The organism is Streptomyces sp. NPDC037054 (assembly GCF_055606745.1).
In genome coordinates this window covers 508,973-564,848 of sequence record NZ_JBVJSJ010000001.1, presented here as the reverse complement: position 1 = coordinate 564,848, position 55,876 = coordinate 508,973, and the positions used below count along the sequence as shown (strand labels likewise).

The following is a 55,876-nucleotide window of genomic DNA, read 5'->3' as shown; positions in this document are numbered from 1 at the left end:
GTACAGCTCGGGCACCTCTTCGAGGGTCCGGGCGACCTTCAGACCGCGACCGCCACCGCCGAAGGCGGCCTTGATGGCGATCGGCAGGCCGTGCTCCTCGGCGAACGCCACGACCTCCTCGGCACCGGAGACCGGGTCGGGGGTGCCCGCGACCAGCGGCGCGCCGGCGCGCTGGGCGATGTGGCGGGCGGCGACCTTGTCGCCGAGGTCGCGGATGGCCTGCGGCGGCGGGCCGATCCAGATGAGGCCGGCGTCGAGGACGGCCTGGGCGAAGTCGGCGTTCTCGGAGAGGAAGCCGTAGCCGGGGTGGATGGCGTCCGCGCCGGATTCCCTGGCCGCCTTCAGGACCTTGTCGATGTCCAGATAGCTGGTGGCCGGGGTGTCACCGCCCAGGGCGAACGCCTCATCCGCGGCGCGGACATGCAGAGCGTCCCGGTCCGGGTCGGCGTAGACGGCCACGCTCGCGATCCCGGCGTCCCGGCAGGCCCGGGCAACGCGGACAGCGATTTCGCCACGATTGGCGATGAGCACCTTGCGCACGATTGAGGCTCCCTCCTTGAAACAAGCCGAGTTTAGGGACTGCCGACACGTCACTTCGACCCGTCCCCAGTGGTGAGCTTCCCCACACGGAGCGTGATACGGGGCTCGCTCGACCTGCGAAATCCCATGTAGCACCTCGGTACGCACGACTCCTGCGGGAAACCCTAGCCCGCCGATGTGGTCAAGGTCTCTGTGAGAGCGTGCTGCGGCCCACTCCGTTTCTTTGTGGAGTCCCTACGAATGGCCCAATGATTCTTTGCCCTTCACGGAACCCTTGTCCCGGCGTTTACCCGTTAGTAGCGTTCGGGACGGATCGAACGTACTCCTGGTAACGGCAGTGTTGTCCGGCGCGCTGGAGCTGTGGTGGAAAGAGGGTGGGGTTCGTGGTGCGCAGACCGGTGGCGTGGATCGTGGCGGTGGTGCTCTGCGTCGAGGCGGTCGGCATCGCGGCGCTGAACTGGTTCCTCGGTGTCGTCGTCGACCGGCAGGACATGTCGCTGGCCGGTCTCGACCCCGACATGATGTCGACGTCGTCGAAGATCGGCGGCGTCGTCTTCGGCCTCTACTTCGCGCTGTGCGGCCTGGTCGCCCTGCTGGTCGCGCTGCGCGACCGCCCGCCGGCCGGACTCGGCCGGGTGCTGCTGATCAGCGTGGCCGTGGTGCACGCGGTGCTCGGCGCCGTCACCTGGGGCCTGGTGGGCTGGCACGCCTTCCTGTTCATGGTGCTGGTGCTCGGCCTCGTCGTGCTGCTGCTGATGACGTACGACCGTCCCGCCGGGCAGGCGGAACCGGCGGACGCCGTGCCCGGTGACCAGCCCGACGCCCCCGCGGTCACCCCTCCGCCGGCGCCCACAACCGGGTGATGCCGACGCCGAGTTCGGCCAGGAGCCGCCGCACGAGGGGCAGGCTGATGCCGATCACGTTGCCGTGGTCGCCGTCGATCCCGTCGATGAACGGCGCCGACCTGCCGTCCAGGGTGAACGCGCCGGCGACGTAGAGGGGTTCGCCCGAGGCGACGTACGCGGCGATCTCCTCGTCGGTGGGCTCGCCGAAGCGGACCACGGTGGACGCGGTCGCCGAGACGTACCGCCCGCTGAGCGTGTCGTAGACGCAGTGGCCGGTCTGGAGGGTGCCGGCCCGGCCGCGCATCGCCTTCCAGCGCGCGGTGGCCTCCTCGGCGTCGGCGGGCTTGCCGAGGGCCTGGCCGTCCAGTTCGAGCACCGAGTCGCAGCCGATCACCAGCGCGCCCTTGACGTCCGGCCTGGCGGCCACCACGGAGGCCTTGGCCTCGGCGAGCGCGAGCGCCAGTTCGGCGGGGGTGGGGGCGGTGACGGCGTCCTCGTCGACGCCGCTCACGATCACCTCGGGGTCGAGTCCGGCCTGGCGGAGCAGTCCGAGCCGGGCGGGGGACTGGGAGGCGAGCACGAGTCGACGGCGCGGCTGATCTGTCATGCGACTCAGGGTATCGGCGCCGGCGGACGGGCTCATCTCACCCCGATGACGAGCATCGCGAGCACCATGGCCAGCGCCACGAGAACGCCCAGCCGCCGCAACATCTCCTGCGTGTCACGCAGTTCCTGGGGCGGCTCGTTCTCGGGGTCGGACCACAGCATGCCTTCCATGGTCGATCTCGGGGCGGGCGCGCCGCCTGAGTACGCGTACTCAACTTTCCCCTAAAGGGGTCTGGGGTTTCGTTAAGTGCGTCGAGGTGTCTACAGTTAAGGGGACTTCAGTTCCATTTGGAGAGGGCGTGCCATGTTCACCACCGTCTGGACCGCGTCACCCCAGCACCCGAGCGAGGGCTTCACGCCCAACTGGTCCCGCGAGGGCTTCTGGCGGCAGTCGCTGCGCCAGGTCGTCCGGCCCGGCGCGAGCGGCGACCGGCTCCGCGTCCGCCTTTCGAACGCCTACGGCACCTCGCCCGTCCGCCTCGCCGGCGCCACCGTCGGCCGCTCGCGCGGCGGCGCCCGCACCGAGCCGGGATCGCTGCGGAAGCTCACTTTCCGGGGGGCGCGCGACGCGGAGATCCCGCCGCGCGGACAGCTCGTGAGCGACCCCGCCGACCTCGCCGTCGACGCGGCCGAACCGCTCACCGTCACCCTGTGCTTCGAGGCCGCCACCGGCCCCGCCACCTTCCACGCGCAGGCCTTCACGACCAGCTACCGCGGCCCCGGCGACCTGCTCACGGACGTCTCGGGGGACGGCTTCGACGCCACGACCGAGTCCTGGTACTTCCTGTCCGCCGTCGAGGCGGACACCGGCCGCGCCGACGCCGTCGCCCTCCTCGGCGACTCGATCACCGACGGCTTCGGCTCCACGCCCGGCGCCGACCGCCGCTGGTCCGACGGGCTCGCCGCACGCACCGGGCGGCCCGTCCTCAACGCCGGGATCGGCGGCAACCTGCTGCTGAACGACTCGGCCTGGTACGGCGAGAAGGCCGTGCACCGGCTGCGCCGCGACGTCCTCGACCACACCGGCGTGGACACCCTGGTCGTCCTGCTCGGCCTCAACGACATCGGCTTCAGCGAGACGTCCGAGCAGCCGACGTACCACCCGGCGCCGGTCGTGGAGACCGCCGAACTCATCGAGGGACACCGGGAGTTGCTGCGCCAGTCCCGGGGGCTGCGGGTGATCGGCGCGACCCTGCTGCCGTTCGGCGGCTCCGACCACTGGGGCGAGCGCGCGGCGAAGGTGAGTCACGAGCTGAACGCGTGGATCCGCGGCTCGGGGGAGTACGCGGAGGTCGTCGACCTGAACCGGGTGATGGCCGGCCCGGACGACCCGGACCGGCTGCACCCGGCGTACGACGTCGGCGACCACCTGCACCCCAACGACGCGGGGTACGAGGTGATGGCCGAAGCCCTGGCGAAGATCCTCCAGGCGTCCTAGGCCGGCCAGTACGTCCGCGACCACGACACCGGGCCCGGCTGGGGCAGGTGGTGGGCCGCGATGCGGGCCGGGTCGGACCAGGAGTCACGGGCGGTGGGCGCGCCGGGCGGTATCGCCGCCGCCGCCGCGGCGCGCGCCCGGACCACCGCCAGTGCGGCGGCCAGCTCCTCCGGTGTCGGGTTGCCCCGTACGACCTTGATGTTCATGTCCGCTCCCACGGTGCTCGGGGCCTACAGGGGAATGTTGCCGTGCTTCTTCGGCGGCAGCGACTCCCGCTTGGTGCGCAGCTGGCGCAGCCCGCGGACGATGTGGCGGCGGGTGTCGGACGGCATGATCACCGCGTCCACGTAACCGCGTTCGGCGGCGACGTAGGGGTTGAGGAGGGCGTCCTCGTACTCCCGCATCAGCCGGGCGCGGACGGCCTCGACGTCCTCGCCGTTCGCCTCCGCCTCGGCGATGGTGCGGCGGTGCAGGATGTTGACCGCGCCCTGCGCGCCCATCACCGCGATCTGCGCCGTGGGCCACGCCAGGTTGAGGTCGGCACCGAGGTGCTTGGAGCCCATCACGTCGTAGGCGCCGCCGAACGCCTTGCGGGTGATCACCGTGATCAGCGGGACGGTGGCCTCGGCGTAGGCGTAGATCAGCTTGGCGCCGCGGCGGATGATGCCGTCGTGCTCCTGGTCGACGCCGGGCAGGAAGCCGGGCACGTCGACGAAGGTCAGCACCGGGACGTTGAACGCGTCGCAGGTGCGCACGAAGCGTGCGGCCTTCTCCGAGGCCTGGATGTCCAGGCAGCCGGCGAACTGCATCGGCTGGTTGGCGACGATGCCGACCGGGGTGCCCTCCACGCGGCCGAAGCCGGTGAGGATGTTCGGCGCGAACAGCGGCTGTGTCTCGAAGAACTCGCCGTCGTCCAGCACGTGCTCGATCACGGTGTGCATGTCGTACGGCTGGTTCGCCGAGTCCGGCACGATCACGTCGAGCTCGCGGTCCTCGTCCGACACCTCCAGGTCCGCCTCCTCGGGGAACACGGGCGGCTCGGAGAGGTTGTTGGACGGCAGGTACGACAGCAGCTGCTTGACGTACTCGATCGCGTCCTTCTCGTCGCCGGCCATGTGGTGCGCCACGCCCGACGTGGAGTTGTGGGTGCGGGCGCCGCCCAGCTCCTCGAAGCCGACGTCCTCGCCGGTGACCGTCTTGATGACGTCGGGGCCGGTGATGAACATGTGCGAGGTCTGGTCGACCATCACCGTGAAGTCGGTGATCGCCGGGGAGTAGACCGCGCCGCCGGCGCACGGGCCGACGATCAGGCTGATCTGCGGGATGACACCGGAGGCGTGGGTGTTGCGGCGGAAGATCTCGCCGTACGCGCCCAGGGAGGCGACGCCCTCCTGGATGCGGGCGCCACCGGAGTCGTTGATGCCGATGACCGGGCAGCCGGTCTTCAGCGCGAAGTCCATGACCTTGACGATCTTCTGCCCGTAGACCTCGCCGAGCGCGCCGCCGAAGACCGTGAAGTCCTGGGAGAACACCGCGACCGGACGGCCGTCGACGGTGCCGTAGCCGGTGACCACGCCGTCTCCGTAGGGACGGTTGCTGTCCAGGCCGAAGTTGGTGGAGCGGTGCCGGGCGAACTCGTCCAGCTCGACGAAGGAGCCCTCGTCCATGAGGAGTTCGATGCGTTCACGGGCCGTCAGCTTGCCCTTGGCGTGCTGCTTCTCGACGGCGCGTTCCGAACCGGCGTGCGTGGCCTCCTGGATGCGGCGCTGGAGATCCGCGAGCTTGCCCGCGGTCGTATGAATGTCAGGCTGCTGCAGCTCTTCCGGCTCGGACATCGGGATGCGGCTCCCTGCCTGCTCAAAAGGGGGACGGTTACTGATCCGTAGACTAGTGGGGGCCCCATCGATCGGCAGTGCGGCGTTTACCACACCTAGGGTGGCTTGCATGACGCCGCAAGATGCTTCAGACGCGAACGACAACCGGTGGTCGGACCTCGACCGCCCGCCCCTCAACGCCGCTGCCCTGCGGCGGGCGCTGGTGCGCGAGGGCGGCCTGTGGTCCCAGGTGGACGTGGTGCAGCGGACCGGCTCCACCAACTCCGACCTCGTGGACCTCGCGGCGAAGGGCGAGGCCCGCGAGGGCGCCGTCCTGATCGCCGAGGAACAGACCTCCGGCCGGGGCCGGCTCGACCGGCAGTGGACCGCGCCGCCCCGCTCCGGCCTGTTCTTCTCCGTCCTGCTCAACCCCGGCGAGGTGCCGGTGGCCCGCTGGGGCTGGCTGCCGCTGCTCACCGGCGTGGCCGTGGCGACCGGCCTGTCCCGCGCGGCGGGCGTCGACACGGCACTCAAGTGGCCCAACGACCTCCTCGTGACCGTAAACGGCGAGGAACGCAAGGCGGGCGGCATCCTCGCCGAGCACGCGGGCGACCGGGGCGTGGTGATCGGCGTCGGCGTCAACGTCAGCCTCCGCGCCGACGAGCTGCCGGTCCCGCAGGCCGGGTCCCTGGCCCTCGCCGGCGCCACCGGCACCGATCGCGATCCGCTGCTGCGCGGCGTGCTTCGATCGCTCGAACAGTGGTACGTGAAGTGGCGTCGCTCCGGCGGGGACCCGGCGGCCAGCGGCTTGCAGGAGACGTACGCGGCGGGCTGCGCCACCCTCGGACGGGTGGTCCGCGCGGAACTTCCCGGGGACCGCTCGATCAGCGGCGAGGCCGTCGCCGTGGACGGCGACGGACGGCTGGTGCTGGCCACCGAGAACGGCGTGCAGGAACCCGTGGGAGCGGGCGACATCGTGCACCTGCGACCGGCGTGACAGGAGGGCCGCCCACGCCTCCCACCGGCGACGTCGCCGAGGGAGTGAGGTGGCCCACACCTGCCGTACAGTTGAGGCCGGTCGATACCTGACCGCGGCAGATCGGAAGGGCAACAGGCGTGACCGTCGACGACTCGGGCTCCGACACCGGCGCACACGGCCGGGTCGACCCCGACCCCGCCGACTCCGGTGAGGACAACCCCCTCGCGCTGCGCCTCGAACAGCTCATCCTGGGCGCCGAGCGCCGCTACACCCCCTTCCAGGCGGCCCGCAGCGCGGGCGTCACCATGGAACTGGCCACCCGCTTCTGGCGGGCCATGGGCTTCGCCGACGTCGGGCAGGCCAAGGCGCTCACGGAGGCGGACGTCCTGGCGCTGCGGCGCCTCGCCGGTCTCGTGGAGGCCGGGCTGCTCAGCGAGGCGATGGCCGTGCAGGTGGCCCGCTCCACCGGGCAGACCACGGGCCGGCTCGCCGAGTGGCAGATCGACTCCTTCCTGGAGGGCCTGACCGAGCCGCCCGAGCCGGGCATGACCCGCACCGAGGTCACGTACCCGATCGTCGAGCTGCTCCTGCCCGAGCTGGAGGAGTTCCTCGTCTACGTGTGGCGGCGCCAGCTCGCCGCGTCGGCCGGCCGCGTCGTGCAGGCCGCCGACGACGAGGAGATGGTCGACCGGCGGCTCGCCGTCGCCTTCGCCGACCTCGTCGGCTTCACGCGGCTGACCCGCCGCATGGAGGAGGAGGAGCTCGGCGAGCTGGTCGAGGCCTTCGAGACGACCGCCGCCGACCTCGTGGCCGCCCGCGGCGGGCGGCTCATCAAGACGCTCGGCGACGAGGTGCTGTGGGTGGCCGACGACGCCGGTACGGCCGCCGAGATCGCCCTGCGCCTCATCGAGACCATGGCGAACGACGAGACGATGCCGGAGCTGCGCGTGGGCATGGCGTTCGGCACGGTCACCACCCGGATGGGCGATGTCTTCGGCACGACCGTGAACCTCGCCTCCCGGCTGACGTCGATAGCGCCCCGGGACGCGGTCCTCGTCGACAGCGCCTTCGCCGAGGAACTCGTCCGCACCGGCGACGCGCCCGCCTCGGAGGCCGCGGCGGCGGAGGCGGCGGCCGCGGCGGAGAAGGAGGGCGAGGAGCCCCCGGCCTACCGCTGCGCCCTCCAGCCGATGTGGCAGCGCCCGGTACGTGGCCTCGGGGTGGTCGAACCGTGGCTCCTGAGCAGGCGGAACGGGACGGCGTCGGCGGGATAGCCCGGTCAGCCGCCTCCGAGGTCCAGGTCCACACAGACGTTGACGACCGGCAGGCAGAGGCCCGGGCGGTCCGGCGCGGGTGGTGGCGTGCTCCGCGTGGGCGTGGGCGTGGGTTCCGGGCGTGGGGGCTCGTCGGTCGCCGGTGGCCGTGGGGCGGGGCTCGTCGGCGCGGGTGCCTCCGGCTCCGGGGCGGTGGACGGGCCGTCGGACGCGGGCGGGCCCGTCGGGGCCTCCGGGTCCCTGCCGTCGCCGCGTGCGGTCGTGGCGGTGTCCGACGTGGTGACGTCGTCGCCGGGGAGCGGGCTCGCGGTCGTGACGGCGGGGGCCGTGGAGAGGGCGGACGGGGCCACGCGCGGCCCCCTCGAAGCGCCGTCCGTGCCGTCGGTGGGGCGTGCTGCCCGGCCCGTGGCGGACACGGAGCCCCGTTCCGGTGCCGCCTCGGCCACGTCCAGGCCGCCGACCCCCGACTCGGGCGCCAGCCGTACGAGACTCAGCGCTCCGGCCGCCAGGACGAGACTCCCGGCGAGGAGCAGCAGCCTGCGCCGACGGGGCCGGCGGCGGTGCCGGCCCCGGGTCGCTTCCGGCGTGTCCGGCTCTGCCGTTCCCGGCGTGTGCGTCGTCATCGTGCTCCTCCCCACCCCACGCACGCCCCCCAATGCGCCGTGGTGGACGCACGCTATGAGGGCCGGAGGGTGACGGGGGCCGGGTTGACCCGATGTCACTCGAACGGGTGCAGGGCGGGTGGCAGAGGCGCCGACCGGGCCCGGGCTTTCGCCGGACGGGCCGGGCTGCGATGATCGGGCCAGTCTTGTTAACCCGCGTTAACCGGGAGGGTGTCATGAGTGAGGAGCGGTTCGGGGAGTTCGTGCTGGTGCGGCGGCACGAGCACGTCGCGGAGCTGGTCCTCGACCGGCCCAAGGCCATGAACGCCGTCTCGACCGGCATGGCCCGGTCTCTCGCCGCGGCCTGCGCGGCGCTCGGCGAGGACAGGAGCGCCCGCGTGGTCGTCCTGACCTCGACGCACGAGCGGGCGTTCTGCGTGGGGGCCGACCTGAAGGAGCGCAACTCCTTCACCGACGCCGACCTGATGCGCCAGCGCCCCGTCGCGCGCGCCGCGTACGCCGGCGTGCTGGAGCTGCCGATGCCGACGATCGCCGCGGTGCACGGGTTCGCGTTGGGCGGCGGCTTCGAGCTGGCGCTGTCCTGCGACCTGATCGTGGCCGACCGCACGGCCGTGGTGGGGCTGCCCGAGGTGTCCGTGGGCGTCATCCCGGGCGGCGGCGGTACGCAGCTGCTGCCGCGGCGGGTGGGCGCGGCCCGCGCGGCGGAGCTGATCTTCTCGGCGCGCCGGCTGGAGGCCGCCGAGGCCCGGGAGCTGGGGCTGGTCGACGAGCTGGTGGACGAGGGCGAGGACCGTACGGCGGCGCTGGCGCTGGCGGCCCGTATCGCGGCGAACTCTCCGGTGGGCCTGCGCGCCGCCAAGCGGGCCCTGCGGCTCGGGCACGGCCTGGACCTGCGGGCCGGCCTGGAGGTCGAGGACGCGGCGTGGCGCTCGGTGGCCTTCTCCGGCGACCGGGCGGAAGGCGTGGCGGCCTTCAACGAGAAGCGCGCGCCGCGGTGGCCGGGGGAGTGACGAGGACTGCCTCCGAAGGCGCGCGGGACCTCGCGTGAGGCTTCTGACCCGCACAAACGGCCCAACCCCCGAATGCCGACATCCCGGTTCGTCCCGATTGTCCCTAGCCTGGAGTGATGGGTGAGGACAGGCGGCTCACGGCCGTCGTGGCGCTGGCGCAGAGCATGGCCGCCGCACACAACGTGCGTGAGGCGTGGCGGGCGGCGGCCGTCGGCGCGTGCGACGCGCTGGGCGGCAACTTCGCGGCGCTGTCGGTGTGGGAACGCGAACTGGGGCGGCTGCGCGTCCTCGTCAACGTCGGACACCGCGCGGCGGGCGAGGAGGAGTTCCCGGAGGACGAGGCCTACCCCGTGCACCAGTTCCCGGAGATCACCGAGTTCCTGCACGAACGGTGGGCGCAGGGCGGCGAGCCCGACGCGTGGGTCGAGACGGTGGAGGGGCCGGCCGCCGACCGGCAGCCCGGCTACGTCCACCAGCGCGTCGCCGCGCTGCGCCGCCGGGGCCGGGGCTGCTGCGTCGTCGCGCCGATCGTGCTGCACGGCAGGGCCTGGGGCGAGCTGTACGTGGCGCGGCCGATGGGCGAGCCGGTCTTCGACCGGTCCGACGCGGACTTCGCCACCGTCCTGGCCTCCGTCGTCGCCGCCGGGATCGCGCAGACCGAGCGGATCGAGGAGGCGAGGCGGCTGGCGTTCACCGACGCGCTCACCGGTCTCGCCAACCGCCGCGCCGTCGACGTACGGCTGGAGGAGGCGATCGAGCGGCACCGCGGCGACGGCGTGGTCGTCAGTCTCGTCGTCTGCGACCTCAACGGGCTGAAGCGGGTCAACGACACCCAGGGGCACGCCGTCGGCGACCGTCTGCTGGAACGTTTCGGTTCCGTGCTGTCGCTGTGCGGGGCGATACTGCCGGGCGCGCTCGCGGCGCGGCTCGGCGGCGACGAGTTCTGTCTGCTCGCGGTCGGCCCGGCCGCCGACGACGTGGTGAAGGTGGCCGACGAACTGTGCCGCCGGGCCGCCGAGTTGGAGCTCGGCGAGGGGGTGGCCTGCGGGGTCGCCTCGACCGAGGACGCGATCGGGACGGTGCGTTCCGCCCGCCGGCTGTTCCGGCTCGCGGACGCCGCCCAGTACCAGGCCAAGGCCGTACGGGCCACCAGGCCGGTCGTCGCCGGGCGGGAGGGCCCCGACGACCCGGTGATCCGGCTCGCGGACTCGCCGCCCCGGGACCCGAACGGCGAGCGCCGCCGCTTCCGGGGCCGGCACGCGCCCGGCGAGTGAGCGTGCGGGCGCGGCGGGAGGTGTGACGCAACGGTAAGGGGTGACCCCCACCCCCAGTGGTGACAGTCGTGAATTCAGTGCGTACGCTCCTGAATATGGATATGCACACTGTGGTGGTGGGGACCGCCGGCGTGACCGCGTCCGACGTGCTCGCCGTGGCGCGCGGCGGTGCCCGCATCGAGCTGTCGTCCGAGGCCGTGGCCGCACTCGCCGCGGCCCGCGAGATCGTGGACGCCCTGGCGGCCAAGCCCGACCCCGTCTACGGGGTGAGCACCGGCTTCGGCGCCCTGGCGACCCGGCACATCAGCCCGGAGCTGCGCGCCCAGCTGCAGCGCAACATCGTCCGCTCGCACGCCGCCGGCATGGGCCCGCGCGTCGAGCGGGAGGTCGTCCGGGCCCTGATGTTCCTGCGGCTGAAGACCGTCTGCTCCGGGCACACCGGCGTCCGCCCCGAGGTCGCGCAGACCATGGCCGACGTCCTCAACGCCGGGATCACCCCGGTCGTGCACGAGTACGGCTCGCTCGGCTGCTCCGGCGACCTCGCGCCGCTGTCCCACTGCGCGCTCGCGCTGATGGGCGAGGGCGACGCCGAGGGCCCCGACGGCGTCGTCCGGCCCGCCGGCGAACTGCTGGCCGAGCACGGCATCCGGCCCGTCGAACTGCGCGAGAAGGAGGGCCTCGCCCTCCTCAACGGCACCGACGGCATCCTCGGCATGCTGATCATGGCGCTCGCCGACCTCGACACCCTCTACAAGTCCGCCGACGTCACGGCCGCCCTGTCCCTGGAGGCCCTGCTCGGCACGGACAAGGTCCTCGCCCCCGAACTGCACGCCATCCGGCCGCACCCCGGCCAGGCCGCCAGCGCCGCCAACATGGCCGCCGTACTGAAGGGTTCGGGCCTGACCGGGCACCACCAGGACGACGCGCCCCGCGTCCAGGACGCCTACTCGGTGCGCTGCGCCCCGCAGGTCGCCGGCGCCGGACGCGACACCATCGCGCACGCCCGGCTCGTCGCCGAGCGCGAACTGGCCGCCGCCGTCGACAATCCCGTCGTCCTCCCCGACGGCAGGGTCGAGTCCAACGGCAACTTCCACGGCGCGCCCGTCGCCTACGTCCTGGACTTCCTCGCCGTCGCCGCCGCCGACCTCGGCTCCATCGCCGAGCGCCGCACCGACCGGCTGCTCGACAAGAACCGCAGCCACGGCCTGCCGCCGTTCCTCGCCGACGACGCGGGCGTGGACTCCGGCCTGATGATCGCTCAGTACACGCAGGCCGCCCTCGTCAGCGAGTTGAAGCGGCTGGCCGTACCGGCGTCCGCCGACTCGATCCCGTCCTCCGCGATGCAGGAGGACCACGTGTCCATGGGCTGGTCTGCGGCGCGCAAGCTGCGCACGGCCGTGGACAACCTCACGCGCGTCATCGCCGTCGAGCTGTACGCCGCGACGCGCGCCGTCCAACTGCGCGAGGGACTCACCCCGGCCCCGGCCTCCCGGGCCGTCATCGAGGCCGCGCGCGAGGCCGGCGTGCGAGGGCCCGGACCCGACCGGTTCCTGGCGCCCGACCTGGCGGCCGCCGAGGCGTTCGTGCGCGAGGGGCGGCTCCTCGCGGCGGTCGAGTCGGTCACCGGCCCGCTGAAGTAGCCGACGAGCGAAGGCCCCGCCGTTCGGTGGGGCCTTCGGCGTGTTCCGGGACCGGACTCAGAGACCGAGCCGTTCGCGGCGCACGGAATACACCACGAAGCCCGCGCCGAGGGCGAGGAAGAGCGTGCCGCCGGTGACGTACGGCGTGCTGTCGAAGCTGCCGGTGTCGGCCAGCCGGGCCTCCTGCGGCGCGACCTCGGAGGCGTTCGCCGCCGCGACCCTCGCCTGTGCCGTGACCTGGGGCGCGGGGTTCGCCGACGACAGTGCTCTGGCCGGGTTTTCCGCCGTCGCGTTCGCGGAGGGAACGAACCACAGGGCGCCCAGCAGGGTCCCCGCGGCGGTGGCGGTCAGCAACGATCGGCGAGCGGATGACACGGAATATCGATCCCCTTGTGGCGCTGGCGAATTGGCCGTGTGGAGCGATGTTAGTGAAAGGCGCGGGTCACGGGAAAGTCACAGGAGCGCGGCACCGTACGCTCCCGGCATGAGCACTGAAGACACATCACGTTTTGTGCGGGTTCGCGTGGAACTCGTTCTCGAAGTCGAGGACGAGGCCGCCCTGACGTCGGCCGCCCTCGGCCGGATCGCAAGCGACCCCGGGATGCCCGAGGCGGAGCGTGCCCACGCCGAGAGCGCTGTGACGGAAGACACCGCGGAGGCGCTCGCCCACCTCGTCGACCCGTTCGACCTGGTCAGCGAGGTGCCCGGAGTGGAACTCCAGCAGGCCTCCTGGAGCAGCGAGCGCATCGACTACGACCCCGACTCACCCGACTGGGACATGGACGAGGATGATGACGGGGAAGACGACGAGGAAGAGGCGGTTGTCTGACGCGGCTTGGGGAAATTCGTGACCCCGGGCGGCAACCGCCGCCCGGGGTTTCGTCGTCTCAAGGAGCGCGCCGACCGACCACCCGCACCCGCCCGCCTCGGCGACGTGGTGTGCCCCACACATCCGAGGAATGTGGAACGGGACGAACCGGTCGTAGCGTTGGAAGTTCTTGACGAGGACTCCTGGGGTTTCGGGATTCGGCAACGATGGAGAAGCGTGTGATGACGGACAGTAAGCGGCGCAAGGGCCTCACGGTCGCGTCCGCACTGCTCGGCGGAGTGTTGGTGCTCTCGGCCTGTTCCGGTGGCGAGGACGCCACGGCCAGCGACGGGGGCAAGGGCGGTGACGCCTCTTCCCAGGCCAAGGTCGACGAGGCCGCGGCCGAGAAGAGCTCCGAGGCACAGATCAAGATCACGCCGAAGGACGGCTCGAACAACGCCTCCATCAACAACTCCGCCACCGTCACCGTGAGCAAGGGCACGCTCACCGAAGTGACGATGAAGACGTCCGACGGCACCGCGGTCGAGGGCGAGATATCCGCCGACAAGACCTCGTGGAAGCCCACCGTCCAGCTGGAGCGCGCCACCACCTACAAGCTCTCGGCGAGCGCGACGGACTCCGAGGGCCGTGCCGCCCACGAGAACGCGTCGTTCACCACGGTCTCCCCGGACAACAGCTTCATCGGCAACTTCACGCCGGACGACGGCACCACCGTCGGCGTGGGCATGCCCGTGTCGATCAACTTCGACAAGGCGATCACCAACAAGACGGCCGTCCAGCAGGGCATCACCGTCAGCTCCAGCAGCGGCCAGGAGGTCGCCTGCCACTGGTTCAACGCCAACCGCATGGACTGCCGCCCCGAGGACTACTGGCAGGAGAACCAGACCGTCACCCTGAAGCTCGCCCTGGACGGCGTCGAGGGCGCCGAGGGCGTCTACGGCGTCCAGCAGAAGACGGTGACGTTCAAGATCGGCCGCAACCAGGTCTCCTACGTCGACGCGAAGACCAAGCAGATGAAGGTCACGCGCAACGGCAAGACCGTCCGGACGATCCCGATCTCCGCCGGCTCGCCCGAGAACAAGACGTACGAGGGCCAGATGGTGATCTCCGAGAAGTTCAAGGAGACCCGGATGAACGGCGCCACGGTCGGCTTCACCGACGACGACGGCAAGGGCGAGTACGACATCAAGGACGTGCCCCACGCCATGCGTCTGACCAGCTCCGGCACGTTCATCCACGGCAACTACTGGGGCGGACCGGGCGTCTTCGGCAACGCCAACACCAGCCACGGCTGCGTCGGCCTCCAGGACAAGAAGGGCGCCAACGACCCGAAGATGCCGGGCGCGTGGTTCTACAACAACACGATCCTCGGTGACGTGGTCGTCGTGCAGAACACCGGCGACAAGACCGTCGCCCCCGACAACGGCCTCAACGGCTGGAACATGAGCTGGGAGCAGTGGAAGGCGGGTTCGGCGGTCTGACGCCGGACTTCCCCCGCACTCTTCGTCGACCGGTGCCGCCCCTCGGGGCGGCACCGGTGTTTTGCGGCCCGGTTCCGGGCTGTCAACCACGCGAATGTGTAACGGAGTTCGCGCGGTCGCGTTACGGACGGCAGGCGGTTTGCCGACCATGCCCGGCGTCGTTGAGACGCCCCAACCGCCCCTGCATACTGCGAGATCCGGGGGCGCACGCACGCGCGTGCGAGACCACCCCCGGCCGGGCGAACGGGGATTCGTCCGGAACTCCAGCCAGGGGGAATCTTGCGCAGACAAGTGAACAAGGCATGCGTGACCACCGTCGCGGTGGCCACCGCCGTGGCCCTCGCCGCGGGCCTGGCCGGCCCGGCGGCGGCGCGGCCCGAGCAGCGCCCGGCCGGCGCCGCGCAGCTCACCGCGAAGGACCGCGTCACCCTCATCACCGGCGACCGCGTCGCCGTCGACGCCAAGGGCCGGGTCACCGGCATCGAACGCGCCGAGGGCCGCGAGCACATACCCGTCCAGATCCGCCGCGTCGACGGCCACACCCTCGTGATCCCGGCCGACGCCGCCCGGCTCGTCGCCACCGGCACGCTCGACCGGCGCCTGTTCGACGTCACCGAACTCGGCAGGGCCGCCACCCGCAAGGCACAGCGCGGCGGACTGAAGGTCATCGTCGGCTACCGCGGCGCGGCGACCGCCACCAAGGCCGACGTCCGCGACGCGGGCACGCTCCGCCGCAGCCTGAAGACCCTCAACGCCGACGCCGTGCAGACGCCCCGGGACGCCACGCCCGAGCTGTGGAAGGCCGTCACCGACGGCGACCGCACCGCCTCCGGCATCGCGCACGTCTGGCTCGACGGCGTCCGCCGGGCCAGCCTCGACAAGTCCGTGCCGCAGATCGGCGCCCCCAAGGCCTGGGCGGCCGGATACGACGGCAAGGGCGTGAAGATCGCCGTCCTGGACACCGGCGTCGACGCGACCCACCCGGACCTGAAGGACCAGGTCGTCGCGGCCAAGAACTTCTCGACGTCCGCCGACGCCACGGACAAGGTCGGCCACGGCACGCACGTCGCGTCCATCGCCGCCGGCACCGGCGCGAAGGGCGGCGGGGCCTACAAGGGCGTCGCGCCGGGCGCGAAGCTGCTCAACGGCAAGGTGCTCGGCGACGACGGCTACGGCGACGACTCCGGCATCCTCGCCGGCATGGAGTGGGCCGCCGAGCAGGGCGCCGACGTCGTCAACCTCAGCCTGGGCGGCGCCGACACCCCCGACACCGACCCGCTGGAGGCGGCGGTCGACAAGCTGTCGGCCGACAAGGGCATCCTGTTCGCCGTCGCCGCCGGAAACGACGGCGACTTCGGCGAGCAGACCGTCGGCTCACCGGGCAGCGCCAAGGCCGCCCTCACCGTCGGCGCGGTCGACGACCGGGACGAACTCGCGTCGTTCTCCAGCCGCGGCCCCGGCCTCGACGGTGCGATCAAGCCCGACGTCACCGCGCCGGGCGTGGACATCACCGCGGCCGCCGCGCCGGGCAGCGCCATCGCCCGGGAGGTCGGCGAGAAGCCCGCCGGGTACCTGACCATCTCCGGCACGTCGATGGCCACCCCGCACGTCGCGGGCGCGGCGGCGATCCTCAAGCAGCAGCACCCCGACTGGACGTACGCCGAGCTGAAGGGCGCCCTCACCGGCTCCACGAAGGGCGGCGATCACACCGCGTTCCAGCAGGGTTCCGGCCGCGTCCAGGTCGACAGGGCCGTCGGCCAGACGGTGATCGCCGAGCCGGTGTCCGTGTCGTTCGGCGTCCAGCAGTGGCCGCACACCGACGACAAGCCCGTCACCAAGCAGCTGACGTACCGCAACCTCGGCACCGAGGACGTCACGCTCACCCTGACGTCCACCGCCACCGACCCGAAGGGCCGGACGGCCCCGGCGGGCTTCTTCACGCTCGGCAAGGCCACCGTCACCGTGCCGGCGGGCGGCACCGCCTCCGTCCCGGTGACCGTGAACACCAAGCTCGGCGGCACCGTCGACGGTGCCTACTCCGCGTACGTCACCGCGACGGGCGGCGGCCAGACCGTCCGCACGGCGGCCGCCGTACAGCGCGAGGTGGAGTCGTACGACGTCACGCTGAAGTTCCTCGGCCGTGACGGCAGGCCGACCGCCAACTACAACACCGACCTGACCGGCGTCTCCGGCCTCGCCGACCAGAAGTGGTTCACGCCGTACGAGGCCGACGGCACCGTCACCGTCCGCGTGCCCAGGGGCCGCTACGTCCTCAACTCCGCGCTCTACGCGGGCGACGACCCGGAGGTCTACCAGGGCGCCGACTGGATCGCCCAGCCCCGGCTGGACGTCACGAAGAAGACCGCGGTCACGCTCGACGCCCGCACCGCGAAGCCCGTGGACATCACCGTGCCCGACCCGGCCGCCGAGTCGGTGTTCGCCTCGGCCGACTTCGCGATCGAGACGGCCGACTCCGGCTACGCCTTCGGCTGGTGGCTGGACGGCTACGACAACTTCCGCACCAAGCACCTCGGCCCGAAGATCACCGACGGCTCGCTGAGCCAGCAGTGGGACGGCCACTGGACCAAGGGCGGCAAGGAGCAGTACGACACCGTGGCCGGCGGTCCGGTCGATCAGCTCGCCACCGGATTCACCCGCCGCTACAAGACGGGCGACTTCGCGAAGGTCAAGGCGGGCCTCGGCGCGTCGGTCAAGGGCAAGAAGGGCGCGGTCTCCGCGACCGGCTGGCTGCCCGGCGCCTTCTCCGCGTCCTCCGTCGGCGTGCCGCAGACCCTCCCCGGCACCCGCACCCTGAACCTGTCCACCGGCGACGGCGTGACCTGGGAGGTCGACTTCGAGCAGCAGGGCGGCCTCGACGCCGACGGCTTCCCGGTCACCGAGGCGTTCTACACCCTCGGCCGGGCGCAGAAGTTCCAGGCGGGCAAGACGTACGCGAAGACGTTCAACACGGCGGTCTTCGGCCCGCGCCTCACCGCGGACTTCGGCCTCTTCCGCGACGGCAACGACCTGTACGGCAGCCTGCCGCTGTTCGCGGACGGCAAGGGCAACGCCGGCTCGTCGCTGTTCTCCTCGGTCCGCACCACCCTCTACCGCGACGGCACAAAGGTCGCCTCGAACGACGACCCGCTGTTCGGCGAGAAGCCGTTCAAGGTCCCGGCCGGTGACGCCCGGTACCGCCTGACCACGTCCGTGAAGCGCGACGCCGAGGTCGCCTCGGCCGCGAGCCGGATCGACGCGAGCTGGACCTTCCGCTCGAAGAAGACCGCCGACCTCACGCGACTGCCCGCCTCCACGGTCCGGTTCGGCGCCGAGACCGGCCTGGACAGCACGGCCCCGGCCAACAGGAAGGTCAGGATCCCGCTCACCGTCCAGGGCGCGGCCAAGGGCGCGGGCCTCAAGTCGCTGACGGCCTACGTGTCGTACGACCAGGGCAGGACCTGGAAGAAGACCGGCGTGAAGAAGGGTGCGATCTTCGTGAAGAACCCGGCGAAGGGGAAGTCGATCTCCTTCCGCGCCGAAGTCGTCGACACGAAGGGCAACACGTCGACCGTCGCGATCCACGACGCGTACTACGGGAAGTAGGACGGCCGATTGTGACTCGCTGAGGCGAGAGGGGCCCGCCGGCAGCCGTACGCACGGCCGCCGGCGGGCCCCGCCGCCCTGTCAGGCGGCGCCGGTCCCCGCGCGGGTCGCGTCCGCGCCCCAGCTGGCCAGCAGGCGCAGCGCCTCGGCCGACGGGGAGCCCGGCTCGGCGTGGTACGTGATCAGCGACTGCCCGCCGTCGTCGACGAGCTGGAACGACTCGAAGTACAGCGTCAGATCACCGACGAGCGAGTGCCGCAGGCGCTTCACCCCGTGGCCCTTCTCCTTGACGTCGTGCGTGGCCCACAGCCGCCGGAACTCCTCGCTCTTCACGGACAACTCGCCCACCAGCGAGGACAGCCGCGGATCGTCCGGGTGGCAGCCCGCGTCCATGCGCAGGAAGCTGACGATGTCGGACGCCTTCTGGTCCCAGTCCACGAACAGCTCGCGGTAGTCCGGGCGCAGGAACACCAGCCGCGCCCAGTTCCGCTCCTGCGCCGGCAGCTCCGCCCAGTCGCCGAAGACGGCCGCGGCCATGGTGTTCCAGGCGAGGATGTCGGTGCGCCGGCCCGTGACGTACGCGGGCACGCCGTCGATCGAGTCCAGCAGCTGCCGCAGCGCCCCCCGCACCTGCTGCGTCTTCGCCACCGGCTTCCTCTTGTGCTGCTTCGGCTTCGCCAGATGCGTCAGGTGCGCGTGCTCGGCGTCGGTCAGCCGCAGCGCGCGGGCGATCGAGTCCAGCACCTCCGCCGACACGTTCCGCCCGTTGCCCTGTTCCAGACGCGTGTAGTACGCCACGGACACCCCGGCGAGCTGCGCCAGCTCCTCGCGGCGCAGCCCCGGCACGCGGCGCTGCCGGCCGTACTGCGGCAGCCCCACGTCCTCCGGCTTCAGCCGGGCACGCCGGGTGCGCAGGAACTCGCTGAGCTCCGCGCGCCGGTCCAGGCCCGCGCCGGTCTCCGGCACGGTTTCGGGCTGTTCGTCCATGTCTCCAGTATTCCCGGTCGTACGCCCGGCAGCCTGACCCCGCCAGTGGTACGCACGGCGAACGTACGCAAAGCCAGGGCCTGGGTGGACTCCCGGCCGTCCGGCACGCTGGACGACGTGCCCGGACGGAAGGCAGCCGGGCGCACGACCACCTAGGAGAACCCTCGGCATGACCACTGTCGCCGCGTACGCCGCACCCGCCGCCAAGGCTCCGCTGGAGCGCACCACCATCGAACGCCGGGCCGTCGGCGAGTTCGATGTGCTGATCGACATCAAGTTCGCCGGTATCTGCCACTCCGACATCCACCAGGCCCGGGAGGGCTGGGGCGAGGCGATCTTCCCGATGGTCCCCGGCCACGAGATCGCCGGCGTCGTCTCCGAGGTCGGCCCCGGCGTCACCAAGTACGCCGTCGGCGACCGCGTGGGCGTCGGCTGCATGGTCGACTCCTGCCGCGAGTGCGACAACTGCCGGGCAGGCCTGGAGCAGTACTGCACCGGCGGCGGCATGGTCGGCACGTACAACGCCGTCGGCAAGGACGGCGAGCCCACCTACGGCGGCTACTCGCAGAAGATCGTCGTCGACGAGAACTACGTCGTGCGCATCCCCGAGGGCATCGCGCTCGACGAGGCGGCGCCGCTGCTGTGCGCCGGCATCACGCTGTACTCGCCGCTCAAGCGCTGGAACGCCGGTCCCGGCAAGAAGGTCGCGATCGTCGGCCTGGGCGGCCTCGGCCACATGGGCGTCAAGATCGCGCACGCGATGGGCGCCGAGGTGACGGTGCTGTCGCAGTCCCTGCGCAAGAAGGACGACGGGCTGAAGCTGGGCGCCGACCACTACTACGCCACCAGTGACCCGAAGACCTTCGAGGAGCTCGCGGGCACCTTCGACCTGATCGTCTCCACGGTCTCGGCCCCGCTCGACCTCGGCGCCTACCTGTCGCTGCTGAAGACGCAGGGCGTCCTGGCGAACGTGGGCGCCCCCGAGGAGCCGGTGTCCCTCAACCTGTTCTCGGTGATCGGCGGCGGCAAGTCGCTGGCCGGCTCCATGATCGGCGGCATCGCCGAGACCCAGGAGATGCTCGACTTCTGCGCGGAGCACGGCCTCGGCGCGGAGATCGAACTCATCGCGGCGTCCGAGATCAACGACGCGTACGAGCGCGTCGTGGCGAGCGACGTGCGCTACCGCTTCGTGATCGACACGGCGACGATCTGACGCGGCCGCCGGGTACGCCGGAGCGGGCCGGGGTCTCGGGCCGTGGTCGTAGGCCGGGACCGGACCCGGGACCGAGCCCGGACCGGACCGGGGACCGATGCGGGCCCACCGGGTACGGATCTAGCGTGGAGACGTACCGGGTGCCGGGCCGCTCGGCCCGGCCGTGCCCTGCGAGGAGGCCCGCACACGATGACCGTCCAGCTGAACCACACCATCGTCGCCGCCCGTGACAAGGAGACCTCGGCCCACTTCCTGGCCGACCTCCTGGACCTGAAGGTAGGCGCGCCGTACGGTCCCTTCCTTCCGGTCGAGATCCCGAACGGCGTGACCCTCGACTACATGGACACGTCCGGCGACATCAAGCCCCAGCACTACGCGTTCCTGGTCTCCGAGGACGACTTCGACGCCATCTTCGCCCGCATCCGGCGGGCCGGCCTCCCGTACTGGGCCGACCCGTACCACCGCCACCCCGACGAGATCAACCACAACGACGGCGGCCGGGGCGCCTACTTCGACGACCCCGACGGCCACAACCTGGAGATCCTCACCCGGCCCTACGGCAGCGGGCAGTGAGCCGTCAGGACGCGGGCGCGCCGGCGGGTGGCTCACCGGCGCCGCCCGGCTCCGGCAGGGGTTCGCCCAGCTGTTCGCGGACGTAGTTCCAGACGACCGCGATCAGGGCGGCGGCCGGTACGGCGAGCAGGCTGCCCACGATGCCGGCGAGGTTGCCGCCCAGCGTCACCGCGAGCAGGATCACCGCCGCGTGCAGGCCGAGGCCGCGGCTCTGGATGATCGGCTGGAACACGTTGCCCTCCAGCTGCTGCACCACCACGATGATCGCCAGCACGATCAGCGCGTCCGTCAGCCCGTTGGAGACCAGCGCGATCAGCACCGCGACGAAACCGGCGAACAGCGCGCCGATGATCGGCACGAACGCCGAGACGAAGGTCAGCACCGCCAGCGGCAGCACCAGCGGCACCCCGAGGATCCACAGGCCGAGTCCGATCAGTACGGCGTCGAGCAGGCCGACGGCCGCCTGGGACCGCACGAACGACCCCAGGGTCTCCCAGCCGCGCGCCGCCACGACCGGCACGTCGGTGGCGAACCGGCCGGGCAGCTGCCGGGACAGCCAGGGCAGGAACCGCGGGCCGTCCTTGAGGAAGAAGAACATCAGGAACACTGCCAGGACGGCGGTGACCACGCCGTTCACCACGGTCCCCACGCCGGTGACGACGGTGGAGACCGCGCTGCCGAGGCCGTCCTGCGCGCGGGCGACCGCGGTGTCGAAGGCCTTGTTGATCTGGGCGTCGCCGATGTTCAACGGCGGCCCGGCGGCCCACTCGCGCAGCCGCTGGATGCCCTCGACCACGCCGTCGGTCAGCTCACCCGACTGGGACGCCACCGGCACCGCGATCAACGCGACGACGCCGGCCGCGACCAGCAGGAACAGCACGGTCACGACCGCCGCGGCGAGCGCGGCCGGCCAGCCGTGCCGACGCAGGAAACGCGCCGCGGGCCAGGTGAGCGTGGTCAGGATCAGACCGACGACGAGTGGCCACACGACGGACCACATCCGGCCCATGATCCACAAAGTCACCGCGAGCATCACCAGCACCAGCAGCAACTCGCCGGACACACGCGCCGACGTCCGCAGCGCGTCGCGGGTCTTCCTGGAACTCAATTGAGCTGTCACGTGAGCACCTTATGGGTACGCACGTCACACGGACATCGCCGCCCTCACACCTGTGCCGCCCAACCCGCAGTAGCCCGCCGGGTTCTTGGCGTCCGACAGGTACTGCTGGTGCCGCTCACTCGCCGGGTAGAACGGGTACCGCTCGGCCGGCAGGATCTCCGTGGTGATCGGGCCGTACCCGGCGGCGGTGAGGGCCTGTTGGTAGCTCTCGCGGCTCCGCTCGGCCGCCGCGTGCTGGGCGGGGGAGTGGGTGAAGAGGATCGACCGGACGTGCGTGCCCACGTCGTTGCCCTGGCGGAAGCCCTGTGTCGGGTCGTGCGACTCCCAGAACAGCTGGAGCAGGCGGGCGTAGGAGACCTTCGCCGGGTCGAACACCACCCTCACCGTCTCCGCGTGCCCGGTCAGCCCACTGCGGATCTCGTCGTCCGTCGGGTGGGGGGTGTAGCCGCCCTGGAAGCCCACGAGGGTCGTCCACACGCCGCCGGGCAGCTGCCAGAACCGGCGCTCGGCACTCCAGAAGCAGCCGAGGGCGAAGTCGGCGACCTCGTGCCCCTCCGGGTAGGGGCCGAGCAGCGGCGTCCCGAGAACGGTGTGCTTCTCCGGCACCTCGTACGCCGGCGCGGAGCGGCCCGGCGGGGCCTCCTCCGGCGTGGGCAGGCGCAGTTGGTGCTGCTTCCGTGCGAACGACATGGACGTCCCCCTCGTGGTCCCCGCGCGTGCTGTCAGCCCTCGGCCGGCGCGACACCGATCGGGCAGGAGACTCCCGTCCCGCCGATCCCGCAGTAGCCCGCCGGGTTCTTGTCCAGGTACTGCTGGTGGTACGCCTCCGCGGCGTAGAACGCGCGGCCCTCGGCCGGGAGGATCTCCGTCGTGATCGTGCCGTGGCCCGAGGCCGTCAGGACCTTCTGGTAGGCCTCGCGGGACGCTTCCGCGGTCGCCGCCTGCTCCGGGGTGTGGGTGTAGACCGCCGAGCGGTACTGCGTGCCCACGTCGTTGCCCTGGCGGAAGCCCTGCGTCGGGTCGTGGGACTCCCAGAACGTCTTCAGCAGCCGCTCGTACGATGTCACCTCGGGGTCGAACACCACGCGGACGACCTCAGTGTGGCCCGTCTGCCCCGAGCAGACCTCCTCGTACGTGGGGTGCTCGGTGTAGCCGCCCTGGTAGCCGACGAGGGTCGTCCACACGCCGGCCGGGAGCTGCCAGAACTTGCGCTCGGCGCCCCAGAAACAGCCCATGCCGAAGTCGGCGACCTCCAGGCCCTCCGGGTAGGGGCCGAGGAGCGGGTTGCCGAGGACCGTGTGGCGGTCCGGGACCGTGTACGTCGGCTCCGGGCGGCCGGGCAGGGCCTGCTCGGGCGTCGGCAGTTGAGGCGTACGGCTGTAGAGGAACATGCGGTCTCCCACTCCAATCGAGGCGCCGGTCGGGGGCACCCCTTCAGTGAACGTGCGCCGCCGGTGCGGAATTCCGGCGGGGCCGCCCGGTCAGTGCGGCAGCGTCGCCGGGCTCCCGCCGTTCGCCTCGTAGCCCGCCACCGCCAGCGCCCGGTACACCGCGAACTCCGCCGCCGGGTCCCGCGACAGCGTCCAGGGCAGGGCGCCGACGTGGCCGTCGATGTGTATCAGCTGGTTCATGGCCTCCGCCCAGCGCTCGGCCCGCACCAGGAAGAACACCAGCAGATGGCGGACGTGCGCCGACATCGGGTCGTCGGGGCGCGCCGAGTGCACCGCGTGCAGCGCGCCGTGCATCGCCTTGGTCACGACCTCGCTCTGGTAGAAGCCGCTGACCAGCGTCACCTCCGGCAGGTGCTCGAAGACCGCGAACAGCGGCATCGCCGACAGCAGGGAGCCCTGCGGGGCGCGGGCCGCCGCGGCCTCCGCGAACTCGTAGGCCAGCTCGCGCGAGCCGTGCCACTTCTCGCACCAGTAGTGCAGCGCCGCCAGGTGCGCGCCCATGTGCGTCGGGGCGCGGTCCAGGATCTTCAGCCACAGCTGCTCGAACTCGGGCCGCGAGTACGCCAGACCGCGCGCGACGGACAGCTCGACGATGTACGGGATCGGGTCGCCGGGGGCGAGCAGCGCCGCGTCGGCGCAGGCCGCCTTCGCCTCCTCCATGATGATCCGGAACTCGTCCGTGCCCGGCGTCGCCGTCCGCCACGCCTGCTGCACCAGGAACTCGGCGTGCACCGCCGCGCCGCCCGCGTCCTTGGGCGCCTCGGCGCGCCACACCCGCAGCCACTGACCGCCCGGCGACTCGCCGGCGCCGCCCGGCCGCTGCTGCAGCTCCAGCGACGCGGCACCCGCGAAGGCCTGCACCCGCTGCCAGCGCCGCTCGCCGTCCGCCTCGGTGCCGGCGAGGAGCTGCTGCGCCGCCCGGTAGTCCTGGGTGCCCTGCACGACGTCCAGGACGTCCAGCAGGTCCTGGTCGGGGCCGGGCATGCGGATGTCCAGCTCCTCCTCGCGCGCGAATCCGTAGTTCTCGGGGTCCGCGGCGTCCGGGTGGCCCGGGTGGACCTGCTCGATCATGCCGCGGCGGCGCCTGAGGAAGGGGAGCAGCACGACGCCGAGCATGATCGCGGCCATCAGGACCCACAAAATCTCCATGTCACAAGCGAACCAGACGGCGCGGACAATTGGCCAACCCGGTGCACGACCTGTGGAAAACTCCGCGCCGGACGCGGGCCCGGGCCCTCTGCCGGTTCCTGCCGCGGCCGGTGGGGCGTCATCGGGGCCCGTGGCGCATTACGCTCGGTGCCCATGAGCGACAGGCACTTCAGTGAGCACTTCGAGACGCTCGCGATCCACGCGGGCAACACCGCCGATCCCTTGACGGGCGCGGTCGTCCCGCCGATCTACCAGGTCTCGACCTACAAGCAGGACGGCGTGGGCGGGCTGCGCGGCGGCTACGAGTACAGCCGCAGCGCCAATCCCACCAGGACCGCCCTCGAGGAGAACCTCGCCGCCCTGGAGGGCGGGCGCCGCGGGCTCGCGTTCGCGTCCGGACTGGCGGCCGAGGACTGCCTGCTGCGCACGCTGCTCAGCCCCGGCGATCACGTGGTCATCCCCAACGACGCGTACGGCGGCACGTTCCGCCTGTTCGCCAAGGTCGTCTCCCGCTGGGGCGTGGAGTGGTCGGTCGCCGACACCTCCGACCCCGCCGCCGTGCGGGCCGCGATCACGCCGAAGACCAAGGTCGTGTGGGTGGAGACGCCCTCCAACCCGCTGCTCGGCATCACGGACATCGCCGCCGTCGCTCAGATCGCCCGGGACGCGGGCGCCCGCCTCGTCGTCGACAACACCTTCGCCACGCCGTACCTCCAGCAGCCGCTCTCGCTCGGCGCGGACGTCGTCGTGCACTCCCTGACGAAGTACATGGGCGGCCACTCCGACGTCGTCGGCGGTGCGCTGATCGTCAACGACGAGGCGCTCGGCGAGGAGCTCACCTTCCACCAGAACGCGATGGGCGCGGTCGCCGGGCCCTTCGACTCGTGGCTGGTGCTGCGCGGCACGAAGACGCTCGCGGTGCGCATGGACCGGCACAGCGAGAACGCCGTGAAGGTCGCCGACATGCTGTCCCGCCACGCGCGCGTGACGAGCGTGCTGTACCCGGGCCTGCCCGAGCACCCCGGTCACGAGGTCGCCGCGAAGCAGATGAAGGCGTACGGCGGCATGGTGTCGTTCCGTGTGCGGGGCGGCGAGGAGGCGGCCGTCGAGGTGTGCAACCGCGCCCAGGTGTTCACGCTCGGCGAGTCCCTCGGCGGCGTGGAGTCCCTGATCGAGCACCCGGGCCGCATGACGCACGCCTCCGCGGCCGGTTCGGCCCTGGAGGTCCCCGCCGACCTGGTGCGTCTGTCCGTCGGCATCGAGAACGTCGACGACCTCCTCGCCGACCTCCAGCAGGCACTCGGCTAGGGCTCCGGACGCAGCACTGGATCCCGGGCGACGGGCGGCCGGCCGGGCCGGCGAATCCTGGGCCGGCGCCCGGGCTCACCAGCCGGTCAGGGGTGGAGTCGTGTCGGACGGCGGCTCCACCCAGGGCCGTGCCGCCACGGCCCACACGAAGAACGCCACGGTCGCGGCGGCCAACGCCAGCCACAGCAGCCGACGCGCGATCGTCCGCCGCCGCAGCATGCGCCCGCCGCGCCGCACCGCCTGCGCGTACAGCTCCGGCGGCACGGGCGGCGGCGACTGTTCCATGGCCCGGCGCGCGGCGGCCTGCCGGTCACGCTCGTTCACGACCACCACCTCCCGCGCCGGGACGTCGCGCGTTCCGGCGTGCTCATGACGGCGCCGGTTTCGGGCCGCCGACCGCCGGCGCCGGTCCGCGCGGCGGGTGCAGCAGCGTCGTCGTCGCCCGGTCGCAGATCGCGCGTACGCGGTCGGCGGACAGGCCGAGCAGGGCGGCGGCCTGCTCCTCGGCGACCCCCTCGTACAGCCGCAGCACCAGGATCAGGCGTTCCTGCGGGGTGAGGCGGGCCAGCGGGCTGCCGGGGTGCGGGCGGGCCCGGACCAGGCCGCCGTACTGGTGCCACGCACCGCGCGCGAAGCGGGTGGCCAGGTGCTGGCGGGCGTGGTCGTACGGGTCCTCTCCGCGCATCCGGTGCCAGCACGCGTACGTGTGCGCCAGGGCGAGCGTCAGCAGGCGCCGCGCGCGCGGGTTGTCGTCCGGGGCCTCCGCCGTGAGGAGGGTCGCGGCGTGCAGCAGCCGCCCGCCCGCGCCCGCGACGAACGCCTCGAACTCACGGGCCCGGCGGGCGTCTTGGAACGCGTGCCGTTCTCGCACCGCGCCTCCCCGCTGAGGGCGACTTGTGAGGTCGGTCCCGGCCGCCTGTGACGAGGACCCGATCTCATATGAGGCCAGGGGCGGCCCGCGGGTCAAGAGCCGGGTACGGATCACGGCTCGGGCGCTGAGGGGGCCGGTGCGGATCGGCGACCGTGCGCGCACGCGCGCGTGCGCGACGCGACGCGCGGGAAGAGGGGCGAGCCGTCGCGTCGGGCGGGTGGCGCGCTCAGGAGGCGGAGGTCTCCGGGGTGGGGGCGTCCGGCGCGGCGGCCATGCGGGCGGAGAGCGCGCCGTTGAGGCGCGTGAGGAGCGTGCAGAACGCCTCGCGCTCCTCCGGCGCCCAGTCGTGCGTCAGCTCGGCCATCAACTGGCGCCGCGACGCGCGTACTTCGTTCAGACGGGACTGCCCGCGCGGGGAGAGCTGGAGCACCACGGCCCGCCCGTCCTCGGGGTGCGAGGTGCGCTTGACGAGGCCGGTGTCGACGAGCGGGGCCACCTGCCGGGTGACCGTGGAGGAGTCGATCCCCATGCTCGCGGCGAGCGCCTTGACGCCCATCGGGCCTTCCTTGTCGAGTCGGTTGAGCAGCAGATAGGCGGCGCGGTCCATGGAGTTGCGCACCTGTCCGACCCCGCCGAGCCGGGTCTGTTCGGCACGGCGCGCGAACACCGCCATTTCGTGCTGCAGCGTTTCGAGAAGACCGGTGTCACCGACGGTCGTCATGTCCATCGACATTTCAGGTGTGGGCATGGCCGGGGGCTCACTTCGTGGAGGGCTGCTGGTTGGGGGACAGGGTACGCGGATGGGGGGCGGGGTGTACCGGCGCTGCGGCATCCGGTCTCGGAGGTTGGTCACAGCGGCCGATTCCGCCCTGAACTGCGATGCTTGTGTCATGAGCTACAGCACGGCTGACTCCTTGCGGACCGTCACTCCGGACGATGTCCGGGGCGCCCGGAAGATGCTCTTGGGTGTCGCGCGGGTGACCGCGATGGAGGGCAGCAGGCATCTTTCCCAGCTGGTGGGCGCTCCGGTCCACCTCAAGTGCGAGAACCTCCAGCGGACCGGCTCGTTCAAGCTGCGCGGCGCCTACGTGCGGATCGCGGGGCTGCTGCCGGAGGAGCGGGCCGCCGGGGTCGTCGCGGCGAGCGCGGGCAACCACGCGCAGGGCGTCGCCCTCGCGTCGGCGCTGCTCGGCGTGCGGTCCACGGTGTTCATGCCGAAGGGCGCCCCGCTGCCCAAGATCAGCGCCACCCGGGACTACGGCGCGGAGGTGCGGCTGCACGGCCAGGTGGTCGACGAGACGCTGGCCGCCGCCGAGGAGTACGCGCAGCGGACGGGCGCGGTGTTCATCCACCCCTTCGACCACCACGACATCATCGCGGGCCAGGGCACGGTCGGCCTGGAGATCCTGGAGCAGTGCCCCGAGGTGCGCACGGTGGTCGTGGGCATCGGCGGGGGCGGGCTGGCGGCGGGCATAGCGGTGGCGGTGAAGTCGCTGCGGCCGGACGTGCGGATCGTGGGTGTGCAGGCGGAGGGCGCGGCGGCGTATCCGCCCTCGCTGGCGGCGGGCCGGCCGGTGTCGGTGCGCAACCCGGCGACGATGGCGGACGGCATCAAGGTGGGGCGGCCCGGTGACGTGCCGTTCGGGATCATCGGCGAACTGGTCGACGAGGTGCGCACGGTCACGGAGGACGAGCTGTCCACGGCGCTGCTGCTGTGCCTGGAGCGGGCCAAGCTGGTCGTGGAGCCGGCCGGGGCGAGCCCGGTGGCGGCGCTGCTGAGCCGGCCGGACGCGTTCGAGGGCCCGGTCGTGGCGGTGCTGTCCGGCGGGAACGTCGATCCGGTGCTGATGCAGCGGGTGCTGCGGCACGGCATGGCGGCGCAGGGCCGCTACCTGGCCGTACGGCTGCGTCTGACGGACCGGCCGGGGGCGCTCGCGACGCTTCTGGGCGTGTTGTCAGGGGTGGACGCCAATGTCCTCGACGTGAGTCACGTGCGGACGGATCCCCGGCTCGGGCTCACGGAGGCGGAGGTCGAGCTGCACCTGGAGACCAAGGGCCCGGCGCACTGCGCCGAGGTCGGCCGGGCCCTGCACGACGCGGGCTACCCCGTGATCGGCTGACCCCGAGCACCGGTCCGCGACCGCATGAGTGTGCCCCCGGCGCCGCAGAGGCTCCGGGGGCACGGCTCAGGACGTCGACGGACGGGTCAGCTCTCGTACGGCTCGGCCTTGAGGATCCGCACCGACGCCTTCTTGCCGTTCGGCAGCTCGTACTGGGCGTCCTCGCCGACCTTGTGGCCGATCACGCCGGTGCCCAGCGGTGACTGCGGCGAATAGGTCTCGATGTCGGCGCTCGCGTACTCGCGCGAGGCGAGCAGGAAGGTCAGCGTGTCGTCCTCGTCGCCGTCGAAGGCGATCGTGACGACCATGCCGGGCGCCACCGCGCCGTCGGCGTCCGGGGCCTCGCCGACCTTGGCGTTCTCGAGGAGCTGGGTGAGCTGGCGCACACGGAGCTCCTGCTTGCCCTGCTCCTCCTTGGCCGCGTGGTACCCGCCGTTCTCACGCAGGTCGCCCTCCTCACGCGCAGCGGCGATCTTGGCGGCGATCTCCGTGCGCGCGGGACCAGTAAGGTACGCAAGCTCGTCCTTGAGCTTGTTGTACGCCTCCTGGGTCAGCCAGGTGACGTTCTCGCTGGTCTGGGTCACAGGTGCTCCTCGTAGGTACTGGGAAGACAAAGCATCGCCCTACCCAGAAGCATGTTCCTTCATGGAAGGGCGAAACCACGAGCCTAACAATTCCCTGCCCAAAGGGGGAGGACATAAGCGATCAGAATCACGTCAACGCAGGTCAGACCCTGCGGATTGCGACTGATCGACGGCCCGATCAGTCGGCGTGGCAGCCGAGCAGCTCCGCCGTCGTGCCCGGCGAGGTCGTACGAAGCGTGACGACCTTGTCGATCCGGGTGGCGTCGCCCTCGAAGCGGAAGTCCGCGCGGCCCACCTCGGCGCCGTTCTCCGCCTGCGAGCGCACGGTGCAGTAGCCGCTCACGCCGGCGTCCTTGCGGACCTCCAGGTGGACCGTCACCGAGTCCTTCGAGGTGTCGAACTTGATCATTTCACCACTGATCTTGTTCTGGCCGACGTAGTAGTACGCGAAGTAGCCGATCAGGGCGAGCAGGGCGGCGCCGAGCACGGCACCGACGATCTTGAGCGTGCGGTCGTCGCGGTCCGCCGAGGCGCGGCCGTAACGGCCCTCGGGCGGTCGCGTGCTCGCCGTACTCATGATCGTCCTCTCGGCAGGAACGGGACAGTTGTCCCGAAAGGGGCCCCGGAGTCGTACCCCGGAATTATTCACCCCCCGATTCGGTCACTATAGAAGCCGCCGATTGCGCCGACGCACACGGGCGCCGACTGACTGAGGATTTGAGTCTTGACTGACCAGCTGCGACTGATGGCCGTCCACGCCCACCCCGACGACGAGTCGAGCAAGGGCGCGGCCACCATGGCGAAGTACGTGTCCGAGGGGGTGGACGTGCTGGTGGTGACCTGCACGGGCGGGGAGCGCGGCTCCATCCTCAATCCCAAGCTCCAGGGCGACACCTACATCGAGGAGAACATCCACGAGGTACGCAAGAAGGAGATGGACGAGGCCCGCGAGATCCTCGGCGTGAAGCAGGAGTGGCTCGGCTTCGTCGACTCGGGGCTGCCCGAGGGCGACCCGCTGCCGCCGCTGCCCGAGGGCTGCTTCGCGCTGGAGGACGTCGACAAGGCGGCCGGCGAGCTCGTGAAGCAGATCCGGTCCTTCCGTCCCCAGGTGATCACCACCTACGACGAGAACGGCGGTTATCCGCACCCCGACCACATCATGACCCACAAGATCACGATGGTGGCGTTCGAGGGTGCGGCCGACACCGAGAAGTACCCGGAGGCGGAGTTCGGACCGGCGTACCAGCCGCTGAAGGTGTACTACAACCAGGGCTTCAACCGGCCCCGCACCGAGGCGCTGCACCAGGCGATGCTGGACCGGGGGCTGGAGTCGCCGTACGAGGAGTGGCTCAAGCGCTGGGACGAGTTCGAGCGCAAGGAGCGGACGATCACGACGCACGTGCCGTGCGCGGACTTCTTCGAGATCCGTGACAAGGCGCTGATCGCGCACGCGACGCAGATCGATCCGGACGGGGGCTGGTTCCGGGTCCCGATGGACGTCCAGAAGGAGGTCTGGCCCACGGAGGAGTACGAGCTGGCGAAGTCTCTCGTGGCGACGTCCCTCCCCGAGGACGACCTCTTCGCGGGCATCCGCGACAATGCCTGACATGAGCGCAAGCGCAAGCCAGGCAATGACGCATCTCGTCTCCCTCGCGGCGGAGGTGGACGAGGACAAGGTGACGCCCGGGGTTCTCGGGTTCATCGTGTTCGCGGTGATGGCGTTGGCCGTGTGGGGCCTGATGAAGTCCATGAACCGGCACATGGCGAAGGTCGACTTCGCGGAGGGCGACGACGCGGAGGCCTCCCGGCGGGGGGACGCCGACAAGGGCTGAGGCTGGGTGCCTAGGGCACCGGAACCCCCATCACCTCCCTCGCGTGGCGGGACGGGGTCATGCCCAGGCGCCAGGGCTGCCAGCCCGCTTCGAGGCTGATGCCGCGTTCGAGCAGGAGCTGGTACGCGTCGGCGCAGTCGTCGAGCTTCGGGTCGCGCAGCGGGTGCGTCGCGCGGCTCAGCTGCGCCAGTTCCTCCTGGGCGACCGCCGTGCCGACCTCGACGCCGCCCGGCGCCGCGAACGGCAGCAGGGTGCAGCGCAGGAAGCGGGCCCAGTCGCCGCCCCGCAGATCCCCGTACGAGGCGAACAGCGCCGCCGCCTCGTCGCACAGCGTCAGCGCCTGCTGCGTGCGCGCGTTGCCCGCGTCGACCACCGCCAGCTCCAGACAGGTCCACGCCTCGCCGTGGGCGACGCCGATGCGCTGGAAGTCGGCGCGGGCGTCGACGAGGAGCTGGCGGGCGAAGCCCGAGTTCCGCAGGGAACCCGTCTGCGCCGCCCGCTGGTCGCGGGTGACGCGCGCCGAGTGGTGCCGGGCGCAGGCCAGGCCGTACACGTCGCGCATGCGGGAGAACATCTGGCGGGAGCGTTCCAGCTCGCGCACCGCCCGGCCCAGGTCGCCGGTCTCCTCCAGGGCCTGGCCCAGGTAGTAGAGCGTCCAGGCCTCGCCGCGCGCGTCCTCGTTGTCGCGGTGCCGGGCCGCCGCGCGCCGCAGCTCCTCCACCGCCGGTGCCGCGTCGCCGTCGACCAGGCGGGCCCGCGCCAGCTGGGTCAGCGCCCAGGCCTCGCCGCGGGCGTCGCGGGTGCGGCCGTACAGGTCGAGGGCCGTGCGCAGCTCGGACTCGGCGCGCGGCACGTCGCCCATGCGCAGCCCCAGCTGGCCGAGCTGGTAGTGGGCCCAGGCCTGGCCGTGCACGGACTCGCCCGCGCGGTGCAGCACCAGCGACTCGGTGAGCAGGGCGAGGGCCTCGGCGAGGCGGGCCCGGTCGCGTTCCACGGCGGCCAGCGCGTGCATCGTCCACGCCCGGTCGGTGGCCAGCTCGGGGGAGGCCTGGAGGTCGAGGGCCTCGCGCAGCTTCGCCGCCGCCTCGGTCAGATTGCCCTGGTGGTGCAGCGTGATGCCGAGGGAGCACAGGGCACGGGCCGCGCCCGCGTCGTGGTGGGCCTCCATGTAGAGGTCGACGACGGAGGTGAGGGTGGTGCGGGCCTTGTCGAGCTCGCCGAGCTGGCGGGCCGCGATGCCGGTGCGCCACTGCACGGAGCGGACCAGCAGGCCCTGGTCGACGGACTGGGCCAGCTCGCTGATCTCGCCCAGCCGGTACAGGTCGCCGCGCAGCAGGCAGTAGTCGCACAGCGCGCCCAGCAGGTTCAGTACGGCCGCCTGGTCGACGCCCTCGGCGTGCCGCAGGGCGGCCGTGATGAAGCTCGACTCGTCGTCCAGCCAGCGCAGCGCCTCGTCGAGGGAGGTGAAGCCGTGCGAGCCGAAGCGGTCGGAGCGGGTGGACATGTTGCCGTCGACCAGGCGCAGCACGGAGTCGGCGAGGTCGGCGTAGTTGACGATCAGGCGTTCCTGCGCGGCCGTGCGCTCCGCGGGGTCCTCCTCGTCGAGGAGGCGGGCCTGGGCGAAGGTCCGCACCAGGTCGTGCAGCCGGTACCGGTCGCCGCGCACCTGGTCGATGAGGCCGGCCCGGGACAGCTCAGCCAGCCGGCGCCTCGCCTCGGTCTCGTCGGTGGCGAGCAGCGCGGCGGCGGCAGCGGCACCGAGCGAGGTGCGGCCGGCGAGCGCCAGGCGGCGCAGCAGCCGCCGCGCGGTCTCGGACTGGTCGCCGTAGCGCAGCCACAGGGCCCGCTCGACCGGCTCCACGGGGCCGTAGGCGCCGAGGTCGGAGGCGAGGCGGCGCGGTGAGCGGGGGCCCAGCGCGGACCCGGCGGTGCGCAGGGCGAGCGGCAGCCCGCCGCACAGCTCGCGGATGCGGTCGGCGGACTCGGTGTCGTACGGCCCGGAGTCGTCCTGTGCGGCGGCGGCGAGCAGTTCCTCGGAACCGGCCGCGTCCAGGGGTTCGACGGGGAGTTCGTGGACGCGGGCGGGCAGGTCGGCCGGCAGGGCGAGGGGGTGACGGGCGGTGACGAGGACGAGGCTGTCGGAACGCTCGGGGACGAGGGTGCGGACCTGCTCGGGGTCCGAGGCGTCGTCCAGGACGATGGTGACGGGCAGGCCGGTCAGGTGCTGGTGGTACAGCTCGCTGAGCCGTTTGACCTGCTGGTCCGGGGAGGAGCGTTCCCGGAACAGGAGCTGCTCGCGGGGTGCGCCGAGCCGGTTCAGCAGGTGCAGCAGGGCGTCCCGGGTGGGCAGCGGCGGCTCCTGCGGGCTGTCGCCGCGCAGGTCGACGACGCACGCGCCGCGGAAGTGGTCCTTCAGGTCGTGGGCGGCGCGCACCGCGAGGGCGGTGCGGCCGCTGCCGGGCGCGCCGTGCAGCACGACGACCGTCGGCCGGGTCTCGGTGCTCGCGCGGGCGGCCTGCACCCATTGCCGGATGCGGGCCATCTCCTGCCGCCGCCCGGCGAACGCCCCTGCGGGCTCGGGGAGTTGTGCGAAGGACTGGGCCAGGACGTTCCGGCCGCGGGCCGCCGCGCTCTTGTCGGTGCCGCGCAGCTGCGGTCCGGCCGTCTTCTTCGGGCCGGTGGACGCGCTCAGCATCCGCTGCTGGTCGAGGAACGGCCGGATGCCGCGCACCTCCAGCGCCGTCAGCCACTGCAGCCTCAGCTGTTCCGGCCCGCCGGGCTGGCTCGCGGCGCCCGCGCGGTGGTGCGCGGCGGGCAGGTGGGTGCCGACCACCTTCACGACCGTCGCCGCGGCGCCCACGACGCCGACGGTCACCCCGGCGCCGAGCGCGGTGCCGGTGCCGGTGCCCAGCGCCAGGTCGGCGACGGTGGCCGTGGCCGCCGCGACGCCGGCCACCAGTAACGGGGTGGCGCCGCCCTCACGGGCGAAGCGCTCGCGCAGGGTGAGCCGGCCCGCCGCCACCTCGTCGAGGGCGCGGGTGTAGGCGGCGTACTCCTCGGCGGCGGTCTGCGCCATCGCGTCGAGGGAGCCGCGGGCCCGCGACAGCAGGACGTTCCCGTCGAGTCTGCCGCCCGAGCGGCGCACTTCCTCCTCGACCGCCCGTCCGAGCAGCCGCTCCGCGTCCGCCCGATGACTGTCCCGCATGCCATTCCCCCTCTGGCGCCGACGGTTGAACCGAACATCAAGTGTGCTGCGGACGTGGCGGTTTGGGGAGGGCACCGGCGCGGGGGAGTCGGGCGGGCGGCCGCCAGGTGCCCCGGCCCTGGCAGTGATACGGCCCGGTGTGACGTCGGTGTGCATCCGAAGGCAGGGCGCTGACGGCGCGGTTTCGGGACGCCGGTGCGCAAGGATGGGGGTATGGCGAATCGACTTGCGCAGGCCACGTCCCCGTACCTCCTCCAGCACGCGGACAACCCCGTGCACTGGTGGCCGTGGGAGACCGACGCGTTCGAAGAGGCCCGGCGGCGCGGCGTCCCCGTGCTCCTGAGCGTCGGCTACAGCGCGTGCCACTGGTGCCACGTCATGGCCCACGAGTCCTTCGAGGACCAGGCCACCGCCGACTACCTCAACGCGCACTTCGTCAGCGTCAAGGTCGACCGCGAGGAGCGTCCCGACGTGGACGCCGTCTACATGGAGGCCGTGCAGGCGGCGACCGGGCAGGGCGGGTGGCCCATGACGGTGTTCCTCACGCCGGACGCCGAGCCGTTCTACTTCGGCACGTACTTCCCTCCCGAGGCCCGGCACGGCATGCCGTCGTTCCGGCAGGTGCTGGAGGGCGTGCACGCGGCGTGGACCGACCGGCGCGAGGAGGTCGCCGAGGTCGCCGGGAAGATCGTGCGGGACCTGGCCGGGCGGGAACTGTCCTACGGGGACGCGCAGGTGCCCGGCGAGCAGGAGCTGGCGCAGGCGCTGCTCGGCCTGACCCGGGAGTACGACCAGCAGCGCGGCGGGTTCGGCGGGGCGCCGAAGTTCCCGCCGTCCATGGTGGTCGAGTTCCTGCTGCGCCACCACGCGCGCACCGGCGCGGAGGGCGCCCTGCAGATGGCCGCCGACACCTGTGAACGCATGGCGCGCGGCGGGATCTACGACCAGCTCGGCGGCGGCTTCGCCCGGTACTCCGTGGACCGCGAGTGGGTCGTGCCGCACTTCGAGAAGATGCTGTACGACAACGCCCTGCTGTGCCGTGTCTACGCGCACCTGTGGCGCTCCACCGGCTCGGAGCTCGCGCGGCGCGTCGCGCTGGAGACCGCCGACTTCATGGTGCGGGAACTGCGCACCGCCGAGGGCGGGTTCGCCTCCGCGCTCGACGCCGACAGCGACGACGGCAGCGGCAAGCACGTCGAGGGCGCCTACTACGTGTGGACTCCCGCGCAGCTCAGGGACGTCCTCGGGGACGACGACGCCGGACTCGCCGCGCAGTACTTCGGCGTGACCGAGGAGGGCACTTTCGAGCACGGCCAGTCGGTGCTGCAACTGCCGCAGCAGGACAGTGTGTTCGACGCCGAGAAGGTCGAGTCCGTGAAGGCGCGTCTGCTCGCGGCGCGCGCGGAGCGGCCCGCGCCCGGCCGGGACGACAAGGTCGTCGCCGCCTGGAACGGCCTGGCGATCGCCGCGCTCGCCGAGACCGGCCTCTACTTCGACCGGCCCGACCTTGTCGAGGCCGCCGTCGCCGCCGCCGACCTGCTGGTCCGGCTGCACCTGGACGAGCAGGCCCGCCTCTCCCGCACCAGCAAGGACGGCCGCGCCGGCGCCAACGCGGGCGTGCTGGAGGACTACGCCGACGTCGCCGAGGGCTTCCTCGCGCTGGCCTCCGTCACCGGTGAGGGCGTCTGGCTGGAGTTCGCCGGGTTCCTCCTGGACCACGTCCTGGTCCGCTTCGCGGACGACTCCGGCGCGCTGTACGACACGGCGTCCGACGCCGAGCGCCTGATCCGCCGGCCGCAGGACCCCACCGACAACGCCACGCCGTCCGGCTGGACCGCCGCGGCGGGCGCGCTGCTGAGCTACGCCGCGCACACCGGCTCCGAGCCGCACCGCACCGCCGCCGAGCGGGCCCTGGGCGTGGTGAAGGCGCTCGGCCCGCGCGTCCCGCGCTTCATCGGCTGGGGTCTGGCCGTGGCCGAGGCCGCCCTGGACGGGCCCCGCGAGATCGCCGTCGTCGGCCCGGCCCTGGACGACTCCGGCACCCGTACCCTGCACCGCACGGCGCTGCTGGGCACGGCGCCGGGCGCGGTCGTCGCGGCGGGCACGCCGGGCAGCGACGAGTTCCCGCTGCTCGCGGACCGGCCGCTGGTCGGCGGTGAACCGGCGGCGTACGTCTGCCGTAACTTCACGTGTGACGCTCCGACGACCGACCCGGAGCGGCTGCGTACCGCACTGGGCGGATGACGACTACGCCGGACGGTGCGGTACGGCATGCCCAGATTGGGCGGCTGTTCGGTTAACTCCCGCTAGTCGCCACCCCGTTACGAAACACGCTATTTATCGGAACAGCTCCCACGCTTCATAGTTCCCCCCTAATCTCTGCACAGCACGCGGCGGATGGGGGCGCATCCGCGCTCCGTCGCGTGGGGGGAACTGGGATCTGGGGGGATCTGTTTGCTGACGTCTGTCTTCATCGCCGTCGTCTCGCTCGCCTTGTTCTGGATGGCGGCGTTCACCCTGTGGTGGCAGATGCACGCGTGGCGTACGCCCGAGGTGCTCGCGTCCACCCGGTTCAGCAGACCGGACGGGGACGAGCACGTGTCGTTCTCGCTGCTGCTGCCCGCACGGCACGAACAGGCCGTGCTCGACCACACGATCCAGCGGCTGCTGGAGTCCAGCCACACCGACTACGAGATCATCGTGATCGTCGGCCACGACGACCCGGAGACCACCGCGGTCGCCGAGCACGCGGCGGCGCGCGACCCGCGCGTCCGCGTCGTCGTCGACACCCACGAGAAGAAGAACAAGCCGAAGGCGATGAACACGGCGCTGCCGCACTGCCGCGGCGACGTCGTCGGGGTCTTCGACGCCGAGGACCAGGTCCACCCCGAACTCCTCGCCCACGTCGACCACGCCTTCCGCACCACCGGCGCCGACGTCGTGCAGGGCGGCGTGCAGCTGATCAACTTCCACTCCAGCTGGTACAGCCTGCGCAACTGCCTGGAGTACTTCTTCTGGTTCCGCTCCCGGCTGCACCTGCACGCGCAGAAGGGGTTCATCCCGCTCGGCGGCAACACCGTCTTCGTCCGCACGGACGTGCTGCGCGAGGCCGGCGGCTGGGACCCCGACTGCCTCGCCGAGGACTGCGACCTGGGCGTACGGCTGTCCAGCGTCGGCAAGAAGGTCGTCGTCGCCTACGACTCCGACATGGTGACCCGGGAGGAGACGCCGGGCTCGCTGATGTCGCTGCTGAAGCAGCGCACCCGCTGGAACCAGGGCTTCCTCCAGGTCTACCGGAAGAAGGACTGGAAGCAACTGCCGGGTTTTGGGCAGCGGTTGCTCGCCCGCTACACCCTCATGACGCCGTTCCTCCAGGCCTTCTCCGGCGTGATCATCCCGCTCAACGTGGCGATCGCGCTGTTCGTGGACGTGCCCGTCGGCGTCGCGTTCCTCACCTTCCTGCCCGCCGTCACCGCCCTGGTCACGTTCGTCTTCGAGATCGTCGGCCTGCACGACTTCGGCAAGCAGTACGGGCTCAGGGTGCGCCTGCCGCACTACCTGAAACTCGTCGTCGGCGGCCCCTTCTACCAGGTCCTCCTCGCCGGCGCCGCCGTCCGCGCCGTGTGGCGCGAGCACCGCGGACGCAACGACTGGGAGCTGACGACGCACGTCGGCGCGCACCTCGCCGGCGCCGGAGCCGGAACGAGCGAAGCGGCCCGCGAGAACCGAGAGAACCGCGAGAACCGAGAGATCCGAGAGATCCGAGAGGACGTTCCCGCGTGACCTCCACTCTTCCCGCGGTGACCACGGACACGGTCCCCGCGCAGCGCCCACCTGTGTCCGACACCGGCCGGCACCGCCGGCCCGGGCCTCCCGGGCGGCTGCGCTCGTCCCGCTCCGACCTGGTCCTGTGCGGCGTGCTCCTCGTGGCGATCATGCTCGTGCAGGGCTGGAACATCGCCGCTTACCCGACCCTCAGCGACGACGAGGGCACCTACCTCGCCCAGGCCTGGGCCGTCCAGCAGGGCGAGGGCCTCGCCCACTACACCTACTGGTACGACCACCCGCCGCTCGGCTGGATCCAGATAGCCCTGCTCACCTGGATCCCCGCCCAGCTCAGCCCCGAGTCGATGACCGTCGGCTCCATGCGCCTGGTGATGCTGCTGGTCAGCGCCGTCAGCGCGGTCCTCGTCTACGTGCTGGGCCGCCGCCTCGCGCTGCCCCGCTGGGCCGCCGGACTCGGCATGCTGCTGTTCGGCCTGTCGCCGCTGTCGGTCGTCCTCCAGCGCGAGATCTTCCTCGACAACCTCGCGGTGATGTGGACGCTGCTCGCGTTCACCCTCGCCGCCTCCCCGAGCCGTCACCTGTGGCACCACTTCGGCGCGGGCATCGCCGCCGCCACCGCGGTCCTCACCAAGGAGACGATGCTCGTCGTCCTGCCCGCCCTGCTCGTCACGATGTGGCGGCACAGCCACAGCGACACCCGCAAGTTCGCGGTCACCGGCGCCGTCACGGCCTGCGCCCTGATCGGACTGTCGTACCCGCTCTTCGCCCTCCTCAAGGGCGAGCTGCTGCCCGGCGGCGGACACGTCTCCCTGTGGGACGGCGTCAAGTACCAGATGACCAGGCCGGGTTCGGGCTTCATCCTGGATCAGGGGTCCGGCTCCCACGGAGTGCTCCGGTCGTGGCTCTACTACGACCGCGTGCTGCCCCTCGGCGGACTCGCCGGCGCCCTGCTGCTGCTCGCGACCTGGCGCTGGTCCGTCACCGCACGCGCGCTCGCCGGACCCGCCCTCACCGTGGCGATCCTCGCCGCGCTGGCCCTGCGGCCCCATGGCTACCTGCCCGCGATGTACGTCATCCAGGCCCTGCCGTTCCTCGCCCTCGTCCTCGCGGGCGGCACCGCGAGCGTCGCCCACGCGGTGCTGCGCAAACGGCGCTCCGCGACCGAGACGCGGTACGTGCGCAGCGGCCGGTACGCCCTCGCCGCCGTCCTCGCGGTCGCCGCCGGCGCCTACGTCGTGCCCCGCTGGTACGACGGGAACCGCACCGCGCTCACCGAGGACGCCAACGCCCCCTACCGGGCCGCCTCCCAATGGCTGTCCACCGAGGTCCGCGACCCGGCGGAGACCCGGGTACTGGTGGACGACGCGATGTGGCTCGACCTGGTGCACGCCGGGTACCGGCCCGGGCTCGGCGCCATCTGGTTCTACAAGGCCGACCTCGACCCCGCGGTGACGAAGACCATGCCGCGCGGCTGGCGCGACATCGACTACGTCGTCGCCTCCCCGACCGTACGGCGCGACGCGGTGGACCTGCCCAACGTCCGGGCGGCCATCGAGCACTCGGAGCCGGTCGCCGTGTTCGGCACCGGCGAGGACCGCATCGAGATCCGTCGGGTCGAGACCACCGGAGGCAGGCGATGAGCCAGGAGTCCATCGTGCCCGGCGAGTTGGGGGACCCGGCCGTCCAGGCCGCCGAGATCCCCGAGCCGGGCGCCGTCACCATCGTCGTACCGACGTTCAACGAGTCGGCGAACGTGGGCCAGTTGCTGCGCCGGATCACCGAGTCCGTGCCGGGCCGGCTGCCCTGCGAGGTCGTCTTCGTGGACGACTCCACCGACGACACCCCCGACGTGATCCGGGCCGCCGCGCAGGACTGCCCGTTCCCCGTGACCGTGCTGCACCGCGAGGAGCCGGTCGGCGGGCTCGGCGGGGCGGTCGTGGAGGGCATCAAGGCGGCCGGGTCGGACTGGATCGTCGTCATGGACGGTGACTGCCAGCACCCGCCCTCCCTCGTCCCGGAGTTGGTGGCGACCGGCGAGCGGGCGGGCGCCGGACTCGTCGTCGCCTCCCGCTACATCAAGGGCGGCAGCCGCGCCGGACTCGCCGGCAGCTACCGCGTCGCCGTGTCCCGCGCGGCGACCTGGCTGACGAAATCCCTGTTCCCGCGCCGGCTGCGCGGCATCAGCGACCCGATGAGCGGCTTCTTCGCGATCCGGCGCAGCGCCGTCACCGCCGACGTCCTCAAACCCCTCGGCTACAAGATCCTCCTGGAACTCGCCGTCCGCAGCCGCCCGCGCACGGTCACCGAGGTGCCGTTCGTCTTCCAGGACCGCTTCGCCGGCGAGTCCAAGTCGACGGCCGCGGAAGGCATCCGCTTCCTGCGCCACCTCGCCGGACTGCGCACCTCCTCCCCACTGGCCCGCATGGTCGTGTTCGGGCTGATCGGGCTGACCGGGTTCGTGCCCAACCTGGGCGCGCTGTGGGCGCTGACCGAGGCCGGGCTGCACTACCTGCCCGCCGAGATCGTCGCCAACCAGTTCGGCGTGGCCTGGAACTTCCTGCTCATCGAGAAGCTGCTGTTCCGCGAACGGCGGTACCACCGGCACTGGGCCGACCGGACCGCCCGGTTCGCGCTGCTCGCCAACGCCGACCTGCTCGTGCGCATCCCGCTCATCGCGCTGCTGGTCGGCACGTTCGGCATGGCCGCGCTGCCCGCCACCGCGCTCGCGCTGGTGACGACGTTCGTCCTGCGCTTCCTGGGCACGGAAGCGCTCGTCTATCTGCCGCGCCGGGGCGGGGCCCCCGCACGCGGGAGCCGCACAGCGAGGAGAGCCGTGTGAACAGACGCCGCAGATCGACCGCCTTCCTGGCCGTCGCCGCCCTCACCGGCGGCCTGCTGCTGACCGCACCCCAGACCGCGTCCGCCGCCAACCTGATCAAGAACCCCGGCTTCGAGACGGCCGGCACCGGCGACATGCCGGAGTGCTGGTCCAAGTCCGGCTGGGGCGACAACGACTACACCTTCACCACCACCGGCGACGCCCACTCCGGCGCAAAGGCCATGAAGGTCGAGCTGACCCGCCGCGTCGACGGCGACCGCAAGGCGCTCGTCACCGAGTCCGCGGCCTGCGCGCCGGTGGTCACCGTCGGCAAGCAGTACGACCTGTCGCTCTGGTACAAGTCGACGACCCCGGACGTCAACGTCACCCTGTTCCGGCACGACACCACGGCCGGCTGGCAGTACTGGACCGACCTCAAGACGCTGCAGACGGCCGCCGCCTGGACCGCGGCGACCGTCCGCACCCCCGAGGTGCCGGCCGGCACCGACCGCATCAGCTGGGGCGTCTCCGTCTACGGCACCGGCTCCGTCACCACCGACGACTACACGATGGAGCAGGTCACCGAGCCGCTGCCGCCGGCCGGCTGCACCGGCACCGCCGAGCAGTGCGCGAACGGCAGCTGGCAGGTGCTGCCCGCGCAGAACCCGGTCCGCTCGATGCACTCCGTCGTCCTGCACAACGGCAAGGTGCTGCTCATCGCCGGTTCCGGGAACGACCCCGAGCAGTTCGAGGCGGGCACCTTCACCTCGGCCGTCTACGACCCGGCGAACGGCGGCTACAAGGTGATCCCGACGCCGAAGGACATGTTCTGCGCCGGGCACGTCCAGCTCCAGGACGGCCGGGTGCTCGTCATGAGCGGCAACAAGGGCTACCCGTCCGCCGACGGCACCGTCGGCTACCAGGGCTACAAGGACTCGTACGTCTTCGACCCGGAGACCGAGACCTACACGAAGACCAACGACATGAACGACGGCCACTGGTACCCGTCGGCGACGATCCTCGGCAACGGCGACGTGCTGTCCTTCGGCGGCCTGAAGGAGGACTCCACCGGCTCGGTCACCGCCGACCGCTGGTCGCAAACGCAGCAACGCTGGCTGCCGACCTGGCAGGTCAACCAGACCTGGTCGTACTGGGGCCTGTACCCGTCGATGATCCTCATGCAGGACGGCCGCCTCTTCTACTCGGGCAGCCACGTCTTCGGCAACAACATCCCCGGCACCGGCTCGGCGATCTACGACTACGACGCCAACACCATCACCGAGGTGCCCGGCCTGCGGAACAAGGACGAGCGGGACCAGTCGGCGAGCGTGCTGCTGCCCCCGGCGCAGGACCAGAAGGTCCTCACCCTCGGCGGCGGCAACATCGACTCCAACCCGGAGGCCAACCGGCTCACCGACATCATCGACCTCAAGCAGCCGAACCCGCAGTACGTCGCCGGCCCGCCCATCCCGCAGGGCACCGTCGACCTCGGCAACGGGCCCGTCCCGCAGACCGGCGGCCAGGGCAAGATGTACCTCTCCGCGGTGCTGCTGCCCGACGGCAAGGTCCTGGAGACCGGGGGCGCCCTGCACAACCGGGCCGACCCGGTGTTCGAGTCGTCGGTCTTCGACCCCGAGACCGAGACCTTCGACCCGGTCGCCGCCGACCCGGAGGCCCGCGGCTACCACTCCTCGGCGTTCCTGCTGCCCGACGGCCGCGTGATGACGACCGGCGACAACCCGGGCAACGGCTCCTGGAACCACAACGTGTCCGTCTACAGCCCGCCGTACCTGTTCAAGGGCGCGCGCCCGACGATCACTTCCGTGATCGACACCGAGTGGACCTACGGCGACACCCAGCGCATCACCGTGGACCGGCCCATCGCCAAGGCCGAGCTGATCCGCCCGGCCGCCGTCACGCACTCCTCCGACCCGAACCAGCGGTTCGTGGACCTGCCGCTGTCGGTGGACGGCGACAACGTCGACCTGAACGTCACGAGCAACCCCGACCTGGCGCCGCCCGGCTGGTACATGCTCTTCGCGGTCGACGCGAACGGCGTGCCGTCGGTGGCGAAGTGGATCCACCTGAAGGGACCCGAGGCGCTCGGCGCGGCGGACGCCTCCGCGCACGTCCACTCCTTCGCCGACGCCCCGCAGGGCAAGGTGACCGGCCCCGGCAGGAAGCGCGCCTCGCATCCCGTCGGCCCCGAGGTCTCCGGCTGCGACCGGCACTACGGCTCCGCCAACGTCTGCGTGCCGACCGCCTTCCCCGCCGACGTGAAGAGGACGACCGCCGCCCGCTGCGCCTGGCTGAAGCAGCACGAGTACGGCCGCCTGGAGGTCAACGGCAAGGACGACCCGCTGCGCCTGGACCGCGACGGCGACGGCGTGGCCTGCGGAAAGGGGGACCTCAGGCGCCGCTGAGGATCAGCGCGACGAGCAGCAGCTGGGCACCCCACTGCACGCCGACGATCCCGCGCCTGGCGGACCTCCACTGGGCGCGGGGCCAGGTCAGCGCGAGGACGCCCGAGCCCAGGGCGACACAGAAGAAGGCCCACAGCAGGTCGCCGGGCACGGGGGAGCAGCCCTCGCCGTACATCAGGCAGCGGGTGCCGCGCTCGCTCGCCAGGACGAGGAACCACGCGGCGAAGGAGAACGGGAGCAGCAGGGCGAGCCCGGCCGCGGCCAGTCGGGTCACCGCCCGCGAGTCCGGGTCGGGCCCGGCAGCGCGGGGGCCGGCGGCGCGGGCGTCGGTGGCTGAGGGCTCGGCGGCGTCGGCGGCGCGGGTAGGGGTGTCGGTGGCGTCGGCGGCGCGTACGGCGGTGGTGTCCATGCCGCCCAGCAGACCGCGCCGACGGCGGCCGGGGCATCGGCCCGGCTACTCAGCTCCCCTGAGTACGGCCGCCCACGGCGCGTTCCACGATGGCCTCCAGCTGGTCGTGGTGCGCGCCCTTCCAGTAGGCGCGCCCGCACTCCCGGCACTGCGCGAACACGTCGTAGGACCGCTGGGTGCCGCCCTTGAGCTGGTCGGCGACCTCCTCCTTGGACGCCTGGCGCAGCAGGCCGTTGCAGGCGGTGCACCGCGTCCAGGGGCGCAGCTCGGGCCGGAAGCGGTCCAGGACGTCCTGGAGCTGGTCGTCGGGGCGGGTGCTGTAGACGAAGGCGCCGGCCCACAGTTCGCGGCGGCGCAGCAGGCCCCGGTCGCGGCTGAGCATGACGCGCTGCTCGGCGGCGGAACGGGCGGCGAGCGCCGGGTCGCCGATGTCGGTGGACTCGTAGGCGGTGTCCACGCCGAGCAGCCGCAGCCGGCGGGCGAGCGTGCCGAGGTGCACGTCGAGGAGGAAGCGCAGCGGGGCGCCGGGGACTTCCTGGGGGCGCTCGACGGTGCGTACGCTCACCGACTCGCCGTCCGCCGGGACGTGCGACACGGGCACCTCGCGGCCGTCGACGACGAGGGCGCCGACCTCGGTGAGCGGGACGCCGAGGGACTCGACGACGTGGCCGAGGGTCGAGACGCCGTCGGTGTGCAGCGCGGTGGCGCCGCGACGGCGTTCGCCCGGCACGAACAGGTGCAGCTCGGCGGCGAATTCGACGTGGATCTCCGGACGGTTCACCCGGTCAGGATGACACGGGGGCCGTGGGCCCGGCCGGTGCTTTTCCCGGGCGGGCGGGACCGCCGGCCGCGTTGCTCGGGCGGGCCGGTCGGCCGTGCCGGTCAGCCGTGCTGGTACGCCACCAGGGAGATCCCCACGTAGTGCGTGATGAACGCGGCCAGGGTGAGCGAGTGGAAGACCTCGTGGAAGCCGAACCAGCGCGGGGACGGGTTGGGCCGCTGGAGGCCGTAGATGACGCCGCCCGCGCTGTAGAGCAGGCCGCCGACGATCACCAGGACGAGGACGGCGATGCCGCCGGCCCGCATGAAGTCCGGCAGGAAGAAGACGGCCGCCCAGCCCATGGCGATGTAGCAGGGCGTGTAGAGCCAGCGGGGCGCGCCGACCCAGAACACGCGGAAGAGGATGCCCGCGGCGGCGGCGCCCCAGATGCCCCACAGCAGCCACCGGCCCTTCGCGTCCGGCAGGAGCAGCAGGGTCAGCGGCGTGTACGTGCCCGCGATGATCAGGAAGATGTTGGCGTGGTCGAGCCGGCGCAGGATGCCGTCCATGCGCGGGCTCCAGTCGCCCCGGTGGTAGAGCGCGCTCACGCCGAACAGAAGGCATGCCGTCAGGGCGTATACCGCGCAGGCGATGCGGGCGCGGGGGGACGGGGCGAAGGCGGTGAGCACCAGGCCGGCGACGAGGGCCGCCGGGAACATGCCGAGGTGCAGCCAGCCCCTGAGCTTGGGCTTGGCGGGGTGCGGGAGGGAGAGCGCGACGGGGCCGTGGCCGGCGGCCGACGACTCCGAGCGCGCGTCGGGAGCGGACGCTGTCATGCGCTTCATCGTACCTACGGGGGCGTAAGTCAAGCGTTCGCGGATGGGGTTGGCGGCGGGGAACACCGCCGGTGAGGGTGCGGTGACGCTCGGAAAACATCGAGTGGAGTGGCGATGCTCACTCCGCTCACCTGTGAGCCCCTCTGGACATATGGGCGCTCTCGTCGGATGATCAAATGAGTGCGGTCGGCACCGGATGAGCGCCATAGGTTGAACCGTGAAGCATCCGGGTCGCAGCCCCCACGGGGCCTCCAACCAAAAAATCCCTCATTTAGGAGCAATCGTGGCGCGCGACATCGCGGCTCCCTCCGTCGTCCCCACCAACCACCAGGAACTGATCTCGTGGGTCAACGAGATCGCCGAACTGACGCAGCCGGACGCCGTGGTCTGGTGCGACGGATCCGAGGCCGAGTACGAGCGACTGTGCGAGGAGCTCGTCGAGAAGGGCACCTTCCGCAAACTCGACCCGATCAAGCGCCCCAACTCCTACTACGCCGCGTCCGACCCCACCGACGTCGCCCGCGTCGAGGACCGCACCTTCATCTGCTCCGAGAAGGAGGAGGACGCCGGTCCCACCAACCACTGGAAGGCCCCCGCCGAGATGCGGGAGATCTTCCAGGGCTCCGGGGGAGAGGGCGGCCTGTTCCGCGGCTCGATGCGCGGCCGCACCATGTACGTCGTGCCCTTCTGCATGGGCCCGCTCGGCTCGCCGCTGTCCGCGATCGGCGTCGAGATCACCGACTCGGCGTACGTCGCCGTCTCCATGCGCACCATGACCCGCATGGGCCGGCCGGTCCTCGACGAGCTCGGCTCCGAGGGCTTCTTCGTGAAGGCCGTGCACTCCCTCGGCGCCCCGCTGGCCGACGGCCAGGCGGACGTCCCGTGGCCCTGCAACCAGACGAAGTACATCTCGCACTTCCCCGAGAGCCGCGAGATCTGGTCCTACGGCTCCGGCTACGGCGGCAACGCCCTGCTCGGCAAGAAGTGCTACGCCCTGCGCATCGCGTCCGTCATGGCCCGCGACGAGGGCTGGCTCGCCGAGCACATGCTGATCCTCAAGCTCACCCCGCCGCAGGGCGAGTCCAAGTACGTCGCCGCCGCGTTCCCCTCCGCCTGCGGCAAGACCAACCTCGCCATGCTGGAGCCCACGATCTCCGGCTGGACCGTCGAGACCATCGGCGACGACATCGCCTGGATGCGGTTCGGCGAGGACGGCCGCCTCTACGCGATCAACCCCGAGGCCGGCTTCTTCGGCGTCGCGCCCGGCACCGGTGAGCACACCAACGCCAACGCGATGAAGACGCTGTGGGGCAACGCCGTCTTCACCAACGTCGCCCTCACCGACGACGGCGACGTGTGGTGGGAGGGCATGACCGAGGAGCCCCCGGCCCACCTCACGGACTGGAAGGGCAACGACTGGACGCCCGAGTCCTCCACCCCGGCAGCGCACCCCAACGCCCGCTTCACCGTCCCGGCGTCGCAGTGCCCGATCATCGCGCCCGAGTGGGAGGACCCCAAGGGCGTGCCGATCTCCGCGATCCTCTTCGGCGGACGCCGCGCCACCGCCGTACCGCTCGTCACGGAGTCCTTCGACTGGAACCACGGCGTGTTCCTCGGCGCCAACGTCGCCTCCGAGAAGACCGCCGCCGCCGAGGGCAAGGTCGGCGAGCTGCGCCGCGACCCCTTCGCGATGCTCCCCTTCTGCGGCTACAACATGGGCGACTACATGGGCCACTGGGTCGACGTCGCCAAGGACAAGGACCAGTCCAAGCTGCCGAAGATCTACTACGTCAACTGGTTCCGCAAGAACGACGACGGCAAGTTCGTCTGGCCCGGCTTCGGTGAGAACGGCCGCGTCCTGAAGTGGATCGTGGAGCGCCTGGAGGGCAGGGCCGAGGGCGTCGAGACCCCGATCGGCGTGCTGCCGGCCAAGGGCTCCCTCGACACGAACGGCCTCGACCTGGCCGACGAGGACCTCGACTTCCTGCTCACCGTCGACAAGGAGGTGTGGCGGGAGGAGGCCGCGCTGATCCCCGAGCACCTCAACACCTTCGGCGACCACACGCCGAAGGAACTGTGGGACGAGTACCGCGCGCTGGTGCGGCGCCTGGGCTGATCCCCTCCGAGAACCCCCGCGGCCGGCCCCGATGGGAGCCCTGACCAGTGATCGTCACGGGCCGGCCGCGGGACACGAACCGCGGGGCCCCGCACAACGGCGTGCGAGGTTCCGGCCCGGCCACCGCCCCCGTCCGCCCCGACGGACCCGGCGGAGACCGGCCCGCCCCGCCCCCACCGGCCCGGCCCGCCCCGCGGGCTCTCACGAACGTGCCGATGGGTGACCGAGCGCTCCGGACGGCGTGTCCCGCCGACCAGGGCGCTCGGCCTTTCCGTCACGCGCCGAGCCCGCCCCGGTCCTCCAGATACCGGGTGTGGGACTCCTGACGGCGGGCCTCCGTGTCGCGCAGGCCCGCCGCGAGCAACTCGGCCTCCCGCCGCAGCAGGCCGAGCTGCCGCTCCAGCTGCCGCTCCGGCGGCTCCTGGCCCGGCGTCAGCCGCGTCCACCACCGCGCCCGTACGTAACTGTCCACGGCCTCGGGCAGGTCCTGCCGCACGGTCCGCGACAGGGTGTGCAAACCCTCCGGGTCGGCGAGCAGTTCGGTGGCCCAGCGCGGGTCCAGCAGCGCGGTCAGCAGGTCCGTCAGCTCGGTGAGCCGGCCCTCCACCGCCGGGGACAGCTCCACCTCCGCCAGATATCCGCCCAGCTTGTCGTAGTCGGTGCGCACCTCGTCCAGCTGGGCCGACGGATCGGGGAAGTCGGGCGGCGCGGGCCGCTCCGGCGGGGCGATCAGCGCGCCCGCGCCGTACAGCCCGGCGACCACGACCGGCCAGTACGGGCCCGCCACCCCGGTGAACGTCAGCGCGAGCCCGGCGAGCCCGCAGGCGCTGCCGGTGATGTTCTTGCGGGACTCCAGGTATCTACTGATAGCCACGGATCTCCTCGAAGGCCCCGTCCAGCGAACCCTTCCGGGCGTCGAAGAGACGGCCGCCGGTCAGCTCGGCGATGTGCTCCAGCTCGGACCGGTCCGAGTCGCCGAAGAGGATCGGGAAGACGGGCGTGCGGCGCCGGCCGGGGTCGAGCCCCGCGTAGAAGGCGTCGAAGTCGTCCGCCTCGGCGCCCGCGGTGTTCTCGCCGTCCGTCATCAGCACGATCGACGTGAACGTGTCCTCGTCCGCTCCCAGATGGTCGTACGCCTTCTCCAGCGAGGTGTAGACCGCGGTGTCGCCCTCGGCGGTCAGTGCCTCGGTGTCCCTCCTGATGGCGTCCATCCCGGACCGCGGGTCGGCGGGGTCGACGACGTGCGTCCGCACGCTCTTGACCTCCGAGCCGAACGGCATCAGCGTCACCTCCTCGCGCGCGCGGAAGTCGCTGGTCAGGCCGGTGAGGGCGGACTTCAGGCGAGCCAGGCGGTCGCCCTCCATCGAGCCCGAGGTGTCCAGGACGTACACGGTCCGCGACGGGCGGCGCAGCTCGTTGTCGTAGGAGTCGAGCAGCCCGTCGGCGACGGAACGGCTGCCGGGGAAGGGCAGCTCGCGGCGCCGTCCCGGGTCGAGGCCGGCCGCGGGCGGCACCGAGGCGACGACCGGGCGGCGCAGCGTGCGGTCGGTGATCAGCCGCTGGACGGCGTCCGAGCGCAGGGCCGCGGTGACCCGGCGCACGTCCTCGCGGGTGGCCGCGTCGGCCGAGGCGAGCGAGGACAGCGGATAGTCGGCGGTGACCACCCCGTCCTTCGGACGGATCACGGTCAGGCCCTTGACCCCCTTGAGGACGGACTCGTAGTTGAGGAGCGCGTCCACGTCACCGCGGCGGTCGTACGCGCCCGCCAGCCAGCCCGACGAACCCGAGGTCAGCTTCTGCCCCCGGAAGAACTCCTTCAGCCGCGGCGTCGCCTTCGTCACGTCCGCGTCGGTGAGCGCGGACTGTGCCCCCGAGAGCGCCGAGGCCACGGAGATCAGGGTGGAGAAACCGGAGTTGGAGCGCGTCGGGTCGGTCATGCCGTAGGTGAGGTCGCCGTCCCGCACCGCCCGCTCGATCGCGGACCAGGTGACCTCCTCCGGCTTCCAGCCCAGCCGCTCCACGGTGGTCGTCCTGACGCCGATGGCGACGGGGCTCGTCATCACCGGCGTCTCCGAGACGACCTTCCGGGCCGCCTCCGGGCGCAGCCGCAGATAGTCGTTGGAGGACAGCCACACGGCGTCGTACCTGCCGTCCGTCTTCCCCGTGGCCAGCATGTCCACGGCGTCGAGCGTGCCGAGGTACGTCGGCCGGAGCGTGACCCCGGTGTCCTTCTCGATCCGCTCGAACACCGGTGTCATGTCACTGAGTTCACTGGAGGCCAGCACGCGCAGGGTGCCCGGCCGGGCGGCGTACGGGTCCGTGTCCTCCCCGGCGTCGGAGTCGGCGGTGCACGCGGTCAGCAGGGCCGCGGCGGCGGTGAGCAGCGCGATCAGGGGCCGTCGTCTCATCCGAGACCGCCTTCCAGCGCGCCCTGCGCCCGGCTGCGCTCCAAGTAGCCACTGGCGTGCCGCAGTTCGGAGCTCAGGTTCTCCACCGTGACCGCCATCGCCTCCGTCGCCCGCGCCTTGTAGGTGTCGATGGCGTCGAGGGTGCGGTAGATCTCCTGGAACGCCGAGCGCAGCGTCTCCGCCCCCACCGCCGGGTCGGCGGCGATGCGCCGGCTCTCCCCGCTCTGCGTCGCCAGCATCTCCGCGTTGCCCCGGATCAGCTCCTCCGTGGTGCCGCGCAAGGCGTTGACCTGCTCGACCACCTTCTTCTGGTGGTCCAGCGCGGACGCCAGCATCACGGAGATCCGCAGCGCCGACACGGTGGTCGTGGCCGCCCGGTCCACGCCCTTGATCAGCTCCTCGTTGTTGCGGCGTACGACGTCCATGGCGAGGTAGCCCTGTGCGCACACGGCGAGCTGGGTCAGCAGGTCCTGGTGCTTCTGCCGGACGGGGAAGAGGACATCGGCGCGGAGCGAGTCCGCCTGGGCGGGGTCGGCCGCCTCGACGCGGGCGATGTGCTGCTCCACGGCCGTGTCCAGGGCCTCCGTCAGCACGACGTACTCCTGGAGCTTGCCCATCGTCTCCCACAGCCGGACGCGTTCCGTCTGCAACGCGGCGTTGTCGCGGCGCAGTTCGTCCTGACCGCCGCGCAGGGAGCCCACGATCCGGTTCAGGGTGCCCTGTGCGGAGGCGTACTTGGCGACGTGGTCGCGCAGTTTGTTGCCGCCGGGCAGCCGGGACAGGAGCTTGCGGCCCTTGCCGGCCGGCAGGTCCCGCGGGTCCAGGTACTCGACCACGCGCCGCAGTTCGACGAGGGACCCCGCCACCTTGGACCGCGCGTCGCCGCCCTTGTCGGGCAGGCTCCGGACCGTGCGCTCCAGCATGCGGTTGGACTGCGCGGTGGCGGTGCGCATCTCGCCGCCGCCCAGCGCGGTGATCTCGCCCACCTTGCCCGCGAACTCGGGTGAGCGGGCGTCGAGGGCGGCCAGGCCCTCCACGTACGCGGCGGCCCTGGCCGCCATGTCGGCGCGCACGGCGTCGTCGACGGGCACGAGGCCCCCGGCCTTCTCCCGCGGCACGGGCGCGACGGCCTCGGGCGGCGTGAGGACGAAATCGCCGTCGGTGCTGCTGCTCATCTGCTGCTGTCCCCCTTATTCGCTCTGGCCGTGCGCCCGTCGCGCCAGTTCGCGCAGCACCGCGGAGGTGGGCACGGGCGCCTGGCGGACGCCGGTCAGTCGCTGCTTGAGATAGGCGGTGCGGCCCACGGCGGAGGCCGCGAACTCCGCCATGTCGCCCTGCGGACGGAAGCCGTGCCGCACGGCCAGCTTGCGCAACGCCGGGTCCTCGCCCAGGAGTTCGGCCAGCTCCCGGCCGTTGTCGGTGAGCGGCACGACGGTGTGGTCACTGTTGACCGTGGTGTCCGGGTAGAGGACGACGAGGTCGTCCGCGTTCTGCTGCTCGTCGAGGAGCGCGGCCACCTGGGACTCGTAGACGAGGACGAGCGGGTTGCCGACGCCGCTGACGAAGTCCCGGAACGCCGCGTCCGTCCCCGTCTGCTGGGCGCCCTGGACGCTGGTCAGCTTGCGCATCAGGGGAGCGGTCCGGTCGATGTCCGCCTCGCTCGCCACCACCTTGCCGCCGTTGGCGACGTAGGACGCGGCGGCCAGGTACAGGGCGCCGGAGTTGGAGCTCTCCGGGTCGGTGCTGGAGATGAAGAGGGTGCCGGTCAGCTCCCCGTACTCGTCGGCCCCCTTGAGCTGCTGCCAGGTGCGGTCCCGCTCGGCGGCGTCGAGGTAGGCCGCCATCTTCAGCGTGCCCGGCTGATCCTTGTTCAGCTCGGCCAGCCCGTTCGCGGCCAGCACCTGAGCGGCCCCGCGCCGGGACACCACGACGAGCGGCGAGTAGAACGGACGCGGGAGCATCCCGCGGACCCGGTACTTCTCGGCCAGCTCGGCGGCGGGCGCACGGCTGGACGGAAACGCCAGGTCGTACCCCTCCAGGTCCAGCCCTTCCATGGCCCAGGACCCGGAGGTCTCGGCCTCCACGGTGTAGCCCTTGGCGGCGAGGGCCTCCACCACGTCGGGATCGGCGAAGAACTCCGCCTTCTCCGATCCGATCACCATGCGCACGGTCTTCGTTGCCGTGCCCGTCTCCCCGCTGTCCCGGCCCACGACGACGGCGGCCGCCACGCCACCGATGAGCAGCACGGCGAGGACGATTCCCAGAATCCTTCTCACGCCGGGAGCATCCCGCCGGAACCCAACGTTCCTCGGCGGGGCTGGTGAACGGGGGGTGTCCGGGCCATACCGGTATGCAACGGGAACCGGCCGTTCCGTGTGGCGTTCGGCGTAACGGATGAAGCTACGGGTCGTTCTTAGAGATGTACTTCTAAGAAGTACGTCTCTAAGGCCCTCTCAGAGAGCGCGGAGGAATCATGGCCCGGCCCGCACGGCGCAGCCTGCCGAGACCACCGGACATGTTCGACCGGGAGTGGGAATGGAGCGAGCTGACCGCCTTCGCGACGAATGACGGCGCGGGACCGAGGCTCGGCGTGGTCTCGGGCCGTCGTCGGCAGGGCAAGAGTTTCCTGCTCCAGGCGCTGGCGGACGCCACCGAGGGCTTCTACTACGCGGCGGTCGAGGCGTCGGCCGCCGAGTCCCTGCACCTGCTGGGCGATGCGGTCGCGCGCTTCACCGGCGCCACCGTCCCGCCCAGGCCGGCGAACTGGGACCAGGCGCTGGAACTTCTCTTCGGGCTCGCGAAGGACCGGCCGCTGCCCGTGGTGATCGACGAGTTTCCCTACCTGGTGCGGAACGCCCCCGCTCTCCCCTCCCAGTTGCAGGCCGCCATCGGAGTGCGCTCTGAGCGCCACCGCACCGAGCGCCCCCGGATTCTGCTGTGCGGCAGCGCGATGTCGTTCATGGGCGGGCTGCTGGCCGGCGCCTCCCCGCTCTACGGCCGGGCGGGCCTCGACCTCGTGGTCCACTCACTCGGCTACCGCGAGGCCGCCGAGTTCTGGGGCATCCGGGATCCGCGGCTGGCCGTCCTCGTGCACGCGATCGTCGGGGGAACTCCCGCGTACCGGCGCGAGTTCGTAGACGACGACGTCCCCGACGGGCCCGACGACTTCGATGCCTGGGTCTGCCGGACCGTACTCAACCCCGCACGCCCGATCCACGGTGAGGCGCCCTTCCTGCTGGCCGCCGAGCCCGACCTGCGCAACCGATCCTTGTACCACTCGGTCCTGGCCGCGGTGGCCGGCGGCAACCGAACCAGCGGCGGCATCGCGAGCGCAGTGGGCCGCAAGGCCACGGACATCTCACTCCCGCTGACCGTCCTGAGGAACTGCGGCCTGCTGACCGCGGAGCCCGACGCCTTCCGCGCCAACCGCACCACTTATCACGTCGCCGAACCGCTGATCACCTTCCACCATGCCGTTGTACGCCCCGAGACCGCCCTGCTGAGCCGTCGCAGGGGAGCGGCCACGATGTGGCAGCACAGCAGGCCCACGTTCCTCAGCAAGGTCGTGGGCCCGCACTTCGAACGGCTGTGCCGCGAGTGGGTCGAGTGGCACGCGGACCCCACGACCTTCGGGGGCATGCCGATCCAGGTCGCCGCCGGGACGGTCGCCGACCCGGTGAGCCGGACATCCCTCGAGGCCGATGTCGTGGTGCACGGAGCGATCGGCCAGGACCAGGGCATCCTGCTGTCCGTCGGCGAGGCCAAGTGGCACAAGGTCATGAACCTCGGACACCTCCAGCGTCTGCGCCGCATCCTGGACCTGCTGAAGTCACGAGGCGTGGACACCAGCCACGCGCGACCCGCCTGCTACAGCGGCGCAGGCTTCGATCCGGACCTGCGCGCGGCCGAGCAGCGGGGTGAGGTGATCCTCGTCGACCTGGAGCGGCTGTACCACGGTTCCTGAACTCGATCGGCCCCCTCGGGGCACCAACGGCAGCGTCGGTGTCCCCGCGTGTGACGGCTGTTCAGGCAGGTACCGCTGATTCCTCCCCGCGGTTCGGGACGGAACTGTCCTCCGACGCCGCCGCGCCCAACTCGCACCACACGGTCTTTCCGGCGCCCGGCGGACCGTGTGTCACGCCCCACTTCAGTGCCAGGGCGTCCAGCAGCGCGAGCCCTCGACCCGACTCCTCGTCGGGGTCCACGGCCGCCCGCAGCACGGGCAGCGCGCGCGGGTCGGGGTCGGTGACCTCCAGACGCGTACGACCGTCGTTGTCGCACGACACCCGGACGATCACCGGCACTCCCTCACCGAGGTGCCGGATCACGTTCGTCACCAGCTCACTCGCGCAGAGCTGCACGTCGGCGCCGTACTCCCGCAGGGCGCGGCGTACGCCGGACACCTCGGCCGGTGCCGCGAGCAGTTCGAGCGTCAGCGTCGGGCGCATCACGCGGCCCCCTTGCGGAGCGCGGCGGTCAGCGCCCGGGCCGTGACGAGATTGCAGTTGCCGAGCGCGATCAGCGTCCGGGCCGGGCAGCCGGAGGCGAACGTCGGGAGGTCGACGCCCAGGGACGGCAGGGTGATGCCGTGCGCGGCGAGCGCCGCCCGCAACTCCTCGGCGCAGACGTCGGCTTCGGTGGACCTGTGCATGGGGATCACGCCTTCCGGTGCTCTGTGTGACGAACCCTCACACTGTGTCGCCGGTCCGCGTAGCGTGGCAGCCATTCGGCATCCCGGTCCTGAACTGCACATATGCGGTCCGGCAGTTGGCAGGGTCCGGGGAACGCCGGGGAGCGGACGGTAACGGCACACCAAGGACGGTGAACGATGGGTCAGCGCAAGGACATCGATGGCTCGACGGGCGTCCCCACCTTCTACGGCAACGAGCTGCGCTGGAAACGCGAGGAAGCGGGGCTGACACTCCAGCAGTTGGTCGAGGGCAGCTTCTACGGCCCGAGCCACCTCAGCGAGATCGAACGCGGAACGCGGCGGATGCCGGCCGATCTGGCCGACCACGTGGACAAGGTGCTGGGCACGGACGGCTTCTTCCGGCGTCGTTGCGAGGACGTGCGGCGTGCCAAACGCCGGGGGCACGCGCGGTATTTCGAGCGGGTGCTGGAGGCGGAGAAGCACGCCAAGTCCATCGAGGAGTGGTGTCCGACCCTGATCCCCGGGCTGCTCCAGACAGACGCCTACGCACGAGCGCTCGTTCGGGCAGCCATGCCGCTGGCTCAAGACGAGGAGGTGGAGGAGAAGGTCAGCGCGCGCCTGGCACGGGCCCGCCTCTTCGAGGACAACCACAAGACGCCGATGTACTGGGTGATCCTGCCCGAGGTGCTCTTGCGGCAGCCGGTCCTTCCCTCGGAGCAGATGGCCGAGCAGTTGGAGCGCATCGCCGCACTGGCGAGCCGTCGCCGAATCGTTCCCCAGATCCTTCCGTGGAACTGCGGGCCGCACCCTCTCATGATGGGAATGGCCAAGATCATGACCTTCCCGGATGCTCCGCCACTGGTCTATCTGGAGTCGCAGCACAGCGGGGACACCATCGAGGATCTGGCTCTCGTGGAGGAGTACCGCCGGTCGTACGATCTGCTCAGGGCCGCCGCACTGCCACCGGAGGCGTCCCTCGCCATGATCCAACAAACGGCTGAGGATGTACGAAATGGCAAGCAGCGTGAGTGACTTCAGTACTGCCACCTGGCGCAAGAGCAGCTACAGCAATGGCACTGGCGGTGACTGTGTCGAGGTGGCCGAGGCCTTCCCCGGCGCCGCCCGCTGGCGAAAGAGTTCGTACAGCAACGGCGACGGCGGCAACTGCGTCGAGGTCTGTGACGCCCACGCCGCCGTCGTCCCCGTCCGTGACTCCAAGGTCCCCCACGGGCCGGTCCTCACCGTCACGGCCCCGGCGTGGACGTCCTTCGTCGCGTCCCTCAAGGGCGAGGGATGAGCG

At 71.9% G+C, this 55,876-nt stretch carries 53 protein-coding genes (2 of these 53 cut by a window edge); 26 read left to right on the top strand and 27 right to left on the bottom strand.

The window, feature by feature from the left end; translation table 11 throughout:
- A protein-coding gene (locus tag ACZ7D7_RS02515) for an acetyl/propionyl/methylcrotonyl-CoA carboxylase subunit alpha (RefSeq protein WP_470821704.1) crosses the window boundary here: on the bottom strand, positions 1–540 show its beginning. 1,233 nt of this gene lie to the left of the window's left edge; only the first 540 of its 1,773 coding nucleotides appear in the window; the start codon lies at positions 538–540; its stop codon lies beyond the left edge, outside the window.
- Positions 541–923: 383 nt separating this feature from the next.
- On the opposite strand from ACZ7D7_RS02515, the gene ACZ7D7_RS02510 reads away from it, so the two are divergent.
- Positions 924–1,403, top strand: coding sequence for a hypothetical protein (locus tag ACZ7D7_RS02510; RefSeq protein ID WP_470821703.1), 480 nt, complete (start codon positions 924–926; stop codon positions 1,401–1,403).
- On the opposite strand, the gene ACZ7D7_RS02505 is transcribed toward ACZ7D7_RS02510, so the two are convergent.
- A complete protein-coding gene (locus ACZ7D7_RS02505) occupies positions 1,372–1,992 on the bottom strand; it encodes a Maf family protein (protein ID WP_470821702.1) in 621 nt (206 codons plus the stop codon). The genes ACZ7D7_RS02510 and ACZ7D7_RS02505 overlap by 32 nt on opposite strands.
- A 32-nt stretch (positions 1,993–2,024) precedes the next feature.
- A complete protein-coding gene (gene mmpB / locus ACZ7D7_RS02500) occupies positions 2,025–2,153 on the bottom strand; it encodes a morphogenic membrane protein MmpB (protein WP_358659044.1) in 129 nt (42 codons plus the stop codon).
- 142 nt (positions 2,154–2,295) lie between these two features.
- Here mmpB and ACZ7D7_RS02495 point away from each other — a divergent pair, with 142 nt between their 5' ends.
- Positions 2,296–3,429, top strand: a complete 1,134-nt coding sequence (locus ACZ7D7_RS02495; RefSeq protein ID WP_470821700.1) for an SGNH/GDSL hydrolase family protein — start codon at positions 2,296–2,298, stop codon at positions 3,427–3,429.
- On the opposite strand, the gene ACZ7D7_RS02490 is transcribed toward ACZ7D7_RS02495, so the two are convergent.
- Both ACZ7D7_RS02490 and ACZ7D7_RS02485 read right to left on the bottom strand, forming a co-directional pair.
- Positions 3,426–3,635, bottom strand: coding sequence for an acyl-CoA carboxylase epsilon subunit (locus ACZ7D7_RS02490; RefSeq protein WP_470821699.1), 210 nt, complete (start codon positions 3,633–3,635; stop codon positions 3,426–3,428). The genes ACZ7D7_RS02495 and ACZ7D7_RS02490 overlap by 4 nt on opposite strands.
- Positions 3,636–3,659: 24 nt before the next feature.
- Entirely contained in the window at positions 3,660–5,264 is a 1,605-nt protein-coding gene (locus tag ACZ7D7_RS02485) for an acyl-CoA carboxylase subunit beta (protein WP_470821698.1), read from the bottom strand.
- A gap of 109 nt (positions 5,265–5,373) precedes the next feature.
- Between ACZ7D7_RS02485 and ACZ7D7_RS02480 the strand changes: the two genes are divergently transcribed.
- Both ACZ7D7_RS02480 and ACZ7D7_RS02475 read left to right on the top strand, forming a co-directional pair.
- Positions 5,374–6,240 carry a biotin--[acetyl-CoA-carboxylase] ligase gene (locus ACZ7D7_RS02480; protein ID WP_470821696.1) on the top strand — a complete coding sequence of 289 codons (867 nt, stop codon included), beginning with the start codon at positions 5,374–5,376 and terminating at the stop codon, positions 6,238–6,240.
- A 119-nt stretch (positions 6,241–6,359) separates the two neighbouring features.
- Positions 6,360–7,496 (top strand): adenylate/guanylate cyclase domain-containing protein, encoded by a 1,137-nt coding sequence (locus tag ACZ7D7_RS02475; RefSeq protein ID WP_470821694.1) that lies wholly within the window; start codon positions 6,360–6,362, stop codon positions 7,494–7,496.
- 5 nt (positions 7,497–7,501) lie between these two features.
- On the opposite strand, the gene ACZ7D7_RS02470 is transcribed toward ACZ7D7_RS02475, so the two are convergent.
- Positions 7,502–8,119, bottom strand: coding sequence for a hypothetical protein (locus ACZ7D7_RS02470; protein WP_470821692.1), 618 nt, complete (start codon positions 8,117–8,119; stop codon positions 7,502–7,504).
- A gap of 215 nt (positions 8,120–8,334) precedes the next feature.
- Between ACZ7D7_RS02470 and ACZ7D7_RS02465 the strand changes: the two genes are divergently transcribed.
- The 3 genes from ACZ7D7_RS02465 (at position 8,335) to hutH (ending at position 12,043) form a co-directional block, all read left to right on the top strand.
- Positions 8,335–9,129 carry an enoyl-CoA hydratase/isomerase family protein gene (locus ACZ7D7_RS02465; protein WP_470821690.1) on the top strand — a complete coding sequence of 265 codons (795 nt, stop codon included), beginning with the start codon at positions 8,335–8,337 and terminating at the stop codon, positions 9,127–9,129.
- A 116-nt stretch (positions 9,130–9,245) separates the two neighbouring features.
- A complete protein-coding gene (locus ACZ7D7_RS02460) occupies positions 9,246–10,403 on the top strand; it encodes a GGDEF domain-containing protein (RefSeq protein ID WP_470821688.1) in 1,158 nt (385 codons plus the stop codon).
- Between the two features lie 101 nt (positions 10,404–10,504).
- Positions 10,505–12,043: a histidine ammonia-lyase gene (gene hutH / locus ACZ7D7_RS02455; RefSeq protein ID WP_470822430.1), complete on the top strand. Its 1,539-nt coding sequence runs from the start codon at positions 10,505–10,507 to the stop codon at positions 12,041–12,043.
- 57 nt (positions 12,044–12,100) lie between these two features.
- Here the strand turns inward: hutH and ACZ7D7_RS02450 are convergent, their stop codons facing one another.
- The gene (locus ACZ7D7_RS02450; protein ID WP_470821687.1) at positions 12,101–12,418 is read right to left on the bottom strand and encodes a hypothetical protein; all 318 of its coding nucleotides are present in this window, start codon (positions 12,416–12,418) and stop codon (positions 12,101–12,103) included.
- Between the two features lie 109 nt (positions 12,419–12,527).
- Between ACZ7D7_RS02450 and ACZ7D7_RS02445 the strand changes: the two genes are divergently transcribed.
- From ACZ7D7_RS02445 to ACZ7D7_RS02435, 3 genes are all read left to right on the top strand, one after another.
- Entirely contained in the window at positions 12,528–12,872 is a 345-nt protein-coding gene (locus ACZ7D7_RS02445) for a hypothetical protein (protein WP_470821685.1), read from the top strand.
- 221 nt (positions 12,873–13,093) lie between these two features.
- The gene (locus tag ACZ7D7_RS02440) at positions 13,094–14,353 is read left to right on the top strand and encodes a L,D-transpeptidase (RefSeq protein ID WP_470821684.1); all 1,260 of its coding nucleotides are present in this window, start codon (positions 13,094–13,096) and stop codon (positions 14,351–14,353) included.
- A 291-nt stretch (positions 14,354–14,644) separates the two neighbouring features.
- Positions 14,645–17,956 carry a S8 family peptidase gene (locus ACZ7D7_RS02435; RefSeq protein WP_470822429.1) on the top strand — a complete coding sequence of 1,104 codons (3,312 nt, stop codon included), beginning with the start codon at positions 14,645–14,647 and terminating at the stop codon, positions 17,954–17,956.
- Positions 17,957–18,037: 81 nt separating this feature from the next.
- On the opposite strand, the gene ACZ7D7_RS02430 is transcribed toward ACZ7D7_RS02435, so the two are convergent.
- A complete protein-coding gene (locus tag ACZ7D7_RS02430; RefSeq protein ID WP_470821682.1) occupies positions 18,038–18,943 on the bottom strand; it encodes a helix-turn-helix domain-containing protein in 906 nt (301 codons plus the stop codon).
- A 169-nt stretch (positions 18,944–19,112) separates the two neighbouring features.
- On the opposite strand from ACZ7D7_RS02430, the gene ACZ7D7_RS02425 reads away from it, so the two are divergent.
- Together ACZ7D7_RS02425 and ACZ7D7_RS02420 are read left to right on the top strand one after the other, a co-directional pair.
- Positions 19,113–20,156 carry an NAD(P)-dependent alcohol dehydrogenase gene (locus tag ACZ7D7_RS02425; RefSeq protein ID WP_470821680.1) on the top strand — a complete coding sequence of 348 codons (1,044 nt, stop codon included), beginning with the start codon at positions 19,113–19,115 and terminating at the stop codon, positions 20,154–20,156.
- A 189-nt stretch (positions 20,157–20,345) separates the two neighbouring features.
- Positions 20,346–20,729 (top strand): VOC family protein, encoded by a 384-nt coding sequence (locus tag ACZ7D7_RS02420; RefSeq protein WP_470821679.1) that lies wholly within the window; start codon positions 20,346–20,348, stop codon positions 20,727–20,729.
- Positions 20,730–20,733: 4 nt separating this feature from the next.
- Here ACZ7D7_RS02420 and ACZ7D7_RS02415 read toward each other — a convergent pair whose 3' ends face one another.
- The 4 genes from ACZ7D7_RS02415 to ACZ7D7_RS02400 form a co-directional block, all read right to left on the bottom strand.
- Positions 20,734–21,849 carry an AI-2E family transporter gene (locus ACZ7D7_RS02415; protein ID WP_470821678.1) on the bottom strand — a complete coding sequence of 372 codons (1,116 nt, stop codon included), beginning with the start codon at positions 21,847–21,849 and terminating at the stop codon, positions 20,734–20,736.
- A 24-nt stretch (positions 21,850–21,873) separates the two neighbouring features.
- Positions 21,874–22,539, bottom strand: a complete 666-nt coding sequence (gene msrA / locus ACZ7D7_RS02410; protein WP_470821676.1) for a peptide-methionine (S)-S-oxide reductase MsrA — start codon at positions 22,537–22,539, stop codon at positions 21,874–21,876.
- A gap of 32 nt (positions 22,540–22,571) precedes the next feature.
- Entirely contained in the window at positions 22,572–23,240 is a 669-nt protein-coding gene (msrA, locus tag ACZ7D7_RS02405; protein WP_470821675.1) for a peptide-methionine (S)-S-oxide reductase MsrA, read from the bottom strand.
- Positions 23,241–23,330: 90 nt separating this feature from the next.
- Positions 23,331–24,449, bottom strand: a complete 1,119-nt coding sequence (locus ACZ7D7_RS02400) for a hypothetical protein (protein ID WP_470821673.1) — start codon at positions 24,447–24,449, stop codon at positions 23,331–23,333.
- A gap of 153 nt (positions 24,450–24,602) precedes the next feature.
- Here ACZ7D7_RS02400 and ACZ7D7_RS02395 point away from each other — a divergent pair, with 153 nt between their 5' ends.
- The gene (locus ACZ7D7_RS02395; RefSeq protein WP_470821672.1) at positions 24,603–25,757 is read left to right on the top strand and encodes a cystathionine gamma-synthase; all 1,155 of its coding nucleotides are present in this window, start codon (positions 24,603–24,605) and stop codon (positions 25,755–25,757) included.
- Between the two features lie 75 nt (positions 25,758–25,832).
- Here ACZ7D7_RS02395 and ACZ7D7_RS02390 read toward each other — a convergent pair whose 3' ends face one another.
- The 3 genes from ACZ7D7_RS02390 to ACZ7D7_RS02380 all read right to left on the bottom strand — a co-directional run bounded on the left by ACZ7D7_RS02390 (position 25,833) and on the right by ACZ7D7_RS02380 (position 27,361).
- The gene (locus ACZ7D7_RS02390; RefSeq protein ID WP_470822427.1) at positions 25,833–26,042 is read right to left on the bottom strand and encodes a hypothetical protein; all 210 of its coding nucleotides are present in this window, start codon (positions 26,040–26,042) and stop codon (positions 25,833–25,835) included.
- 82 nt (positions 26,043–26,124) lie between these two features.
- Positions 26,125–26,628 carry a sigma factor-like helix-turn-helix DNA-binding protein gene (locus ACZ7D7_RS02385; protein WP_470821671.1) on the bottom strand — a complete coding sequence of 168 codons (504 nt, stop codon included), beginning with the start codon at positions 26,626–26,628 and terminating at the stop codon, positions 26,125–26,127.
- 226 nt (positions 26,629–26,854) lie between these two features.
- Positions 26,855–27,361, bottom strand: a complete 507-nt coding sequence (locus ACZ7D7_RS02380; RefSeq protein ID WP_470822426.1) for a MarR family winged helix-turn-helix transcriptional regulator — start codon at positions 27,359–27,361, stop codon at positions 26,855–26,857.
- 157 nt (positions 27,362–27,518) lie between these two features.
- Here ACZ7D7_RS02380 and ilvA point away from each other — a divergent pair, with 157 nt between their 5' ends.
- Positions 27,519–28,748, top strand: coding sequence for a threonine ammonia-lyase (ilvA, locus tag ACZ7D7_RS02375; protein WP_470821670.1), 1,230 nt, complete (start codon positions 27,519–27,521; stop codon positions 28,746–28,748).
- Between the two features lie 86 nt (positions 28,749–28,834).
- Here ilvA and greA read toward each other — a convergent pair whose 3' ends face one another.
- Both greA and ACZ7D7_RS02365 read right to left on the bottom strand, forming a co-directional pair.
- Positions 28,835–29,332: a transcription elongation factor GreA gene (greA, locus tag ACZ7D7_RS02370; RefSeq protein WP_470821668.1), complete on the bottom strand. Its 498-nt coding sequence runs from the start codon at positions 29,330–29,332 to the stop codon at positions 28,835–28,837.
- 178 nt (positions 29,333–29,510) lie between these two features.
- On the bottom strand, positions 29,511–29,909 hold the full coding sequence (locus ACZ7D7_RS02365) for a DUF4307 domain-containing protein (protein ID WP_470821666.1): 399 nt from the start codon (positions 29,907–29,909) through the stop codon (positions 29,511–29,513).
- A gap of 147 nt (positions 29,910–30,056) precedes the next feature.
- Between ACZ7D7_RS02365 and mca the strand changes: the two genes are divergently transcribed.
- Entirely contained in the window at positions 30,057–30,938 is an 882-nt protein-coding gene (gene mca / locus ACZ7D7_RS02360; RefSeq protein ID WP_470821664.1) for a mycothiol conjugate amidase Mca, read from the top strand.
- Positions 30,931–31,164: a hypothetical protein gene (locus ACZ7D7_RS02355; RefSeq protein WP_470821663.1), complete on the top strand. Its 234-nt coding sequence runs from the start codon at positions 30,931–30,933 to the stop codon at positions 31,162–31,164. Before mca ends, ACZ7D7_RS02355 begins: the two co-directional genes overlap by 8 nt.
- A 10-nt stretch (positions 31,165–31,174) precedes the next feature.
- Here the strand turns inward: ACZ7D7_RS02355 and ACZ7D7_RS02350 are convergent, their stop codons facing one another.
- Positions 31,175–34,369: a tetratricopeptide repeat protein gene (locus ACZ7D7_RS02350; RefSeq protein ID WP_470821661.1), complete on the bottom strand. Its 3,195-nt coding sequence runs from the start codon at positions 34,367–34,369 to the stop codon at positions 31,175–31,177.
- Between the two features lie 213 nt (positions 34,370–34,582).
- Here ACZ7D7_RS02350 and ACZ7D7_RS02345 point away from each other — a divergent pair, with 213 nt between their 5' ends.
- From ACZ7D7_RS02345 to ACZ7D7_RS02325, 5 genes are all read left to right on the top strand, one after another.
- Positions 34,583–36,613 (top strand): thioredoxin domain-containing protein, encoded by a 2,031-nt coding sequence (locus ACZ7D7_RS02345; RefSeq protein ID WP_470821659.1) that lies wholly within the window; start codon positions 34,583–34,585, stop codon positions 36,611–36,613.
- A gap of 210 nt (positions 36,614–36,823) precedes the next feature.
- On the top strand, positions 36,824–38,152 hold the full coding sequence (locus ACZ7D7_RS02340) for a glycosyltransferase (protein ID WP_470821657.1): 1,329 nt from the start codon (positions 36,824–36,826) through the stop codon (positions 38,150–38,152).
- Entirely contained in the window at positions 38,149–39,795 is a 1,647-nt protein-coding gene (locus ACZ7D7_RS02335) for an ArnT family glycosyltransferase (protein WP_470821656.1), read from the top strand. The genes ACZ7D7_RS02340 and ACZ7D7_RS02335 overlap by 4 nt, the downstream gene beginning before the upstream one ends.
- Positions 39,792–40,994, top strand: a complete 1,203-nt coding sequence (locus ACZ7D7_RS02330; protein WP_470821654.1) for a glycosyltransferase — start codon at positions 39,792–39,794, stop codon at positions 40,992–40,994. The genes ACZ7D7_RS02335 and ACZ7D7_RS02330 overlap by 4 nt, the downstream gene beginning before the upstream one ends.
- Complete coding sequence (locus tag ACZ7D7_RS02325; protein ID WP_470821652.1) at positions 40,991–43,396, top strand: galactose oxidase-like domain-containing protein; 2,406 nt, start codon at positions 40,991–40,993, stop codon at positions 43,394–43,396. Before ACZ7D7_RS02330 ends, ACZ7D7_RS02325 begins: the two co-directional genes overlap by 4 nt.
- Here the strand turns inward: ACZ7D7_RS02325 and ACZ7D7_RS02320 are convergent.
- The 3 genes from ACZ7D7_RS02320 to trhA form a co-directional block, all read right to left on the bottom strand.
- On the bottom strand, positions 43,383–43,805 hold the full coding sequence (locus ACZ7D7_RS02320) for a hypothetical protein (RefSeq protein WP_470821651.1): 423 nt from the start codon (positions 43,803–43,805) through the stop codon (positions 43,383–43,385). The genes ACZ7D7_RS02325 and ACZ7D7_RS02320 overlap by 14 nt on opposite strands.
- Before the next feature lie 49 nt (positions 43,806–43,854).
- On the bottom strand, positions 43,855–44,586 hold the full coding sequence (locus tag ACZ7D7_RS02315) for a Mut7-C RNAse domain-containing protein (RefSeq protein WP_470821649.1): 732 nt from the start codon (positions 44,584–44,586) through the stop codon (positions 43,855–43,857).
- Positions 44,587–44,687: 101 nt separating this feature from the next.
- A complete protein-coding gene (gene trhA / locus ACZ7D7_RS02310; protein ID WP_470821647.1) occupies positions 44,688–45,401 on the bottom strand; it encodes a PAQR family membrane homeostasis protein TrhA in 714 nt (237 codons plus the stop codon).
- A gap of 283 nt (positions 45,402–45,684) precedes the next feature.
- Between trhA and ACZ7D7_RS02305 the strand changes: the two genes are divergently transcribed.
- Entirely contained in the window at positions 45,685–47,517 is a 1,833-nt protein-coding gene (locus ACZ7D7_RS02305; protein ID WP_470821645.1) for a phosphoenolpyruvate carboxykinase (GTP), read from the top strand.
- Positions 47,518–47,791: 274 nt separating this feature from the next.
- On the opposite strand, the gene ACZ7D7_RS02300 is transcribed toward ACZ7D7_RS02305, so the two are convergent.
- Genes ACZ7D7_RS02300 through ACZ7D7_RS02285 form a run of 4 tightly spaced genes read right to left on the bottom strand, consistent with a single transcriptional unit; the run spans position 47,792 to position 52,201 of the window.
- Positions 47,792–48,391: a hypothetical protein gene (locus tag ACZ7D7_RS02300; RefSeq protein WP_470821644.1), complete on the bottom strand. Its 600-nt coding sequence runs from the start codon at positions 48,389–48,391 to the stop codon at positions 47,792–47,794.
- Positions 48,378–49,925, bottom strand: coding sequence for a substrate-binding and vWA domain-containing protein (locus tag ACZ7D7_RS02295; protein WP_470821642.1), 1,548 nt, complete (start codon positions 49,923–49,925; stop codon positions 48,378–48,380). Before ACZ7D7_RS02295 ends, ACZ7D7_RS02300 begins: the two co-directional genes overlap by 14 nt.
- Entirely contained in the window at positions 49,922–51,100 is a 1,179-nt protein-coding gene (locus ACZ7D7_RS02290; protein WP_470821641.1) for a toxic anion resistance protein, read from the bottom strand. Before ACZ7D7_RS02290 ends, ACZ7D7_RS02295 begins: the two co-directional genes overlap by 4 nt.
- A 15-nt stretch (positions 51,101–51,115) precedes the next feature.
- The gene (locus tag ACZ7D7_RS02285; protein WP_470821640.1) at positions 51,116–52,201 is read right to left on the bottom strand and encodes a hypothetical protein; all 1,086 of its coding nucleotides are present in this window, start codon (positions 52,199–52,201) and stop codon (positions 51,116–51,118) included.
- A 197-nt stretch (positions 52,202–52,398) separates the two neighbouring features.
- Between ACZ7D7_RS02285 and ACZ7D7_RS02280 the strand changes: the two genes are divergently transcribed.
- On the top strand, positions 52,399–53,889 hold the full coding sequence (locus ACZ7D7_RS02280) for an AAA family ATPase (protein ID WP_470821638.1): 1,491 nt from the start codon (positions 52,399–52,401) through the stop codon (positions 53,887–53,889).
- Between the two features lie 61 nt (positions 53,890–53,950).
- Here ACZ7D7_RS02280 and ACZ7D7_RS02275 read toward each other — a convergent pair whose 3' ends face one another.
- A complete protein-coding gene (locus ACZ7D7_RS02275) occupies positions 53,951–54,373 on the bottom strand; it encodes an ATP-binding protein (protein ID WP_470822424.1) in 423 nt (140 codons plus the stop codon).
- Positions 54,373–54,576, bottom strand: coding sequence for a hypothetical protein (locus ACZ7D7_RS02270; RefSeq protein WP_470821636.1), 204 nt, complete (start codon positions 54,574–54,576; stop codon positions 54,373–54,375). The genes ACZ7D7_RS02275 and ACZ7D7_RS02270 overlap by 1 nt, the downstream gene beginning before the upstream one ends.
- Positions 54,577–54,753: 177 nt before the next feature.
- On the opposite strand from ACZ7D7_RS02270, the gene ACZ7D7_RS02265 reads away from it, so the two are divergent.
- The 3 genes in view from ACZ7D7_RS02265 to ACZ7D7_RS02255 are tightly spaced (each overlapping or abutting the next) and all read left to right on the top strand, a layout consistent with a single transcriptional unit that may run on beyond the window.
- Complete coding sequence (locus ACZ7D7_RS02265; protein WP_470821634.1) at positions 54,754–55,608, top strand: helix-turn-helix domain-containing protein; 855 nt, start codon at positions 54,754–54,756, stop codon at positions 55,606–55,608.
- Positions 55,589–55,873 (top strand): DUF397 domain-containing protein, encoded by a 285-nt coding sequence (locus ACZ7D7_RS02260; protein WP_470821632.1) that lies wholly within the window; start codon positions 55,589–55,591, stop codon positions 55,871–55,873. Before ACZ7D7_RS02265 ends, ACZ7D7_RS02260 begins: the two co-directional genes overlap by 20 nt.
- Positions 55,870–55,876 carry the 5' end (the start) of a hypothetical protein gene (locus ACZ7D7_RS02255; protein ID WP_470821630.1) on the top strand. The gene runs 488 nt beyond the window's last position, so only the first 7 of its 495 coding nucleotides appear in the window; it begins with the start codon at positions 55,870–55,872; its stop codon lies beyond the right edge, outside the window. Before ACZ7D7_RS02260 ends, ACZ7D7_RS02255 begins: the two co-directional genes overlap by 4 nt.

Coding starts and splice junctions, on each gene's coding strand:
- ACZ7D7_RS02270 (WP_470821636.1), bottom strand. CDS start 54,576: ATGCACAGGTCCACCGAAGCCGACGTCTGCGCCGAGGAGTTGCGGGCG.
- ilvA (WP_470821670.1), top strand. CDS start 27,519: ATGAGCTACAGCACGGCTGACTCCTTGCGGACCGTCACTCCGGACGAT.
- ACZ7D7_RS02420 (WP_470821679.1), top strand. CDS start 20,346: ATGACCGTCCAGCTGAACCACACCATCGTCGCCGCCCGTGACAAGGAG.
- ACZ7D7_RS02395 (WP_470821672.1), top strand. CDS start 24,603: ATGAGCGACAGGCACTTCAGTGAGCACTTCGAGACGCTCGCGATCCAC.
- ACZ7D7_RS02275 (WP_470822424.1), bottom strand. CDS start 54,373: ATGCGCCCGACGCTGACGCTCGAACTGCTCGCGGCACCGGCCGAGGTG.
- ACZ7D7_RS02345 (WP_470821659.1), top strand. CDS start 34,583: ATGGCGAATCGACTTGCGCAGGCCACGTCCCCGTACCTCCTCCAGCAC.
- ACZ7D7_RS02265 (WP_470821634.1), top strand. CDS start 54,754: ATGGGTCAGCGCAAGGACATCGATGGCTCGACGGGCGTCCCCACCTTC.
- ACZ7D7_RS02295 (WP_470821642.1), bottom strand. CDS start 49,925: ATGAGACGACGGCCCCTGATCGCGCTGCTCACCGCCGCCGCGGCCCTG.
- mmpB (WP_358659044.1), bottom strand. CDS start 2,153: ATGCTGTGGTCCGACCCCGAGAACGAGCCGCCCCAGGAACTGCGTGAC.
- msrA (WP_470821676.1), bottom strand. CDS start 22,539: ATGTCGTTCGCACGGAAGCAGCACCAACTGCGCCTGCCCACGCCGGAG.
- ACZ7D7_RS02505 (WP_470821702.1), bottom strand. CDS start 1,992: ATGACAGATCAGCCGCGCCGTCGACTCGTGCTCGCCTCCCAGTCCCCC.
- ACZ7D7_RS02350 (WP_470821661.1), bottom strand. CDS start 34,369: ATGCGGGACAGTCATCGGGCGGACGCGGAGCGGCTGCTCGGACGGGCG.
- ACZ7D7_RS02355 (WP_470821663.1), top strand. CDS start 30,931: ATGCCTGACATGAGCGCAAGCGCAAGCCAGGCAATGACGCATCTCGTC.
- msrA (WP_470821675.1), bottom strand. CDS start 23,240: ATGTTCCTCTACAGCCGTACGCCTCAACTGCCGACGCCCGAGCAGGCC.
- ACZ7D7_RS02460 (WP_470821688.1), top strand. CDS start 9,246: ATGGGTGAGGACAGGCGGCTCACGGCCGTCGTGGCGCTGGCGCAGAGC.
- ACZ7D7_RS02480 (WP_470821696.1), top strand. CDS start 5,374: ATGACGCCGCAAGATGCTTCAGACGCGAACGACAACCGGTGGTCGGAC.
- ACZ7D7_RS02430 (WP_470821682.1), bottom strand. CDS start 18,943: ATGGACGAACAGCCCGAAACCGTGCCGGAGACCGGCGCGGGCCTGGAC.
- ACZ7D7_RS02330 (WP_470821654.1), top strand. CDS start 39,792: ATGAGCCAGGAGTCCATCGTGCCCGGCGAGTTGGGGGACCCGGCCGTC.
- hutH (WP_470822430.1), top strand. CDS start 10,505: ATGCACACTGTGGTGGTGGGGACCGCCGGCGTGACCGCGTCCGACGTG.
- ACZ7D7_RS02290 (WP_470821641.1), bottom strand. CDS start 51,100: ATGAGCAGCAGCACCGACGGCGATTTCGTCCTCACGCCGCCCGAGGCC.
- ACZ7D7_RS02490 (WP_470821699.1), bottom strand. CDS start 3,635: ATGAACATCAAGGTCGTACGGGGCAACCCGACACCGGAGGAGCTGGCC.
- ACZ7D7_RS02260 (WP_470821632.1), top strand. CDS start 55,589: ATGGCAAGCAGCGTGAGTGACTTCAGTACTGCCACCTGGCGCAAGAGC.
- ACZ7D7_RS02440 (WP_470821684.1), top strand. CDS start 13,094: ATGACGGACAGTAAGCGGCGCAAGGGCCTCACGGTCGCGTCCGCACTG.
- ACZ7D7_RS02280 (WP_470821638.1), top strand. CDS start 52,399: ATGGCCCGGCCCGCACGGCGCAGCCTGCCGAGACCACCGGACATGTTC.
- ACZ7D7_RS02380 (WP_470822426.1), bottom strand. CDS start 27,361: ATGTCGATGGACATGACGACCGTCGGTGACACCGGTCTTCTCGAAACG.
- ACZ7D7_RS02445 (WP_470821685.1), top strand. CDS start 12,528: ATGAGCACTGAAGACACATCACGTTTTGTGCGGGTTCGCGTGGAACTC.
- ACZ7D7_RS02365 (WP_470821666.1), bottom strand. CDS start 29,909: ATGAGTACGGCGAGCACGCGACCGCCCGAGGGCCGTTACGGCCGCGCC.
- ACZ7D7_RS02425 (WP_470821680.1), top strand. CDS start 19,113: ATGACCACTGTCGCCGCGTACGCCGCACCCGCCGCCAAGGCTCCGCTG.
- ACZ7D7_RS02390 (WP_470822427.1), bottom strand. CDS start 26,042: ATGGAACAGTCGCCGCCGCCCGTGCCGCCGGAGCTGTACGCGCAGGCG.
- ACZ7D7_RS02400 (WP_470821673.1), bottom strand. CDS start 24,449: ATGGAGATTTTGTGGGTCCTGATGGCCGCGATCATGCTCGGCGTCGTG.
- ACZ7D7_RS02495 (WP_470821700.1), top strand. CDS start 2,296: ATGTTCACCACCGTCTGGACCGCGTCACCCCAGCACCCGAGCGAGGGC.
- ACZ7D7_RS02485 (WP_470821698.1), bottom strand. CDS start 5,264: ATGTCCGAGCCGGAAGAGCTGCAGCAGCCTGACATTCATACGACCGCG.
- ACZ7D7_RS02320 (WP_470821651.1), bottom strand. CDS start 43,805: ATGGACACCACCGCCGTACGCGCCGCCGACGCCACCGACACCCCTACC.
- ACZ7D7_RS02470 (WP_470821692.1), bottom strand. CDS start 8,119: ATGACGACGCACACGCCGGGAACGGCAGAGCCGGACACGCCGGAAGCG.
- trhA (WP_470821647.1), bottom strand. CDS start 45,401: ATGACAGCGTCCGCTCCCGACGCGCGCTCGGAGTCGTCGGCCGCCGGC.
- ACZ7D7_RS02465 (WP_470821690.1), top strand. CDS start 8,335: ATGAGTGAGGAGCGGTTCGGGGAGTTCGTGCTGGTGCGGCGGCACGAG.